The organism is Rhizobium sp. F40D2 (assembly GCF_051810745.2).
GTDB lineage: Bacteria > Pseudomonadota > Alphaproteobacteria > Rhizobiales > Rhizobiaceae > Rhizobium.
Window position 1 is genome coordinate 112,222 of sequence record NZ_JBPWQX020000001.1, and the last position, 56,422, is coordinate 168,643.

Sequence of the window (56,422 nt, forward strand, 5' to 3'; positions counted from 1 at the left end):
GGTCGACGACCGGCAGGTTGCCGAGGGGATAGCGCTTCACGCCCGATTTGTCGGTATTCTCGGTCATCACAAGCGTGCAGAGCATGGCTGGCTGGTGCTCACGCGCCTTGTATTCCAGATGTTTCGCCTTGCCGCGGAAATCGGCTTCCTTGACCTTTGGACGGGCGAGATCGGCTTCGATCAGGTTGTACTGGGTGAGCAGGTCGGCGTTCTGCAGGCGCAGGCTCTTTTCCATGCGGCGCGAGTTTGCATAGGTCTCGACGCCGAAGGCCATCACGCCGGTCGCGCGCAGCGCATCCCAGACGGCCAGGCCGTCTTCATACTTCATGTGCAGTTCCCAGCCCTGCTCGCCGACATAGGAGATGCGGAAAGCGGTGACCGGCTTGCCGGCGATTTCGATCGGCTTGATCGCCGCAAAGGCGAAGTTTTCCTGGTCGAGCCCGGCCGGATCGGCGACAGCCTTCTTCAGCGTGTCGCGTGCGTTCGGACCCCAGATGCCGATCGTCACGAATTTTTCAGAGACGTCGGTGATGGTGACGTCGAGGCCGCGGTCCTGGGCAACGCGCTTCATATAGTGCAGGTCGCGCGGACCGGCATCGGCGCCGTTGACGAGACGGCAGCGGTCGGCCATGCGGAAAACGGTGAAGTCGGCGCGGACCATGCCTTCGTCGTCGAGGAAGTGGGTGTAAACGCCCTTGCCGATGTTGGCATCGCCGCCGATCTTGGCGGCGCACAGCCATTCCATCAACTCGACATGGTCAGGTCCCTCGATATCGACCATGTGGAAGTGGCTGAGATTGACGATGCCGCAATCCTCGCTCATCGCCAGATGCTCGGCATTCGACACGCGCCAGAAATGGCGGCTGTCCCATTCGTTCTCGCGCACCGGGACGCGGTCGGCGTATTTTTCCAGAAGGTGCTCGTTGGCGGCGTAGCCGTGCGCTCGCTCCCAGCCGCCGAGTTCCATGAAGTAACCGCCCAGCTCCTTTTCGCGCTCGTAGAAGGGCGAGCGCTTGGCGTTGCGGCCGGATACATAGGGTTCCCGGGTGTGAACAGCCGGGAAATAGATCTTCTGGGCGGCTTCGTAGCAGCGGCCCTCGATGAACTCTTCCGTCAACTGATGCGGATAGAAGCGGGCATAATCGATGCTGTTGTGATCGATTTCAGTGCGGCCATCGGTCATCCAGTCGGCGATCAGCTTGCCGTAGCCCGGGCCGTCCTTGACCCAGATGGCAACGCAATACCAGAGCCCTCTGACCTTCTGGCTTTCGCCGCAAGATGCACCGCCGCCGGCGGAGACCTGCAGCAGGCCGTTGAAGGAGTGACCCTCGTTATAGCCGAGTTCGCCGAGGATCGGCGTCAGTTCCATGGCGCGCTCGAGCGGCTCGATGATCTGCTCCATCTCGAGGTCACGCTGCGACGGCGAAAGGCGGGCTTCGTGTTTTTCGAGAAGATCGCGCGGATGGCACATGCGCGGATTGTTGGCTTCGTAATAGCCCCACTCGATCTGGCCGCCCTCGGTCGTCGCCGGGTCGCCGGTATCGCGCATATAGGCGGAGTTGCCCTGGTCGCGCAGCAGCGGGAAGCCGATTTCCTTGCCGGTGCCTTCGAACTCATTATAGGGACCGAAGAAGGTGAGCGGGTGATCGACGGGCATGACCGGCAGGTCTTCGCCGACCATCTCGGCGATCAAGCGCCCCCAAAGGCCGGCGCAGACAATGACGTGGTCGGCCATGATCGTGCCGCGATGGGTGACGACGCCCCTGATGCGGCCGCCTTCGACGATCAGCGACTTGGCCGGCGTGTTGCCGAACACCTGCAGCTTGCCGGCCTTTTCGGCGGCATCGACCAGCTTGCCGGCAACGGTCTGCGAGCGCGGAATGACGAGGCCGGCATCCGGATCGTAAAGGCCGCCCATCACCTGATCTTCCTCGATCAGCGGGAACTTCTCCTTGATCTCGGACGGGCTGACATAATGGGCGCGCGTGCCGAAGGCGCGGGCCGAGGAGAGCTTGCGCTTGATCTCTTCCATCCAGGCATCGTCGCCGGTGCGCGCCACTTCGAGGCCGCCGATGCGGGCGTAGTGGCCCATCTTCTCGTAGAAATCGATCGAATATTGCGTCGTCCAGACCGAAAGATAGTCGTGGCTCGTGGTGTAACAGAAGTCCGAGGCATGGGCTGTCGAGCCGATATCGGTCGGGATGCCCGACTTGTCGATGCCGACAATATCGTCCCATCCGCGCTCGACGAGATGATGCGCGATGGAGGCGCCGACGATACCGCCGAGGCCGATGATGACGACCTTTGCCTTTTCCGGAAATGCTGCCACGTGCTGTTCCTTCTACTGATCGGACGAACTAAAATTTGCCAGCCGCCCTCGACTTGCGACGCGGGCATTATGCATCAGGCTGATGATCGTCATTGGTCCTACGCCGCCGAGGACCGGCGTGATTGCGCCAGCGGGGCACGCGAGGCGCTCCCGGGATCACGGCGCTGAAATTGCCTTCAGTCGGTCGATATCCACGAGCGCGATCTCGTCGGAAACAGGCTCGCGATTGTGCAGGCGGAACCATTCCACCGCTTCGCGCACGCGGTCTCCATGCGGGCCCGGATAGGCGCCAAGTCCGAGAACCCATTCGCGCACGGTCTCGCGCTCCATCCGCCCGGCCCGGTATCGATCGCAGACGGTTTTCGCCGAGGCGACGAGATCATTGATGCTTTTCACTTATCTTCCTCAATGGACCGACGGTTCTTCATCGTCGAGAAACGATCGCAGGCCGTCGCGCGCCACCACGGCCAGGAATTCGTCGAAGGCTTCCCGGTCGGTGGCAAAGGGTTCGTCCCAGCGGATCAGATCCTCGGCTTGCGTCACCACTTCCATCGTCCAGTCTTCATCGCTGCCGGATGTGCGGAAGATGTCGACGAGCACGGTGACCCCGTCATCGGTGAATTCTCCGGCCAGTTCCGAGTGTTCGAGCTTCTGCTTCTTCGTCATCATTCAGCCACCCGCACCAGGCGGTGCGTCGTTTTCGAGATATTCTTCATATTGAACCGTTTCGGTCTCGTTGGTGTCGATCGAATTTGCACGTTTGGCAAGACGGACGCCGGCCCCTCCGCCGTTTTCCGGGATAAAAATGACGCCGCCCGCTTCCAGGGCCTGCTTCATATCCTGAAGAGTCCGGTCATAGGGCGAGCGTTTGCCGGCCTCGAAATTGGCGATCGTCGCCTTGGCGACGTTTGCGGCCGAGGAAAGATCGTCCTGCGACCAGGCCAGGAGAGCGCGCGCGGCGCGGCATTGGGCGGAAGATAGAGACATAATGATAACCCTACATCAAAAGTGTGATTCTGCCTCAGGGAGATTCGACTCAAGCGGCGATGAAAGCGCTCGCAAGGCCCTTAAGATCGGCCCCGTCTCGCTTTCCTGCATAAGTTGAGGCCTCCAGACGACACTGGTGGCCGTTGAAATCCGCTGGAATCTTTCGACCTTTAATACTGCCGCTCCTGCGCTGAAAGGGAAGGTTGATTGACGGAATATTATTAAAGTCTAATTTTTAAATTCCTGAAACACGCGCGTGGGAGGAAACAATGCGTGAGCCGGATATGCAGAAACTCGATGCACTCGTCGGCCGGCTGGTCGGCGATGTCGGCGCCGCCGTGTCGGGCGCCTTGGTCGTGCTCGGCGACAAGGTGGGAATTTTCAAGGCGATGGCCGATGGCACGCCGATGAACGTCCAGCAGCTTTCGCAAAAAACCGGGGTGAAGGAGCGTTACCTCCGGGAATGGCTGAGCGCCCAGGCGGCGGCCGATTATATTACCTATGACGAAAAAACCGATCGTTTCAGCCTGTCGCCGGAGCAGGCGATGGTGTTTGCCGAGGAAAACAGCCCGGCCTTTTTCGTCGGCGCCTTCGAGGTGGTGCAATCGATGTGGATGGATGAGCCGAAGGTCGCCGACGCCTTCCGCACCGGCAAGGGACTTGGCTGGCACGAGCACAGCACCTGCCTGTTCCGGGGAACCGAGCGCTTCTTCCGTCCGGGCTATAACAGCCATCTCGTCGCCGAATGGATACCCGCCCTTTCCGGGGTCGAGGAAAAGCTCAAGGCCGGCGCCAGCGTCGCCGATGTCGGCTGCGGCCATGGGGCTTCGACCATCCTGATGGCGCAGGCCTATCCGGCGTCGCGCTTTACCGGTTTCGATTATCACGGCCCGTCGATCGAAAAAGCCAAAGCCGCCGCGGCGGATGCCGGCGTCGCCGACCGGGTGACGTTCGAGCAGAGCCGGGCGGCGGAATTTCCAGGCCGCGGCTATGACATGGTCGCGATGTTCGACTGCCTTCACGACATGGGCGATCCGGTCGGCGCCGGCCAGCACGTCAAGGAAACGCTTGGTCCGAACGGCACCTGGCTGATCGTCGAGCCCTTTGCCCATGACCATCTCAAGGACAATCTCAACCCCGTCGGCCGCGTCTATTACGGCGCCTCGACGATGATCTGCACGCCGGCATCGCTGTCGCAGGAGGTGGGGCTCGGGCTCGGCGCCCAGGCGGGAGAGATGAAGCTTCGCAAGGTGGCGCTCGACGCCGGCTTCACGCATTTCCGCCGCGCCACCGAAACGCCGTTCAACATGGTGTTCGAGGTGAGGGCCTGAGACAGCAGACGGCAGACGGCGGCTATCGCAGTTTTCCGATGCTGGCATACATGCCGGTGGTGCGGAATTCCGTCGGGTTGGTGCCGTAGACCCGGCGGAAGACCTTGGAGAAATAGTTCGGATCCTCGAAACCGCACATGATGGCGACTTCCTTGACCGGCAGGAAGTCCGCCTTGGTCAGCAGCTTGACCGCGCGCTGCAGCCGCTGCTGCAGCACGAATTCGGCCGGCGGCATGCCCTCGCTCTCGGCAAAGCTGCGCGAGAAATGCGCACGGCTAAGGCCGACGATGCTCGCAAGTTCGCTGACCGGCAGCGGCTTTTCCAGATTGGCGTTGATATGATCGATCACCGGCTGCATGACGCTGAGTTCCGCGGCAAAGGCCGGCGAGCCGAAGACGTCGTCATAGAGCGCCATCGCCGCTTCATAGGCAATCGCCGAGGCGGCCCCCGGCGAGGTCGCGCCGGTGACGAGGCGCAGGCTGCAATCGGCGAGATGATCGATGGTCGAGGGCTGCAGTTTCAGCACCGGGCCGGCGGTGGACAGTACCAGCTGGTGGATGCGCAGCGTCTCCTCGCCATTCATCGAAATCCAGAAATATTCCCAGCGGTCGCCCTTTTCTAGCCAGTAGCGGTGATTGTGCGGTACGAGCACCAGCAGCGTGTCGCCGCCCTGAAGCCGATAATTGCGGTTTTGATAGCGCAGCCGGCCGGTGCCGCTGATCGTGTGCTGCAGCACGGTGAAGGGCGTCTGGCCTCGCCTGCGTCCGTCCCAGTCATAGGGCTCGTTCTCGCGCACTTCATAGCCGGAACTCGTCGGCATGGCGTGCAATCGCTGGCGGCCGCGGGGCAGCGAAACCGTCCTCATCGACTGTCCGTTGGCAATCAAATTCTGCAGCACAAAATTACCCCTGAAAGCATAATCCTTCTCTGGTCGGCTTGCCGATTTCGGGCATAATCCCGCTCGACAAACAGGGAAGAGACCACGGCCGAAAGAGCGGCCGGGAGGAAAACAGGCAGTTTTTCGGCTTTTTCAGCCGCATGCGCCAGCATGCGACCTGATCCTCCGTGGCCGTCTTTTCTGTAGCATCCGATTGGGTCGAGGTGAAGATCATGAGTTTCAAAATCGCTATCATCGGTGCGGGCAGCGTTGGTTTCACCAAGAAGCTGTTTACCGACATTTTGTGCGTTCCGGAGTTTCGCGACGTCGAATTCGCGCTGACCGATCTCAGCGAACATAATCTCGAGATGATCAAGGCAATCCTCGACCGGATCGTCGAGGCGAACGGATTGCCGACCAAGGTGACGGCGACGACCGACCGGCGCCAGGCGCTGACCGGCGCGCGCTACATCATCAGCTGTGTGCGGGTCGGCGGCCTCGAAGCCTATGCCGACGATATCAGGATCCCGCTGAAATACGGCATCGACCAATGCGTCGGCGATACGATCTGCGCCGGCGGCATCCTCTATGGCCAGCGCAACATTCCGGTGATCCTCGACTTCTGCAGGGATATCCGGGAGGTCGCCGAGCCCGGCGCGAAATTCCTGAACTATGCCAATCCGATGGCGATGAACACCTGGGCGGCGATTGAATACGGCAAGGTCGATACCGTCGGCCTCTGCCACGGCGTCCAGCACGGCGCCGAACAGATCGCCGAGGTGCTCGGCGCCAAGTCGCTTGGTGAACTCGACTATGTCTGCTCCGGCATCAACCACCAGACCTGGTTCATCGACCTGCGCCTCAACGGCCGCAGGATCGGCAAGGACGAGCTCATCGCCGCCTTCGAGGCGCATCCGGTCTATTCGCAGCAGGAGAAGCTGCGCATCGACGTGCTGAAGCGGTTCGGCGTCTATTCCACCGAGAGCAACGGCCATCTGTCGGAATACCTGCCCTGGTACCGCAAGCGGCCGGAGGAAATCACCCGCTGGATCGACATGTCCGACTGGATCCACGGCGAGACCGGCGGTTATCTCCGCCATTCCACCGAGACCCGCAACTGGTTCGAGACCGAATTCCCGCAATTCCTGGAATCCGCCTCAAAGCCGATTGACCCCGCCAAGCGCTCGAACGAACATGCGAGCCACATCCTCGAAGCGCTGGAGACGAACCGGGTCTATCGCGGCCATTTCAACGTCAAGAATAACGGCGTCATCACCAACCTGCCGTCCGATGCGATCATCGAATCGCCCGGTTTCGTCGACCGCTTCGGCATCAACATGGTCTCCGGCGTCACCCTGCCGGAAGCCTGTGCCGCCACCTGCATCGCCTCGATCAACGTCCAGCGCATGTCGGTGCATGCCGCGATATCCGGCGACATCGACCTGTTGAAGCTTGCCGTGCTGCACGACCCGCTGGTCGGCGCCGTGGCGACGCCGGAGGAGGTCTGGCAGATGGTCGACGAGATGGTCGTTGCCCAGGCGCGCTGGCTGCCGCAATATGCCGATGCCGTGCCGGCCGCCAAGGAGCGGCTGTCGAAATCCAAGGTGCAGACCCGCGACTGGGCGGGTGCCGCACGCCGCAACGTTCGCTCGATCGAAGAGCTGCGCGCGGAAAAGGCGGCGCTGAAACAGGCCGTCTGATTTTCGTGAAGGAGGGGTCGTCATGGGTTTCCGGGAGGGAAATCCATGGACCGCCGGCCCGCTTTCATGTCGTTCGAGGAAAAGGAGCCGCGTGCCCCGCGCTCCGGAACAAGAGGGAGAAACGATGATGAAATTCCGCAAACTTGGCATTCTGGCCGGACTGGCGCTCGGCGTCTCGGTCCTGGCGCTGAATGCATATGCCTCCGAGGCCACCGTTCCGCCGGCGCCGGCGGACTTCCCGGCCGAAGGCAAGATCAAATATGTGGCGCGCGACTCCATCCTGGAGTTCAAGGCGCTGCCCGAATATCACGAGCCCGACTGGGTCACGAAGAATTTCGTCGCCACCGGCAAGCTGCCGCCGGTGAAAGACCGCCTGCCGAAAGAGCCGATGGTCTTCAAGACCGGCAACATGCCCGACGGCATCGGGGTCTACGGCGATACGATGCGCCACGTCATCGGCGGCCGGCCGGAAGGCTGGAACTACGGCGCCGGCCAGACGCAGGGCTGGGGCGGCATCGATATCGGCCTTTCCGAATGCCTGACGCGCACCGCGCCGCTGTTCCAGGTTGAGGCCAAGGACACCGAGCCGTTGCCGAACCTTGCCAAGAGCTGGGATTGGTCCGAGGACGGCCACAAGCTGACCATGCACCTGGTCGAAGGCGCCAAATGGTCTGATGGTGCGCCGTTCAATGCCGACGACATCATGTTCTACTGGGATGACGAGGTCATCGATCCGAACGTCTCGCCGCTCGGCGGCGGCGCTTCGCCGGAGGCTTTCGGTGTCGGCACGACGCTGAAGAAGATCGACGATTACACCGTCGAATGGACCTTCAAGGATGCCTTCCCGAAGCAATATCTCTACACGATGGCCTACCCGAACTTCTGCCCGGGTCCGTCGCATATCCTCAAGCCGCAGCATCCGAAATATTCGAAGAACACCTACGACCAGTTCAAGAACGCCTTCCCGCCGGAGTTCATGAACATGCCGGTGATGGGCGCCTGGGTGCCGGTGGAATATCGCTCCGACGACATCATCGTCATGCGCCGCAACCCCTATTACTGGAAGGTCGACGAGAAGGGCAATCAGCTGCCCTATCTGAACGAGCTGCACTACAAGCTCTCGACCTGGGCCGACCGCGACGTTCAGGCCGTGGCCGGATCCGCCGACATCTCCAACCTCGAGCAGCCGGAAAACTTCGTCGCCTCGCTGAAGCGCGCCGCCGAGAAAACCGCGCCCGCCCGTCTGGCTTTCGGCCCGCGCCTCATCGGCTATAACCTGCGCATGAACTTCTCCGCCAACGGCTGGGGCAACCCGGACGAACGCGGCCAGGCGATCCGCGAGCTGAACCGCAATGAGGACTTCCGCAAGGCCGTCACCATGGCGCTCGACCGCAAGGCGATCGGCGACTCGCTGGTCAAGGGGCCGTTCACCGCGATCTATCCGGGCGGGCTTTCCTCCGGCACCAGCTTCTACGACCGCAACTCCACCGTCTACTATCCCTTCGATCTGAAAGGCGCCAAGGCCGAACTGGCCAAGGCCGGCCTAAAGGATACGGACGGCAACGGCATCGTCAACTTCCCGGCCGGCACGGCCGGCGGCAAGGATGTCGAAATCGTCATGCTGATCAACAATCAGTACACGACCGACAAGAGCCTTGCCGAAGGTGTCGTCGCCCAGATGGAGAAGCTCGGCCTGAAGATCGTCATCAATGCGCTCGACGGCCCGAAGCGTGACGACGCCCATTATGCCGGCCGCTTCGACTGGCTGATCCAGCGCAACACGACGGAACTGTCGTCGGTGGTGCAGAATACCGAGCAGCTTGCGCCGATCGGTCCCCGCACCAGCTGGCACCATCGCGCCGGCAAGGACGATCAGCTCGATCTGATGCCGTTCGAAAAGGAACTGAACGATATTGTCGCCAAGTTCACGACGAGCCCGGACAATGATGCCCGCGTCGCCCTGATGAAACAGTACCAGAAGATCTCGACGGAACACGTCAACACCGTGGGTCTGACGGAATATCCTGGCGCCCTGATCATCAACAAGCGGTTCTCCAACGTGCCGCAGGGCACCCCGATCTTCATGTTCAACTGGGCTGAAGATTCGGTGATCCGCGAACGCCTGTGGGTGGCCGCCGACAAGCAGGGCAAATATGAGCTGTTCCCCGAACAGCTGCCCGGCAAGCCCGGCGACAAGGGTCCGGTCAACAACTAGCTCCCTCCCAGCTGAAGCGAGATTCAGGCCGCGCGTGGCGCGCGGCCTGATATGACCAACAAGCCAGCCGCGCTGACAAGGAGCGACTGGCGGCAAGGAAAAGCGGACCGTCCGATGTTACGATTCCTGCTCGTGCGCATAGCCTCCGCGATCCCCGTTCTCTTCATCCTGAGCGTGGTGACTTTCGCCATCATCCAGGCCCCGCCTGGCGACTATGCCGATTATATAAGATCCCAGCTGATCAATCAGGGCGGCGCTTCCTACGCCCAGGCCGAAGCCCAGGCCCAGGCCTACCGGGTGGAACACGGCCTCGACAAGCCGATGGTCGTCCAGTACGTCAACTGGATCGGCGGCATCGTCACCCGCGGCGATTTCGGCTACAGCATGTTCTACAACAAGCCGGTCGCCGACGTCGTTGCCGAGCGGCTGCCGCGGACCCTGCTTCTGGCGCTCGTCTGCCACATCTTCGCTTCCGTGCTCGGCGTCGGTTTCGGCATCTGGGCGGCGACCCGGCAATATAGCTGGATCGACAGCACGCTTTCGGCGGTTTCCTTCCTCGGCATGACGGTGCCGCGCTTCCTGATGGCGCTGATCATCGTCTATCTGCTGGTCTTCCAGTTCAACGTGACCGAAATCGGCAGCTTCTTCTCGCCGCAATATGGCGGGGCGCCCTGGTCCTGGGCGAAGTTCGTTGATTTGGTCCACCATGTCTGGCCGGTCGTGGCGATCGCCACCTTCGGCGGGCTCGCCTACAATATGCGGGTGATGCGCGGCAATCTGCTCGATACACTGAATGCCCAATATGTCGAGACGGCGAAGGCCAAGGGGCTTTCCGGCGGCGCGGTGGTGATGCGCCACGCGGTGCCGAACGCGCTTCATCCATTGGTGATGTATCAGGGCGTCGTGCTGCCTTACATGCTGACCGGCGAGATCGAAACCGCGATCATCTTCGCGCTGCCGACCGTCGGTCCGGCCATCGTCGGCTCGATGGCGATCGGTGACGTCTATGTCACCGCCACCTTCATGATGGTGCTGTCGGCGACGCTGATCGTCGGCAATATCATCGCCGACATGCTGCTGGCGCTGCTCGACCCGCGTGTCCGCCAATTTGAAGGAGCCTGAGATGCTGGCTTTCGACTCCTCGCCGCCACCGCCGACGACCACCGAAACCTCGGTCAGCAAACCATCGCGCGGGCATGAGAGCTATATCGCCCTCGTCTGGCGCCGGCTGCGGCGCTCCTGGACCGGCATGGCCGGTCTCATCCTCGTCGGCCTGCTGCTCTTCATGGCGATCTTTGCCGATTTCGTCGCGCCGATGGACCCGAAGGCGACCGATGTCGGTTTCGCGCCGCCGCAGATGATGAGCTTCCACGACAAGGACGGCAATTTCGTCTTCCAGCCGCGCGTCTACGGCCTGGCCGATTCCGATGCGCTCGACCCGGTTACCTTCCAGCCGATCGTCGGCGTCGATTACGACAATCCGCGGCTGCTCGGCTTCTTCGTCAAGGGATCGGAATACCGGCTTTTCGGCCTGATCCCGGCTGAGCGTCACTTCTTCGGCTCGACCGACGGCCAGCCGGTGCATTTCCTCGGCACCGACAAGTTCGGCCGCGACGTGCTGTCGCGCGCCATCATCGGCTCGCGCATCTCGCTGATGATCGCGCTGACCGTCGTCTTCATCGTCACCGTCATCGGCACCACGGTCGGCATGGTGTCGGGTTACTTTGGCGGCACCTTCGATGTCTGGCTGCAGCGTTTCGTCGAGCTGGTGCTGGCCTTCCCGCAGCTGCCGCTCTATCTGGCGCTGACTTCGCTGATCCCGGTGACGGCGCCGACCAACGTCTTCCTCGCCTTCGTCATCATCGTCATGTCGGCGCTCGGCTGGGCGCAGATGTCGCGCGAGGTGCGCGGCAAGACCCTGGCGCTTGCCCGTATCGATTATGTCCGGGCGGCAATGGCGGTCGGCGCCACCGACAAGCGCATCATCCTGCAGCATATCTTCCCGAACGTGATGAGCCACGTCATCGTCGCGGTGACGCTCGCCATACCGAGCGTGGTGCTGCTCGAATCCTTCCTCGGTTTCTTAGGGTTCGCGGTCAAGCCGCCGCTGATCTCCTGGGGGCTGATGCTGCAGGATACGGCGACCTATTCGGTGATCGGCTCCTATCCCTGGATTCTCTCCTCCCGTCGGCTTCGTGCTCGTCACCGTCTTCGCCTTCAATGCGCTGGGCGATGGATTGCGCGACGCAGTCGATCCTTATTGAGGTGATTGATATGGCTCTCGCACTGGTCAATTCCTTCGCCCCGCCCGTCCGCCACGATCATGACGGCCGCCAGGACACGCCGATCATCGACGCCCGCAACGTGGCGGTGAATTTCAAGGTCGAGGACGGCATGGTCGAAGCCGTCAAGGACGTCTCCTTCCAGCTTTATCGCGGCGAAACCATCGCCATCGTCGGCGAATCCGGCTCCGGCAAATCGGTGACGGCGCGAACGGTGATGGGGTTGCTGTCAAAGCGCGCCGTGGTTTCCGAAAAATCGACGGTCGCCTATGACGGCAGCAATATCCTCAAATTTTCCGAGCGGGCCCGCCGCAAGCTGCGCGGCGACCGCATCTCGATGATCTTCCAGGAGCCGATGAGCTCGCTGAACCCGATCTATACGATCGGCAGCCAGATCGTCGAGGCGATCCGCGTCCACCGCCGGATCAGCAAGCGGGATGCGCAGAAACGCGCGCTGGAGCTGCTCGAACATGTGCAAATCCCGGATCCGGCGGCGCGGCTCATGCAATATCCGCATCAGCTTTCCGGCGGCCAGCGCCAGCGCGTGATGATCGCCATGGCACTCGCCAACGATCCCGATGTGTTGATCGCCGACGAGCCGACGACGGCGCTCGATGTCACCGTGCAGGCGCAGATCCTCAACCTGATCCGCAACCTGCAGAAGGAAATGGGGATGGCCGTCATCCTCATCACCCACGACCTCACCGTCGTGCGGCAGTTCTCCGATTACGTCTATGTGATGCAGCTTGGCGAAGTGCGCGAGCACAACACCACCGAAGCGCTGTTTGCCAATCCGCAGCACGCCTATACCAAGCATCTGCTTGCCTCCGAGCCGCGCGGCGAGGCCAATCCGCTGCCGGAGGGATCCGATGTCATCCTCGAGGCCAAGGGCGTGCGGGTTGCCTTCATGCTGCGCCATGGCACCTTCTTGAAGCCCGCGATGCGCGAGCTTGTCGCCGTCGACAGCCTTGATCTGACGCTGCGCCGTCACGAGACGCTCGGCCTCGTCGGCGAATCCGGCTCCGGCAAGACCACCTTCGGCCAGGCGATCCTGCGGCTGAACACGCCCGACAGCGGCGAGATCCATTTCGACCATCAGCCGATCCACGGGCTTTCCAGGGCCGAGATGCGGCCCTTGCGGGCCCGCATGCAGGTGGTGTTCCAGGATCCGTTCTCTTCGCTCAACCCGCGCATGACGATCGGCCAGATCATCGAGGAAGGCCTCGTCGTCAACAAGCTGGGCGCCACCCGGGCCGAGCGGCAGGACCGGGTGCGCGAGGCGCTGATCTCAGCCGGCATGCCCGGCAATATTCTGTCGCGTTTCCCGCATGAATTTTCCGGCGGCCAGCGCCAGCGCATCGCCATTGCCCGCGCCATCGCGCTGGAGCCGGAATTCATCCTGCTCGACGAGCCGACATCCGCCCTCGACCTTTCCGTCCAGGCGCAGATCATCGAACTGCTGCGCAAGCTGCAGGACGAGCGAGGTCTGAGCTACCTCTTCATTTCCCACGATCTCAAGGTCGTGCGCGCCCTCTGCCACCGCGTCATCGTCATGCAGCATGGCAAGATCGTCGAAGAAGGCCCTGTCAACGAAGTTCTATCCCATCCCAAGACCGCCTACACCGAACGGCTCGTCAAAGCCGCTTTCGAGGTAGCATGATTGCCGAATGCCGGAGGTTATAATGGCAGCAAATCCCAAGATCACATTCATCGGAGCTGGCTCCACCGTTTTCATGAAGAACATCATCGGCGACGTTCTGCAGCGTCCCGCGCTTTCGGGCGCGACGATCGCGCTGATGGATCTCAACCCGCAGCGGCTTGAGGAAAGCGCTATCGTCGTCAACAAGCTGATCTCGACGCTTGGCGTCAAGGCCAAGGCCGAGACCTATTCCGACCAGCGCAAAGCGCTTGCCGGCGCCGATTTCGTCGTCGTCGCCTTCCAGATCGGCGGCTATGAGCCCTGCACCGTCACCGATTTCGAAGTGCCGAAGAAATACGGCCTGCGCCAGACGATCGCCGATACGCTGGGCGTCGGCGGCATCATGCGCGGGCTGCGCACCGTGCCGCATCTCTGGAAGGTCTGCGAGGATATGCTCGCCGTCTGCCCCGAGGCGATCATGCTGCAATACGTCAACCCGATGGCGATCAACACCTGGGCGATCTCGGAGAAATACCCCACCATCCGCCAGGTCGGCCTCTGCCACTCGGTGCAGGGCACGGCGATGGAGCTGGCCCATGACCTCGACATTCCCTACGAGGAAATCCGCTACCGCGCGGCCGGCATCAACCACATGGCCTTCTATCTCAAATTCGAGCATCGCCAGGCCGACGGCTCCTACCGCAACCTCTATCCCGATCTTGTCCGCGGCTACCGCGAGGGCAGGGCGCCGAAGCCCGGCTGGAACCCGCGCTGCCCCAACAAGGTGCGTTACGAGATGCTGACGCGGCTCGGCTATTTCGTCACCGAAAGCTCGGAGCATTTCGCCGAATACACGCCCTATTTCATCAAGGAGGGCCGCGACGACCTGATCGAGAAATTCGGCATTCCGCTCGATGAATATCCGAAGCGCTGCATCGAGCAGATCGAGCGCTGGAAGGGCCAGGCGGAAGCCTATCGCAGCGCCGACAAGATCGAGGTGACACCCTCGAAGGAATATGCTTCCTCGATCATCAACTCGGTCTGGACCGGCGAACCCTCGGTGATCTACGGCAATGTCCGCAACAATGGCTGCATCACCTCGCTGCCAGAAAATTGCGCCGCCGAAGTGCCCTGCCTGGTCGATGCCTCCGGCATCCAGCCGACCTTCATCGGCGACCTGCCGCCGCAGCTGACCGCCCTGATCCGCACCAATATCAACGTCCAGGAACTGACGGTGCAGGCGCTGATGACCGAAAATCGCGAGCACATCTACCACGCCGCGATGATGGACCCGCACACGGCAGCCGAACTCGACCTCGACCAGATCTGGTCGCTGGTCGACGACCTGCTGGCCACCCACGGCAACTGGCTGCCCGAATGGGCACGCACATCTGGCAAAGTTAAGGCCGCCTGATCCCCTCTCCCGGATCGGCGTCAAAGAGCCCCGCGGTGTGGCAACGACCGCGGGGCTTTTGTTTTGAGATGCAAGTCGGGATCAATTATCGGGAAACGCTAAGGCCCCGTCGAAGGCGAAGGTTGCGGCTTTTCCTGCCGAGAGCAAATGCTCTCTTGTCGCTCCGGTTACGGCCGTCATGTCCAACGGGTCAGAAGGGGCACACACCACATTGTCGTGGAAGGCCAGCGTGTCATTAGGATACTTCTTGGCGAGGTTCTCCGCCGCGCCAGGGACGCGGCAGGGACGGTGAACACAGCGATATCGTTATTTCTTATTGTCGCCGACGAATGACAGCCGAGGGCCGCCGTGCCCACACGCTTACCTTCACCCCGCATGTCGTGACCCTGGCCTTGCGATGTCAACCAGTTCTCGCGGCAGCAGGATCGCGTCCCGGCAGGTGGTGTAGGTGGCGGGAGGTAGCAAAGCCGAACGCCCGCGCGCTTCTCGTTGCGCTGTAGCGGGTGATATCAAGCATGACGGCGTAGTACTCGATGGAGATGTCGTTGGCCGGAGCGACCGGTGCGATTGTCGTGCCATTCACGAGCTCTTTCACCTGGATTAGAACGCCGTTCAGAAACAGCGCATGGCCGGGCGACAGGTAGAGATCGGAATGTGGTGTGCGACCGTCCAACGCGCAGCGGGAGACCCGGATTGGCACGACGTCTGGCAGGACACATGCCCGTAAGCCGACAACGCCAGCTGGCAAGCTTTGAAGCGATTGACAGAATAATTCAATGTTGCGGCGTGAAGACGTCGCCGTCGCTACTGTCTGGCCTCGATGCTTCCAGAGTTCGCCAACCGGGCGCGCCCCGTAGTGTCTGTGGCACGTTCGAATAGAAACGCCGGCGCAAAAACATGCGCTGCGTACGGCGAGAAGAATTACCTTCGACTTGCTCAGCGTGCCGGCTTTCGCGACTGGAGACCCGAGCTGCGCAGTCGAGCTTCGGGCATCTGCAAGGGTCAGGAACCAGTGCTGGTTCAGGCACTCTGCCCGGAAGCGGACGCATGCGATCACCACTCGCGTTGGCAGGCGAGCCGCCTTCAACTGTTTCAACAGTCCTATTCCATCGAGGCCCGGCATCTCTCTATCAATAATCGCGACATCTGGACGATGCCGGCTCATGGCTTCATACGCGACGGCCCGTCGGCACATGTCGACACAACTTCCACGTCGGGCATTTCACGGAGCAGGTCCGCAAGCCCTCGCAACACAAGCGGATGATCGTCCGCGATAAACTACAGTCACTTTTGCTTTGCAGGCGTCATTTGACGGCCAATTCTAGGATGACTTCCAATCCGTCAGCCAACGATGAAAAGCTTCATGGCGGCACCGAGTTCCTTAGGACAGGCCCCGGCGACCCTATCTGCTCCGGATGAGCCTGTGAATCCGCGTTAATCAGGTCATTGCGTGCTTCTTTACAATCATGGTTGGCAGCGCTACCATCGGCTGCGTGACGCCCTCGGGAGGAGCCCATCCGGCGTCATTTGGATAGCGTATCGACATGCATTGCCGGACCGGCAACCGACTGCAGAACAAACTGCAACGGACAGTCGATGATTCCGACACCCATTCGATGCCGATCCGAACATGGCAACAAATGGGAGGATCTGATGTACAAGACATTGGTCGGCGGCCTTCTCGCCGCGGCTGCATTTGCGCTTTCCCACTCCACGGCTCTTGCCCAACCGGAAATTGTCAGCGGGCCTGCGGCCGAGGCTGACTGCTTCGTGCCGTGGACGGCGGATACCAAGTTTTTCAAATTTCCGAAAAAAGACGGGCCTTATCGCATCGCGCTCGCCAATGGGTATATCGCCAACACCTGGCGCATTCAGATGATCCAGACGGCGAAAGCCTATGCCGCTCAGTCGGATGTCGCCGCCAAACTCAAGGAGTTCAAGGTCGTTTCCACCGGTGAGGATGTGCCGGCGCAGATTTCGGCGATCAACAACTTCATCGATTCCGGTTACGACGCCATCGTCGTCAATGCCCAGAATCCGACGGCATTCGGACCGGTCATCAAGCGCGCCAAGCAGGCCGGCGTCGTCCTGGTCGCCTTCGACAATATTCTGGACACGCAAGACGCAATCAACGTCAACGTCGACCAGAAGGGCCTTGGCGTGCTGTGGGCGAACTGGCTAGCAAAGCACCTGCCTGATGGCGGCAAAGTTCTCGAGGTGCGCGGGGTTGCCGGAACGTCAGTCGATACCGACCGCCACAACGGCATACACGAAACCCTGGATGCCACCGGCAAGAAGTGGGATGTCGTCGAAGTGCTCGGCAAGTGGGACGACCCGACGGCACAGAAGGCCACCGCCGACGCGATAGCCGTGCACAAGAAGTTCGACGGCATCACCGCGCAGGGCGGCGATACCGGCGTCGTGCAGGCAATGATCGATGCCAAACATCCATTCGTGCCTTTCGGTGGCGAAACGGAAAACGGCTTCCGCAAGTTCTGCGCCAAATATGCTGGCGAAGGCCTGAAATGCTCCTCGGCCGGCACCGGGCCTGCCCAGGTGGCGGTTGCCATCAAGACGGCGATCGCAGCACTTGAAGGACAGGTCGTGCCGCAGTCCATCAAGCTGCCGCTGGCAATCGTCGAAGACCCGAACTTCAAGGAGGGCCAGGACTTCTATCCGGATCAGTCGGACAATTTCTTCGTCGGCAACGCTTTTCCGACCTGCGGCATCAATTTCACCGCACAGGAGATCATGGGGCAGTCGAAGGAAAACCAATAGGCCGGGGGCGAACCGGATCGCTTGAGCGGCGTGCCGCGGCTCTGCCCGCGGCGCGCGAGAAACACCTGCCCCGAGGACATTCATGACGGCACCAGAAAAACCGGCGGCAACCCCGCTCTTTGAGATGAGCGGTGTATCGAAGCGTTACGGCGGCGTACATGCGTTGGAAAACGCCAAACTCACCGTGGAAGCCGGGAAAATCCACGCTATTCTCGGCGAGAACGGCGCGGGCAAATCCACGCTGATCAAGATCATGGCCGGCGTCGTCGCGCCGGATGAAGGCCGCATGCTGCTCGACGGGCATCCGGTAACCTTCCGCTCCCCGGCCGAGGCTTCCGCCGCCGGCGTCACCTGCGTATTTCAGGAACTCTCGCTGATCCCGGACCTCAGCGTCGCCGACAACATCTCTATCGCCGCTCCGCCGCTCCGTTTCGGCCTGATTGACCGCAAGGCGCAACGCGTCATCGCCGAGGAGATGCTCGCGCGGGCAGGCGCCAGCGACATTCATCCGCGCGAGCTGGTCAAGGACCTGCCGCTCTCGCGCCGACAACTGGTGGAGATCGCCAAGGCGCTCGCCTGGAAACCGCGCATTCTCATTCTTGACGAAGGAACGTCGGCACTGACGGCAGCCGATGTCGCCGAGGTCTTCTCCGTTTTGAGGCGGCTGAGGTCCGAAGGGCTGGCACTCCTTTACATTTCTCATCGCATGCAGGAGATCGCTGAATTGGCGGATCAATGCACGGTCTTGCGCAACGGCCGCAATGTGGCAAGTTTCCCGGCAGCCACGCGCAGCGATGGCGAGATCGTCGAAATGATGATCGGTCGGGAATACAGCCGCGCCTTCCCGCCGAAACCGGAACGGGTTGCGAAGGATGAAGTCCGTCCGGTCCTGGAATGCCGCAAGCTCGGCTGGGCGGATACGCTGCACGACGTTTCGCTTACCGTCGGTCGTGGTGAAGTCGTCGGCCTTGGAGGACTGGATGGACAAGGGCAGCGCGAGCTGCTGCTTGCGCTCTTCGGCGTCCTGCGCGGGACCACAGGTTCCGTCCTTGTCGACGGCAAGGCGGTTACGCTCGCAAGCCCGGCAGCGGCAAAATCCGGACAGATCGGCATGGCGCTCATCCCCGAGGACCGCAAGACGGAAGGCTTGATGCTGCCGATGACGGTCCGGGAAAATCTATCCTTTGCGGTACTGGACCGGGTGTCCAGAGCGGGGGTGATAGATCAGGAAAAGGAAGAACGGTTGATCGAGGAGATGGTGCAGATACTGGCGATCAAGACGGCAGGTCTCGACATTCCGGTCGGAGCGCTCTCCGGCGGCAACCAACAGAAGGTCGTCATCGCCAAGTGGCTGATGCGCAAGCCGCGGATCATTCTGCTCAACGATCCGACACGCGGCATCGATGTCGGCACCAAGCAGGAGATCTATCAGTTGCTGCGGCGCTTGGCCGAAGCGGGAGCAGCCATTCTCTTTTATTCGACGGATTACGACGAGTTGATCGGCTGCTGCGATCGCGTTCTCGTCTTCTACAACGGCAGCATCAGACGCGAATTGAAGGGCGACGGCATCACCGAGCATGCGCTGGTGGCGAGCGCACTGAATGTCGGCAGCGAGAATGCGGGGAGCGCGGCATGAAGGAGTGGCGTTACCGGTTGGGCGAACGGCGCGGCACGCTGATGGCAGCCGGCATATTCCTCGTCATGTTTGCAATTTACGTCTCCAATCATCCCGCCGGACTGACGGCCAATGTCGTCCAGACCGCGGCGAACAAGGGCGTGCTGCTTGCCTTCGTCGCGATGGCTCAGACGTTGGTGGTGATTACCGCCGGCATCGACCTCTCGGTCGGCATGATCTTCATCCTGACCAATGCGCTGGCCTCCTGGCTCGTGCTCGGCTCGCCGCTTGAAACTGCTCTTGGCGTGATGGCCGTCCTCGCAACCGGTCTTGCCTGCGGCACGCTCAACGGCCTGATCGTCATCTATGGACGGTTGCAGCCGATCGTTGCCACGATCGCCACCGGCGCTGTGTTCTTCGGCATCGCCCTCCTGCTGCGACCCTTTCCCGGCGGATCGGTCAACGAGGAACTGGCAGACGTCATGACCGGCAAGGTCTTCGACCTCTTGCCGGCCAGCCTTGTCGCTCTCATCGCCGTCGTTCTCGTCATATGGGTACCGTTCAGCCGCTCCCAGATCGGGCGGGCAGCCTATGCCTCCGGTTCATCGGAGATCGCGGCTTATATGTCCGGCCTGCCCATCCGCCGCGCGAAATTTACCGCATATGCGCTCGCCGGTCTTCTTGCGTCGACTGGCGGGCTCTTCCTCACCTTCTTCACCTTCACCGGCGAGGCAGCCTTTGCGAGCGGCAATGCCTATACATTGTTCTCAATCGCTTCGGTGGTGCTCGGCGGCGTATCCCTGTTCGGCGGCAAAGGCAGCGCGATCGGCGCAATCTTCGGAGCCCTCGCCTTCCGGACCATCGGCGACCTGCTCTTCGTCTTCGATTTTGATCCGCTGTGGCAGCCGCTGTTCCAGGGTGTGGTGCTGCTCGTCGCGGTGAGCCTTGGCGCGTTCGCATTGTTCCGCGTGCGCAATCGCCTGGAATGGTTCGGATGAACAACCTAATGCGAGAACACTCAGTGACCCGGCTTTCCAAGGTCATGCATCGGCTGGACCCGGCCATCGCCACCGCCTTCGCCTGCATTTTCCTGCTGCTCATCATCGGCAGTTTCTATTCAGCGAGTTTCCTGTCGCCGGAATATCTCCTGCAGCAGTTGAAGGTCGCATCCTTTCTTGGCGTCATCGCCACAGGCATGATGATCGTCGTGCTGCTCGGCCAGATCGATCTGTCCGTACCGTGGTCTGTCGCCGTCGGCGGAATGATGGCGTGCGCGGCTGCCGCTTACGGCCCACTCGGCGAGGCTCTGGCGATTCCCTTCGGCATTGCCTGCGGCATGGCGATCGGGCTGGCCAACGGGATCGGCGTCGCCTATTTGCGCATCCCCTCGATGATCATCACGCTGGCGACTAACGCCGTCGCGCAAGGACTGATGGTCGTCTATACTGGCGGATTCTCGCCGCAGGATTCGGCAACATTTGCGATGCGCTATCTGGCAACCGGCTTCCTTCTGCCCGGGCTACCCAATGCCATTCTCATCTGGGCGGTCGTCGGCGCCGTAACGGTCTTCGTCCTTAACCGCACGACATTCGGCCGGTCCGTCTATGGTATCGGCATTCGGGAGAGTGCCGCCTATCTTTCCGGTATCAATACCCGCCGGATCGTCATGATCGCCTTCATTGCCTCAGGGGCGCTGAGCGCCTTCGGCGGTGCCCTGCTTGCTGGCTATGCCTCGAAAGCGGCGCAGTCCATGGGCGATGCTTATCTCCTGCCCTCGATCGCCGCCGTCGTCCTCGGCGGAACCTCCATTCTCGGCGGCAAGGGCTCCTATCTCGGCACCGTTGCCGGGGTGATCCTGATTACGCTGCTGCAATCGATCCTCTCCGTCATGCAGATGCCGGAGGCAGGGCGGCAGATCATCTACGGCGTCGTCATCATCGCTATGCTTTTGCTTTACGGCCGCAGCCCAGCCAACCGGCAATAGCGCGCCTGCGCTACTGCAACGCCCGAAAAACGCAGGACCACCGCACCGCCCGTCAGTCCGGCACCCGGTAACAAAGGTGAAGGATCCATTCGGCAGAAGCGCAAAGCTCACCTCCGACGCGAAGCGCCGCCTGTCCTCGATGATCCTGTGACGCGGATCAAGGTGTCGACCACCGTCAGGATCCGCAGTTTCTTTCCGCTTGCGAGCTGATCGTGGATAAAGTCCAATCTCGCCCAGACGTCGTTCGGTCCGATGCACGCCTGCGTCAGACGTGTGGCGGCCGGCACCGAGGATCGGGCAGTTACGCCATGACATCAACGCCCTCGATCGATTTGTAGAGCCTACGGGACCTCAAGGTGAAAGGCGAGCCAGCGCCTAGATGCGTCAGTCCTCGTACCGCGCGTCCCAACTCTCCGATGCGCCGCGCGCCCCGGCCACGTCATAGGCCTGCACGCTCGCTGTATCGCCGTTGCTGCTTACTCTCAGCTGATCACCATCAAAGCTCGTGAAGCGCATCGCCACCGGCTCTGGGTGCAGCGATAGGTGCTCCTCAATAATCAATACCGCAATCCGTTCGCCAAGGCTGATTATCCGACAAATTGGGCGGCGTGGCTGGACTCGCAGAACGGCGTCGATGCCATAGGCAAATTCGTCAATGCGTTCTCAGCCGCCGAATGGATCAGCCTCAAATGCAAGTCTAGGTCAAGCCGTGAACCAGAACACCTCTGGCGCCTTGCAGCGGTTCAGGGCATCCTATGATGGCTGAAAGTTGTGTTTATGGCAGTTGGAGGAATGCCGATGCGCTGCTTTACCGTGCTTGGACCCTCGCAGACCGGAAAATCGACAGTCGTGGAAAGGCTCGGCTCCCTGGAGGGGACGCCGAGAAAATCCAGCTCCCCTTATGGGTTGAACCTCACAGAGTTCACCTTCGGAAACGAGGCGTGGTGTGCCTTGGATACGCCAGGACCCAACGAAGCGTTGGCGCATGTGCAGCACGCGCTGCTTGCCAGCGACGCCTGCATATTGTGCGTTTCATCGGCACCCGAGGAGGCTGTGCTCGCCGCGCCCTATCTCAGGATCGTCGAAGCCTCGGGGACGCCTTGCATCCTCTTCGTCAACCGGATGGACGAACCGAGGGGGCGGTTGAGGGACGTGATCGCCGCGCTTCAAGACTACGCCAACCACACGCTTTTGCTTCGCCAGATCCCGATCCGCGAGGGGGACAGGATCATTGGCAGTTGCGATCTGATTTCGGAACGGGCGTGGCGCTACCGGGAAGGTCAGCCTTCGGCGCTGATCGCCATCCCTGAAAGCACTGCCGAGCGCGAGCAAGAAGCGCGCAGCGAGCTCCTGGAACACCTGTCCGAATTTGATGACTGGCTTCTCGAGGAACTGATCGAGGACCGCGAGCCATCCAGCGACGCGCTCTATGCCATTTCATCGCGGGTTCTCAGGGAAAATAGAATTATCCCGGTCCTGATCGGTGCTGCAAGTCACGGCAACGGCATGATGAGGCTGATGAAGGCGCTGCGGCACGAGGCCCCGCCGGTAGGGATTCTCAGGCAGCGTCTCGCTGATACGGCAACTGTCGATGAAGGCAAGCTGGCGGCCGTGAGCTTCCATGCCTATTATCGCCAGAATATCGGCAAGACGGTGCTCGTGCGCGCACTTGGCGAGGGCCTGCGGCAAGGCGCATCGCTCGGCGGCTCCAGCCTCGGCGCCGTACAAAATCTCGCAAACGGGCGGTCCAATACGGCGGTTCTGCCTGCGCCGGGAGATGTCTTCGCGACGGTGAAGTCCGACCACCTGCCTGTCCCTTCGCTGTTGACCTCCGGCGCGGTGGTTGCCCCGCCCGAGTGGACGGAACCACCCACGCCGATGCTTGAAAGGATTCTCGTTCCAGGCAGCGAGCGCGATGAAAACAAACTTTCCGAAACGCTGGCGAAACTTTCCGAGACGGATCGCGGTCTGAAAATCCTGCAGGAGGAAGGCACGGGCGCTCAACTCGTCCGCGCCCAAGGGCCGGTGCATCTGCGTGATCTCTGCCGAACACTGTCCGATGTCTTTCACATCTCCGTGACCGACCGAACGCCCAGCCCGATCTACCGCGAGACGATCGCGAAACCATCGGAGGTTCATTACCGCCATCGCAAACAGACCGGCGGTGCCGGGCAATTCGCGGATGTGAAGTTGAGCATTCACCCCAACGAGCGCGGCCAGGGCTTCACCTTTGGCGAAACCGTCAAGGGCGGCGCCGTTCCGCGCAATTACATCCCCGCCGTCGAAGCGGGCGCGCGCGAAGCGATGGAGAAGGGACCGCTAGGCTTCGAAGTCATCGATGTCGGCGTAACGCTGTTGGATGGTCAGCACCATACCGTCGACAGTTCCGAACACGCCTTCCGGACTGCGTCGAAAATGGGGGTGCGCCAGGCGCTTTCCGAAGGATCGACCGTCTTGATGCAGCCGATATTCCGCAGCGAGTTCCACATCCCGTCGGTCTATTCAGGCAGCCTTGTCCAGATCGTTGCCGGTCTCAACGGTCAGGTTCTCGGCTTCGACCGCGATGAAGCCGCCAAGGGATGGGACATCTTCCGGGCGCTCGTTCCGGGCGGCGCACTTGAAGATCTGGCGCGGTCGCTGCGCTCGGCGACGCAGGGCATTGGTTATTTTTCCAAGACCTTCGATCACTTCGAGGAACTATATGGCAAGGAAGCGGACGCCATTGTGAGGGCAAAGGAGAAATCAGGCACCGCACACTGAAACGTTTGCGCCACTTCATGCTCGCGCCCGGGTATGCTGCCGGACGTCCGATCCCAGCCGTTCTCGCTGAACGATTTCGCTCCGATACGCTGCACTGCGTCCTGGCCGATCAGCTCGGATAGTTTTGCGGCTGCCCAGACGAAGTTCTTCCCTGCTTGCCAAAAAACCACAATTGCCTCACTTAGTTCACACATCCACCCTCGGCATGAAGAATTGGATCAACGCTGCATGCGCATAGCTTACGTTTTTCTCGGTGCATTTCTTGCACTCGTACAGTCCGCCTCCGCTGAAGTCGCATCGCCGCCGGTTTTGGCGCCGCTGGAGCGACAGGCGGAAGCTGCTCAGTTGAGCGCGCAATTTCTCTCGCGGTATAGCTACAAGCCCGTTCCGCTCGACGACGCCTTGTCGGCGCGGGTCATGGATGGGTTCATCAAGTCGCTGGATCCGGACCGCATGCTGTTCCTGCAAGCCGATATCGACAAGTTCATGGCCGAGCGCAGCGAGATCGACGATGCGATCGAGCGGAAGGACCTGAAGATCCCGTTTGCGATCTTCAACGCCTATGAACAGCGCGTCGTCGACCGCATGACCTATGCGCGCAGCCTGCTGAAGCAGGATTTCGATTTCAGCGGGCAGGATAATTATTCGGTGCTGCGCGAGAAAGCGCCCTGGCCGCAGTCGCAAGCCGAGAGCGATGAGCTGTGGCGCAAGCGCGTCAAAAGCGACTGGCTGCGGCTGAAGCTCGGCGGCAAGGCCGATGCGGCTATTCGCGAAACGCTCGACAAACGCTATGAAAACACGCTTGAGCGCGCTTACAAGTTCAAGAGCGACGACGTTTTCCAGTCGTTCATGGACGCCTATTCGAACGCCATCGATCCGCACACGGATTATTTCGGCGCGGCGGCTTCGGCTGATTTCGATGTGTCGATGAAGCTTTCGCTGTTCGGCATCGGCGCGGTGCTGCAGGAGCGCGACGACTATACGACGATCCGTGAGCTGGTGCCCGGCGGGCCGGCTGAACTCTCAGGCAAGCTGGCGGTCGGCGACCGCATTACCGGCGTCGGTCAGGGCAAGAATGGGCCGATCAAGGAAGTGGTGGGCACGCGCCTTGATGAAGTCGTGCAGATGATCCGCGGGAAAAAGGGCTCCGTCGTGCGCCTCGACATCCTGCCGGCCGATGCCGGCGCCGATGCCACGCATCGCGTCGTCAGCCTGGTGCGCGACAAGATCAGCCTGGAAAAGCAGGCCGCCAGGAAGACCGTGCAGACCGTGAAAGTGGGTGATGCCGAGCGCAAGATCGGGATCATCACGCTGCCGGTCTTCTATGAGGATTTTGAAGCCAAGGCCAAAGGCGACAAGGATTATAAAAGCGCCAGCCGCGATGTCGCCAAGCTTCTCGGCGAGCTGAAGGATGAAAAGATCGACAGCGTTCTCGTGGACCTGCGCAACAATGGCGGGGGTTCATTGGAAGAGGCGATCGATTTGACCGGCCTCTTCATCGGCAAGGGCCCGGTCGTCCAGCAACGCCGCAGCGACGGCAAGATCGAGGTCAAAAGCTCGGATCTGGCTGAGCCTGTCTGGTCAGGCCCGATGGGCGTGCTGATCAATCGCGGCTCGGCCTCGGCTTCGGAAATTTTTGCCGCCGCCATCCAGGATTACGGTCGCGGCGTGATTCTGGGAGAGGCCAGCTTCGGCAAGGGCACGGTCCAGACGGTCGTCGATCTCGACCAGATGGTTCACAACAGCAAGCCCGAATATGGCGAGCTGAAAGTGACGATCGCCCAGTTCTTCCGGGTCAATGGCGGCACGACGCAGCTGCGCGGCGTCACACCCGACATCAGCCTGCCGGGGCTGTCCGATCCGACAAGCTTCGGCGAGACCAGCTATGACAATGCCCTGCCATGGGCGGAGATCAAGCCGGCGAAATACGCGCCCGAAGGCAATGTCACGGCCTTGCTGCCGGCATTGCAAAGCCGCCATGATGCGCGGGTGAAGGGCGATCCGGATTTCCAGCGCCTGGTGAAGGACATTGCCGACCTGAAGGCGCAGCGCGAGAAAGGCATCGTCTCCCTGAACGAAGCCGAACGCCGCAAGGAAGCGGCGGCGCGCGAGAAGCGGTTCAAGGAGCGGGCGCAGGCAAGCGATGGCGATAATCCCGCCGGGGATGACGGCCTGGAGGCGGGCGAGCGCAGCCTGAGCGCCGATATCGCCCTCGAAAACGCCCGCAAGAACGCCAAAGACGTCCTGCTCGACGAGGCCGCCGCCATTCTTGCAGATGAGGTGGGTTTGCAGGACGGCGTCCTGAATGCAGCCACGAAGCCAGCGGGACAGGCGGACGGGAAATAGGCATGCCGGCTACAACTCCGCGCGTCCCTCAAACGGGACCCGCGGCGTTCTGGCGCATGGGATCGGAGCCGCAATTGAGATTTTCGAACGCGACTGGTAGGAGCGTGCGCCGTCGCCTTCAGGACGAGTTGGCGCGCATCCTGCTACACCTCGCCGACGAGCAGGAGCCTGTGCCTTTGACAGCCGGGGAGCGGGCGGCGATTGCGGAATCGAAAGCCGCCGGTGCGCGCGGCGAATTTGCAAGCGATGAAGAAGTCCGCGCCGTATGGGCCAGCTTCGGCCTATGAGACTTCGCTACATTGCCGGATATCTCGACCTCGGGCGTACTGTAGCGCTCACATCGCCGGGCTGAAATCCGCCGCCAGCACCGCCTCCTTGAGCGCACGCGAATAGGGATGCTGCGGATTATCCAGCACGGGCCGGGCCTGGCCCCGCTCGACGATTTCACCCTTGCGCATGATGATGATGTTGTCGCTGATGTAATAGGCGGTGGCGAGATCATGGGTGATGTAGATGATCGACAGGCCGAGTTCGTTTTTCAACCGGCCGAAGAGGTTGACGATCGCCATGCGCAGGGATGCGTCGACCATCGAGACCGGTTCGTCGGCGACCAGCAGGCGGGGTTGCGGGATCAGCGCGCGGGCAATGGCGACGCGCTGAAGCTGGCCGCCGGAGAGTTCGTGGGGAAAGCGGCCCTTCACTTCTTCCAGCGTCAGGCCGACATGCACGAGGGCGGCATCGGCCATGCGCTCTGCTTCTTTTCGGTCTATGCGTTTTCCCGGGCCCGACAGATTGCGCGCCGTCTCGAACAGATAGCGGTCGACCCGCTTCAGCGGATTGAAGGCTTCGAACGGGTTCTGCAGAACCGGCTGGACCTCCTTCATGAAGGCCTTGCGTTCGGATCGGCTGTGGATGGAGACGGTTTTGCCGGAGAATTCCAGCCGCCCTTCCGTCGGCGCCGTCTGCCCGAGGATCATCGCGGCGATCGTCGATTTGCCCGAGCCGGATTCGCCGACGATCGACAGGATCTCCGGCTCTTCTCCAACTTCGAAGCTCACATCCTTGACCGCGGTGATCAGGCGCCGGCCGAGCATGCCGCCCTGGCGATAGACTTTGGTGACATGCGAGAGGTGAAGCAGAGCGGTCAAACCTGATCTCCCGTAACTGCAAAACAGGCAACGCGGCGCCCCGGCTCGACGGTGACGAGCGGCGGCACCTTCTGCGAGCAGATGTCCATCCGCTTCGGACAGCGCGGGTGAAACCGGCAGCCTTCCGGCGGCATGGCAAGGTTCGGCGGGCGCCCCTCCAGAGAGGGCCGCGTCGTCGCATCGCCGATGCGCGGCAGGCTGCCGACCAGATGCTGCGTATAGGGGTGGAGCGGCTTGCTGAAGAGTTTGGCGGTCGGCGCTTCCTCGACGAGACGCCCGGCATAGACGATGCCGATGCGGTCGGAGACCGTCGCGTGAACGCCCATATCATGGGTGACGAACAGAAAGGACGAACCCATCTCGCGCTGGATTTCGCGGATCATCGACAGAACGTCGCGCTGAACGATGACGTCGAGCGCGGTGGTCGGCTCGTCGGCGATGATGAATTCTGGCGTCAGGATGGTGGCGAGCGCAATGGTCATGCGCTGGCGCATGCCGCCGGAAAGTTCGTGCGGATAGGCGTCGAGCAGATGCGGATCGAGCTTCAGCCGCTGCAGATGGGCAGCGACCTTTTCGAAGAAAACCTGCTTGCTGACGGCCATGTGGCGAAAGGCGAAATCGGTGAAGGAATGGCGGATCCGGCGCACCGGATTGAGCACATTCATCGAGCCCTGCATGATATAGGAGAGATGCCGCCAGCGCAGCGCCATGCGCTCCTCCGGCTTCATCGCGTAGATATCCTGGGTGCCGCCGGCGAAATGGAATTTCACCGTGCCCGACACGACCCGCAGCGGCGGCCGGATGGCGCCGGCGATGGTTTTGATCAGGGTCGTCTTGCCGCTGCTCGATTCACCGGCAACGCCATAGACCTCGCCGCGGCCGATCGTCAGGCTGATATCGTCGACGGCGCGCACTTCGCGGTCGACGCCAAAAAGGAAGGCGCGGTAATAGGCTTTCAGGTTCTCGATTTCGACCAAAGGGTCCATGCTAACTTCCCATCCGGTTCAGCCGGCTGCGCGGATCATTGTATTCGTTCATCGACATCGACAGCAGGAAGAGCGCTAGGAACAGAATGACGATGACGGCGACGGGGGCCGCCACCCACCACCATATTCCGGCGATCAGCGCCGAATGCGCATTGGCCCAGTAGATCATCATGCCCATGGTCGGCGTCTCGATATCGGTGAAGCCGAGCACCGAAAGGGTGATCTCCATGCCGATCGACCAGATCATGTTGTTCATTGTGGTGGCGAAGACGATCGGCAGCACATAGGGCAGGTGCTCCTCGACCAGGATCTTGCGCATGCTCATGCCGGAATAGACGCTCTGGGTGGTGAACGGCCTGGTTTTCAGGCCGATCGCCACCGAGCGGATCAGGCGCGCATCGTAGGACCAGCCGAGCGAAGCCATGATGACGATCAGCACCGTCCAGGTCATGCTGTCCTTCAGCACGAAATAGAACAGGATTAGCAGCGGAAATTGCGGAATGACCATGATGCTGTCGTTGATCGCCATCAGCACCCGGTCGACCGCGCCGCCGGCGTAACCGGCGACGAGGCCGACGACCAGTGAGATGATGCGCGAGAGAAAGGCGACGCCGATGCCGAAATACAAGGTGTTGCGAAGGGCGGTCGTCAGCTGCCAGAAAACGTCCTGGCCGCGCGATGTCGTGCCGAGCCAATAGTCGCCGTCCGGCGGCATGTCGGGCGGCAGAAGATAAATGTCCGTCGGCCCGTAGGGCGAGAAATAGGACACGACGATCAGCCCGACGATGACGGCAAAGAGCAGCAGGCCGCAGAGGAATTCGAGGTTCTGGCGTGCGAGGTCGCGGACGATGGTAAACATGGCCTATTCCACCTTGATGCGCGGGTCGATCAGCGGGCTCAGAATGTCGATGATGAAGACGGCGGCGGCGACGCCGACGATCGACAAGGCGCTGAGGCCGAGCACCAGGCTGTAGTCGCCGGCATGCACCGCCGAAATCAACAGGTTGCCGATGCCGGGATAACCGAAGACGATTTCGGTGATGACGGTGCCGTTGAAGATCGCCCCGAGCGACATGGCAAGCCCGGTGAATTGCGGCACCATGGCGTTGCGGGCGATGTAGGAGCGGAGAATTTTCGGCTTCGGAACGCCGCCGAGCTCGGCGAAGACGACGTAATCATCGGTGATGATGTTGGACACCAGCGCCCGCATGCCGATCAGCCAGCTGCCGGCGCCGACAAGGATCAGCGACAGGGCCGGCAGGATGGAATGCTTAAGGATATCGAGCACCAGGGCGAAGGAGAGATCCAGATTGGCGTTCATCTCGTAGCCGCCATTGATCGGCAGCACCGGCCAGAGATAGCCGAACAGGATGAGCAGCACGAAGGCCAGGATATAATAGGGGATGGGAAGCAGGGCGATGCAGACGAGGCTGACGGCCTTCAGCACCATGTTCTTCCGGTAATAGCCGGCGAGCGCGCCGAGCGCATTGCCGAGCACGAAGGTGATCAGCGTCGAGACCGTCATCAGCCCGATGGTCCAGGGCAGGGACCGCAGAATGATCGTGGAAACGGGCGTCGGAAAGGCCGACAGCGAAGGGCCGAGATCGCCGGTCGCAAGCCGTAGCCAGAAATGCAGATATTGCTGCCAGATCGAGCCCTCCATGCCGTAAAGCTCGCGCAGCGACTGGCGCATCAGTTCGATCGCATTCGGATCGGACTGCCCCATCTGGGTGATGGCGCCTATGCTTTCTTCGACCGGATCGATGGGGGTCAGGTGGGTGACGAAGAAGGTGATGCTGACGCCAAGAAAGACGACGAGCAGAAACTGACCGAACCGCTTCAGCACAAAGATCAGATAGGGCGTCATAAGGCAGTGGTTCCTCTCTGGTTCCCTTTCATCAGTGGAAAGGATCGGCGGGCAGGGCCCGCCGACAAGGAGCCGGCGCGGTGGCTAACGCGCCGGCGTTGGGAGGATTATTTCGGTTGGGCCGGCTTCAGCTTGACCATCATCAGCCTGGAGTTGGCCCAGTTCGGCACCGGGTCGGTATAGGGGTCCTTGATCGTCGGATAACCGGTCCAATAGGTCGTATCCATCGAGGTGAAGACGTTATAGGACATCAGCGGGATCGTCGGCATTTCGCGGGCGACGAGCTTCAGATAATCCTTGCCGAGCTCGATGCCCTTGGGATCGTCGGCGCTGATGCCGCGGATGGTCTCGATGATCTTGTCGAGCTCCGGATTGCTCCAGCGCTGCCAGTTGCGCGGCGGCTGATTTTCACCCTTCTTGGCCACGAACTGCGAGTGCCAGCTATCGAGGAAGAAGGAGAGGTCGGGATCGCCGCCCCAGGTCTCGACGCTCCAGGCAATCGCCACCTGGAAATCGCCGGGCTGCAGTGCAACCTGCCACAGGTTGGTCGTCGGCACCGCTTTGGCATCGATGCCGAAGGCGGCCCATTGCTGCGCAATCAGCGTGCCTGCCCGGGTGAAGACGGAGCGCGTGTCGCCCTCGACGGTCATCCGGATCCTGAACGGCTGACCATCAGGGGTCATCCATTTGCCGCCGCTCTTCTTGAAGCCTGCCTTTTGAAGCAGCTCGGCGGCTGCCTGTGGGTTGGGCTTCCACCAGCCATAGCCGAAGGCCGTGCTGATCGCCTCAGGATCGGTCGGGATCTGGTCCTTGAACTTCGGCTGCTTGCGCAGAAGATCGGCGACCTGCTGCCCGATCGTCGGGTCGTAGGGCTTGATCTTCTGCTTGCCGGTATCGATCTCGAAATCCTTCAGCCAATCCTGCATCGGCGCCTGATAGTCTTTCATGGCGATCGCCGTCGGCGGCACACCGAGTGCCGAGAGCGTGGCGGTGCCGCGATAGCTCGCCATGTCGACAGCCTTGATGTCGATCAGCAGGGCCAGCGCCCAGCGCACGTCGGGATTGTTGAAGGTCGGGTCCTGGGTGTTGAAAATCACAGCCGGCAGCGTCGGATCCGGATGGGCGAAGGGGAAGCCCGGGAACCAGGTCTCGACCGACTTGGATTTCTCCTTGAGGGTGAACATGCCCTCTGGCGTGTTGTCGTGGATGATGTCGAGATTGTGCTCGAGCTGGGCGATGGTGCGTTTATCCGGCGGGCCGGGATCGACGTAAGTCACATATTTCGGGGCCGGCTCGCCGAAGCGGGCAAGCGATGTCTTCTGCCAGTCGTCGCGCTTCTCCCAGGTATACCACTTGCCCTGAGGGTCGTAGGCCTTGAGCTTGTAGGCGCCGAGCGAAACCGGATTGGCAAAATCGTAGCGAAGCGGATCGGCGACCTTCTCGAACACATGCTTGGGCATGATCCATGCGCCGTTCCAGCGAACGGTGAAAAGGGCGTGGAAGCGCGAATTGGGCTTCTTCAGCTTGAACACCACGGTCTGGGGATCGGTCGCCTCGACACTTGCCACCTGCACCGAGAAGGCAGCACTCCAGACCATGCCGGGATGATCCATCTGCGTCTTGACGGTATAGACCACGTCGTCTGCCGTGAACTCGACGCCGTCGCTCCAGAAGAGCCCCTTGCGCAGTTTCACGGTCATTTCGGTGAAGTCGGCATTATATTGCGGCTTGTCGGCGGCCAGCGAATTATCCCAGCTCGCGCCGCCGAGCCCTTGTTCGGGGTCGATATACCAGAGCGTATCCATGGTCAGCTGCTGCAGACCGGTGGAGACACCGGCGCCGGCATTGACCCAGATGTTGAACCAGCCGGGATTTTTGATCGTCCCTTCCGGATTTTCGACGATGAGCGTCTCCTTGCGCGGCAAGGAGGTATAGTCATCGGCTTTGGCCGCCGCCGTCAGGCCGAGTGCGGCCAGCGCGACGCCAAATGCGAGCCTCTTCAACTGTTGCATGAACTCCTCCCTAGAAAGCGACGATACGGCGGCCGCAAAGGCACGCATGGGCACGTCGCGGTTGTCGGTTCGCTGTGGCATCGGACTTGAGCAATCAAATCCGGGGCTCTGGCGAACCATCCCTCCGGCCGCCTGCCTCCTCGCAGTCGAGCCGAATCTCTTCAGCCGGGGCCAACGGCCTTACCCGGCGGCGGCCGTCACACCGACAGCCGAATGACGTTGTAGGACAGCGGCTTCAGCGCCGCCCGCAACCGTCCGTCCTCGATCTTGGCGCTGGCGACATTGACCGGCGCCACCGTGTCCTGCCGCTGAGCCGTGTTGACGGCTTCGAGATCGCCATGGGTCATCTCCACCTGCTCGATCACCCGGGCGGATCCGAACCCTTCCAGCCGCACATCGAGATCGAGTGCCGTCTGCGGATGGCGGTTGACGGCGAAGAAGGTCAGGCTTCTGCCGTCTTCGGAATGGACCGCCGAGACGTCGAGATAGGGAACGTCGTTCTCCTCGTCGCTGTCATAGGTCGGGCCATCGACGACCAGCTGCAGTGCGGAACCGCGGCCATATCGGGAAGCGTAGTAGAAGGGGTAATAGATCGTCTGGCGCCAGGCAGCGCCGCCGTCGTCGGTCATGATCGGGGCGATGACGTTGACGAGCTGGGCGATGCAGGCGATGCGCACCCGGTCGGAGCGGCGGATGAAGGTGTTGAGGATGCCGCCGACCTGCAGCACGTCCTCGAAATTATAGACGTCTTCAAGCAGATGCGGCGCATCCGGCCACTCGTCGCGCGCCAGGATCTCCTTGTCCTGCTGGTTGGAATGATACCAGACGTTCCATTCGTCGAAGGAAATGCCGATCGTCTTCTTGGAGCGCTTTTTCGCCTTGATGTAATCGATCACGCCGCCGATCGTGGTGATGTAGCGATCGAGCTTCGTCGCCCGGGCGAGATAATTGAGCGTATTCTTCTCGCGGTTGGCAAAATACATATGCAGCGAGATATGGTCGGCGCTGTCATAGCACTGCTCGAGGACCTGAGCCTCCCAATCCGGATAGGTCTTCATATCGGAATTGGACGAGCCGCAGACCACGAGTTCCAGCGACTTGTCGAAGCCGCGCATGGCCTTGGCCGTCTCGTCCGCCAGCCGGCCATATTCATAGGCCGACTTGTGGCCGACCTGCCAGGGGCCGTCCATCTCATTGCCGAGGCACCACAATTTGACATCGTGCGGATTGGCCCAGCCGTGCTTGCGGCGCAGATCGGAATAATAGGTGCCGCTGGGATGATTGCAATATTCGAGGAAATTGCGGGCGGCATCGAGGCCGCGCGAGCCGAGATTGACGGCAAGCATCGGCTTGGTATTCGCCTTCTTGCACCAGTCGACGAATTCGTTGACGCCGATCTGATTGGCTTCGCGGGTGCGCCAGGCGAGGTCGAGGCGAACCGGGCGCTCCGAACGCGGGCCGACGCCGTCTTCCCAATTATAGGCCGAGACGAAATTGCCGCCGGGATAACGGCAATAGGGCGTGTCGAGCTCACGCACCAGATCGAGCACGTCGCGGCGGAATCCGTCCTCGTCGGCTGTGGGATGCCCGGGCTCGTAAATCCCCCCGTAGATTGCTCTGCCGAGATGCTCGAGAAATGAACTGTAGAGCCTGGCGTCAATGGTCGCGATGCGGAAATCGCGGTGGGCAACGACATTGGTCTTCAACGGATCCTCCCGTTTATGTATCAGGAATTTTGTTTTCTTGCCTCCAACTTGATATCAGGAATGTCGTTCTGTCAACCGGCTTGCGGATTTTGTCATACTAATTCGATATTCAAAAAATACTGTGTAATTTCAGTATTTTAATGGAATTAGTCCGTCATTAAATTCGAACGATCTTGCGATTTTCAAATCAGCATTTCCGATATTGATTGATCACACATGCAGCCGCATGATGATGTCGCGGCCGTGATTTCCGAAGCCGCGGCCGAAAATATTGACACCGCCAGTATGGCCGGCATTTTCTGCGATGCCGACGCGTAGCCGGATGGAAGAGTGCTGACCGAGCGCCAGATCGCCGAGCGTGACATTCGATGCGGCGACGCCGTCGATGAAGGTGCCGCGCGTCGAGATGCGCCAGGTCTTCATCATCCCATATTGCGAGCCCTCAAGCTTCCACCAGGCCGGCGTAAAGGCGCCGCGCTTGTCGCCGTAATCGCCTGGCGAGGTCCAGGTGCCGATCGCCATTCCATTGACCCAGAGCGTAATGTCGGAGGGCCAGTCCGCATTGGTACCGGGCACCTCCGACGACAGCTCCAGCGAAAATTCGATGGCGCGGATATCCTTGTTCAAGACCTTGGCATTGTTAGGGAATTTATACTCGACATAGCCCCGGCCGAACCAGACGAGCCCGGCCTGCATGCGCTGCGGATCAAGAAAATAGTCGGGCACATCGAGAGGGCCGATGACGCTCTCGCTGGAGCAAAGACCGCACGGCGCATGCACGTCGCAGCTAGTGTAGAGCCCGACCGGCATCTCGACTTCGATGATATTGTTGGCCCGTTGCGCCGCACTTTCCTCGAAGCTGATCAGGATTTCGCTATAGACTGCCGAGCAGATCTTCTGGTTCCCCTTCCGCGCCTTCGCCAGCCTGGATTCGACGAGCCCGGCCTCTTCCAAGATCTGGATGCCGGTCGCGACGGTCGATTGCGGGAGGGAAAGCGCCTGTGCGATATCATTGATATTGGTCGGCCCTTTGGCGCAGAGCAGCTTCAACATCTCGACCCGCGCCGGCGCCGAAAGCGCTCGTATCGCCGCATTATTCTCACCCGCGGCAATCGTCAAAAACGAACGTTCCATCATTCCCCCAAGAATTCCCGGAGAAATGATGTATATCGAGAATTATGATACATCAAGAGGGAGTATTGAAACAAATTCAGGAATGAGAAACCGGGGTTCTGACCGTTACAGCCGATGGCCGTCATCGGCGCAGCAGTGGCCGCAATGCGGCCTGCGTTTGCTTCAGCAACGGCAGATAGCGCTCCTTCATCTCCGCGGCCGGGACGAGGGCGGCCGGCGCGCCGATATTGATCGCCGCAACCGTTTCGCCGCGGTCGTTTTGGACGGGCACGGCGATCGAGCAGAGGCCGATCTCCAGCTCCTGATCGATGATGGCATAACCCTCGGCGCGCACACGATGGAATTCGGCGATCAACTCCTCCGGATCGGTCTTAGTGTTAGGGGTGTTTTGCTTAAGCTCGCTGCGGGCAAGGAGGGCGCGCGCCTCGTTTTCAGTCAGGGCTGCGAGCAGCACGCGGCCCATCGAGGCGCAATAGGCGGGCAGGCGGCTGCCGGGGGTGAGGTTGATCGACATGACCCGGCGCTGCGAGGCCCGTGCGATATAGACGATTTCGGTGCCGTCGAGCACCGAGGCCGAGGCGCTCTGCCCGGCTTTTTCCGACAATTGATCGAGATGTGGCTGGATGAGGACGGGCAGGGGCGTTGCCGAAAGGTAGGCATGCCCGAGCCGCAGGATTTTGGGCGTCAGGGTGAAGAACTTGCCGTCATAGTCGGCATAGCCGAGTTCGGCGAGCGTCAGCAGCGAGCGCCGCACGGCGGCGCGGTCGAGATCCGTCAGCTTCGAAGCCTCGGCGATCGACAGCCGCTGCCGCGTCTCGCCAAAGGCTTCGATGACTTTCAGGCCGCGGGCAAAGCCGCTGACGAAATCCGTTTCGCGCATGGTTCGATCCTCCAATCGGCCCGCTGAACATGTGCGATATATGAACAAAAGTCAAATAACGCACAAACTTCTTGCCGCACGTGCCGTCCCGCCTTATGCCTGATGCTGGAGGACGGGAGGACCAGTTCTCGATCAGCCAAGGAGAAATCCAGCATGGACAAGACAATCGGGAGCACGGCGGAGGCCGTCTCTGAGATCGGCGACGGTGCGACCGTCATGATCGGTGGTTTCGGTGGTTCGGGCGCGCCGATCGAGCTCATTCATGCCTTGATCGACAGCGGGCCGAAGAACCTCACCGTGATCAACAACAATGCCGGCAATGGGCGGATCGGCATCGCGGCGATGATCGACGCCGGCATGGTCAGAAAGATGATCTGCTCGTTTCCGCGCTCGTCGGATCCGCGCGCCTTCACGGACAAATATCTGGCCGGGGAAATCGAGCTTGAGCTGGTGCCGCAGGGAACGCTGGCCGAGCGCATCCGCGCCGGCGGGGCGGGCATTCCGGCTTTCTATACGCCGACGGCCTATGGCACGGAACTCGCCGAGGGCAAGGTCATCGCCGAATTCGACGGCCGCCATTATGTGCAGGAACGCTGGCTGAAGGCCGATTTCGCCATCGTCAAGGCGGAGATCGGCGATAACCATGGCAACCTCACCTACAACAAGGCTGGCCGCAACTTCAATCCGCTGATGTGCATGGCCGCCGCCAAGACGATCGCCCAGGTTTCATCGATCGTGCCGGCCGGCGGCATCGATCCCGAGCATGTGGTGACACCCGGCATCTTCGTCGACCGCGTCGTCACCGTCCCCCGTCCGCAGCAGGAAGAAGAGCTCATTCGAGCCGGAGTGGCCTACGTATGACCGTCGATATTAGAGAAGACATCAAGCTCTCCAACGCGCAGATCGCCTGGCGCGCCGCGCAGGATATTGCTGACGGCGCCTATGTGAACCTTGGCATCGGCTTTCCCGAAATGGTCGCCCGTTATCAGCCTCCTGGCCGCGAAGCGATCTTCCACACCGAAAACGGCATCCTGAATTTCGGCGAGCCGCCGGCCGAAGGCGAAGAGGACTGGGACCTGATCAACGCCGGCAAGAAGGCGGTGACGCTGAAGCCGGGCGCGGCCTTTTTCCACCACGCCGACAGCTTCGCCATGGTGCGCGGCGGCCATCTCGACGTCGCGATCCTCGGCGCCTATCAGGTCGCCCAAAGCGGCGATCTCGCCAACTGGCGGGTGGGCAGCAAGGGCGTGCCGGCCGTCGGCGGCGCCATGGACCTCGTGCACGGCGCCAAGCAGGTCTGCGTCATCACCGAGCACGTCACCAAGACCGGCGACCCGAAGCTGGTGGAGAAATGCACCTTCCCGCTGACCGGTGTGGCCTGCATCACCCGCGTCTATACCAGCCATGCCGTCATCGACATCGTCGATGGCCGCTTCGTCCTGCGCGAAAAGCTGGCCGCGATGTCGCAGGAGCAATTGCAGGCGATGACCGGCGCGCCGCTGCATGTGACGGGGCCGGTTGCCGACCTAGTCGTCCCGAAACTCTGAGGAAAAGCCATGACCGAAGCCTTTATCTGCGACTATATCAGGACGCCGATCGGCCGCTTCGCCGGCGCGCTCTCCCAGGTGCGCGCCGACGATCTCGGCGCCATCCCGCTGAAGGCGCTGATGCAGCGCAACGGCGCCGTCGACTGGGAGGCCGTCGACGACGTGATCTTCGGCTGCGCCAACCAGGCAGGCGAGGACAACCGCAATGTCGCGCGCATGTCGGCGCTGCTCGCCGGCCTGCCGATCGCTGTCCCGGGCACGACGATCAACCGGCTCTGCGGCTCCGGCATGGATGCGGTGATCACGGCGGCGCGCGCCATTCGCGCCGGTGAGGCCGAGCTGATGATCGCAGGCGGCGTCGAAAGCATGTCGCGCGCACCCTTCGTCATGCCGAAGGCCGAGACGGCCTTTTCGCGGGCCGCCGAGATCCACGACACGACGATCGGCTGGCGCTTCGTCAACCCGCTGATGAAGAAGCAATACGGCGTCGATTCCATGCCGGAGACCGGCGAAAACGTTGCCGAGGACTATAAGGTCAGCCGCGAGGACCAGGATGCCTTTGCGGTGCGCAGCCAGGCCAAGGCGGCAGCCGCCCAGGCAAGCGGACGTCTGGCAAAGGAGATCGTCGCCGTCACCATCCCGCAGCGCAAGGGCGATCCGGTCATCGTCGAGAAGGATGAGCATCCGCGCGCAACGACGATCGAGACGCTGGCGAAACTCGCCACACCTTTCAAGAAGGAAGGCGGCACGGTGACCGCAGGCAATGCCTCCGGCGTCAATGATGGCGCGGCGGCGCTGATCGTCGCTTCGGAAGCGGCGGCGCGAAAATATGGCCTGACGCCGATCGCCCGCATCCTCGGCGGCGCGGCCGCCGCCGTTCCGCCACGGGTGATGGGCGTCGGACCGATCCCGGCCTCGCGCAAGCTGATGGCCCGGCTCGGCATGACCCAGGAACAGTTCGACGTCATCGAACTCAACGAGGCCTTTGCCAGCCAGGGACTGGCGGTGCTGCGGGCGCTCGGTATTGCCGATGACGATTCCCGGGTGAACCGCAATGGCGGCGCGATCGCGCTCGGCCATCCGCTTGGCATGTCGGGTGCCCGCATCACCGGCACGGCAGCGCTGGAGCTACTCGAGACCGGCGGAAAATATTCGCTGTCGACCATGTGCATCGGTGTCGGGCAGGGCATTGCGATCGCGCTCGAAAGGGTCTGAGAACGTTGCGCTCCATGCCCGGCTTCTGTAGAAATTGGGCATGCTGATCCGACCCGCAGAGAATGACGATCGAGATGCCATCTGGAGGATCATCGGCCCGACGATCCGCGCCGGTGAGACCTATGCGCTCGACCGCGATCTCTCCGAAGCCGATGCGCTCGCCTACTGGATGGGGCCTGACCGCGAGACCTTCGTCGCCGAAGAGGATGGCGTCATCCTCGGCACCTATTACATCAAGGCCAATCAGGCCGGCGGCGGGCGGCACGTCTGTAATTGCGGCTACATGACCGATCCTGCCGCGGCCGGCCGCGGCGTTGCCCGCCGCATGCATGACCATTCCCTGCAACACGCCCGCGTCCACGGCTTTCGCGCCATGCAGTTCAATTTCGTCGTTAGCAGCAACCGCCGCGCCGTTGAGCTCTGGCAATCCCTTGGCTTCGAAATTGTCGGCCGTCTCCCAGGCGTTTTCCTTCATCCGAGTGAGGGTTATGTCGATGCACTGGTGATGTTTCGCACCCTATAGGATTGCACGGGAAAAAAGATGTGAACACGCTGTCGAAATCGCAGCAGTCCGAACGTCTTTAGATTGCGACGTGCGGCTGAGGAGCCGCGCGTCGCAATCGCTCTGTCGGCATGGAGGTTATGAAGCCATGAGTGTTTCCTATCGTTGGGTCATCGTCGCCGCCGGCGCGCTGATGTCGTGTGTGGCCATCGGCGCGATGTTCTCGCTGGCGATTTTTCAGGAGCCGATCGCCACCGCGACCGGCTGGTCGCATGTCGGGATCGCTAGCGCGATGACGCTGAATTTCATCGTCATGGGCTTCGGCGGCTTCCTCTGGGGCGCGGCCAGCGACCGCTTCGGCCCGCGCATCGTCGTGATGATCGGCTCCGTGCTGCTCGGCCTGGCGCTGGTTCTGGCGAGCCGGGCCGAAACGCTGCTGCAGTTCCAGCTGACCTACGGCATTCTTGTTGGTCTCGCCGCCAGCGCCTTCTTCGCGCCGATGATCGCGGCGACGACGGCCTGGTTCGACGAAAACCGCGGCCTTGCCGTGTCGCTCGTCTCCGCTGGCATGGGCGTTGCGCCGATGACGATCTCGCCTTTCGCACGCTGGCTGATCTCGGCTTATGAATGGCGCCCGGCCATGCTGATCATCGGCATTGCAACTTGGGTGGTGCTCGTGCCGGTGGCCCTTCTGGTCCGGCGCCCGCCGGCCGAAACAGTCGATGCCGGCACCGAGTTTGCCGCAGATGGCGCCCGGCCACAGCTGTCGAAAGTCTTCCGGTCGCCGCAGTTCATCGTGCTCGGCCTGACCTTCTTTGCCTGTTGCGCGGCCCATTCCGGGCCGATCTTCCACATGGTCAACTATGCGACGATCTGCGGCGTCGCGCCGATGGCGGCCGTCAGCATCTACAGCGTCGAGGGCCTTGCGGGCCTCGGCGGCCGGCTGCTCTACGGCACCCTTGCCGACAGGGTCGGGGTGAAGCCTGTGCTTGTCGCCGGCCTGCTGGTGCAGGCGGGTGCACTTGCGACCTATCTCCTGGTCAGCGAATTGGGCCAATTCTATGCGCTCGCCATCGTCTTCGGCAGCGCCTATGGCGGCGTGATGCCGCTTTATGCGGTGCTGGCGCGGGAGTATTTCGGCCAGCGCATCATTGGCACCGTCCTGGGTGCGGCGACGATGCTCTCCAGCCTCGGCATGGCCTTCGGCCCTCTTATCGGCGGCTGGATCTTCGACACCTTCGCCAATTATTCCTGGCTGTTCATTGGCTCGGCGATGGTCGGACTCGGGGCTGCGGCGATCGCGCTGGCATTTCCGCCGCTCGCCCGCCAGAAGCCGCAGCCTGCCATGGGCCTTGCTCCGTGACGAGATCCTGATCGGCTCTCGCTGCAACTTTGGCGGCCGTCGGTGACGACCGCCCCCTCGCAAAGACAAATGAGATCTCCCGCTTTCGTGCATTGCCCTTCGCCGATTTCGGCTGATAGACTTCCCCAATCCGTTTCATCACCTATGTCCTTGGTTTTTCGGGAGGCTGTCTTAGCCATGGTAGAACTTGCGCAATCGCTTGCATCGATCAAACTGCCGGATCTCGCCGGCAAGGCCGTGCTGATCACCGGCGCCTCGACCGGCATAGGGGCGGCGGTCGCCCGCGCCTTTGCCGCGCAAGGCGCCAAGGTCGGCGTGCATTACAATGCCAGCCGCGAAGCGGCGGAGGCCCTTGCCGAGGAGATCAGGGCTGCCGGCGGTACTGTGCATCTGATACAGGGCGACGTGTCGCGGGAAGGCGAGACCGAGCGTGTCGTCGAGGAGACGGCGAAGACTTTCGGCCATCTCGACGGGCTCATCAACAATGCCGGGGGCATGCTGGGACGCAAGCCAACCTCGGAATATACCGATGCGCATTATGCTGCGGTCATGGATCTCAACGCGCGCTCGGTGCTGGCGGCAACCCGCGCCGCCCATCCCTGGCTAAAGAAGCAGGGCGGCTTCATCATCAACACCACCTCGATCGCCGCCCGCAACGGCGGCGGCAATGGGGCGATCCTGTATGCGGCATCGAAGGGCTTCGTCTCGACGATCACCCGCGGTCACGCCAAGGAATTCGTCGCCGACAGGATCCGGGTCAACGCAGTGGCGCCTGGTGTGATCGCCACGCCTTTCCACGAGCGTTATACCAATGACGAGCAGATGGAGCTGCAGCGCAAGTCGATCCCGATGGGTTTCGTCGGCACATCGGAGGATTGCGTCGGCGCCTATCTTTTCCTCGCCTCGCCGACGCTGTCCGGCTACATCACCGGCCAGATCATCGAGGTCAACGGCGGCCAGCTGATGCCGTAGGACCTTCCTCCGGCGCGCAGCATCTGGCCTTTTCCCTTGGACGAGGGAACTTTCGAACCGCCCTGACGTTTCCCGCTTGGTCTTTTCATTGAGCGGGGCATCATGAGCTTTTCATTTTCGGAACTCGACTTCCTCAAGCCGGAACTCGGCGCGGAGTATACGGGTTCCGGCACTCACTTCGCCATTTTCTCGGCGCATGCGGAACAGATAGAGCTCTGCCTGTTTTCACCCGACGGAAAAAACGAGATCGCGCGGATGCCGCTGCCGAAACGCGAGGGCGACATCTGGTCGGGCTATATCGCCGGCGTCGGGCCGGGCACCGTTTACGGCTATCGCGCCCATGGTCCTTACGACCCGGGCGCCGGCCACCGTTTCAATCCGAACAAGCTTCTGCTCGACCCCTATGCCAAACAGGTGACAGGCGACCTGAAATGGGACGATGCCCTGTTCGGCTATCAGATCGGCGAAGACGACCTTTCCTTCGACGAGCGCGACAGCGCGCCCTTCATGGTCAAGGGCGTGGTGCAGGATCCGGATTTCGACTGGGCGGGTGAAGAGGCGATCCGCCGCCCCTGGCCCGACACCATCATCTATGAAGCGCATGTGCGCGGCCTGACGATGACCCATCCGAAAGTGCCCGACCGGCTGCGCGGCACCTTTCTCGGCATGTGCTCCGATCCGATCATCGATCATCTCGTCAAGCTCGGCATCTCGGCGATCGAGCTTTTGCCGATCCAGTATTTCCTCGACGATCGTTATCTCCTGGAACAGAACCTCAGCAATTATTGGGGCTACCAGACGCTCGGCTTCTTCGCGCCGCAATCGCGCTACATGTCCGGCGACAAGATCACCGAGATCAAGACCATGGTGCGGAAGTTCCATGCTGCCGGCATCGAGGTGATCATGGATGTGGTCTACAACCACACCGCCGAGGGCAGCGAGAAAGGGCCGACGCTGTCTTTCCGCGGCCTCGACAATGCCAGCTACTACATCCTTTCCCCCGACGATCCCCGCCACACCTTCGATACGACCGGCACCGGCAATACGCTGAATGTCGCCCATCCGATGGTGATGCGCATGGTGCTCGACAGCCTGCGCTACTGGGTGGGCGTCATGCATATCGACGGCTTCCGCTTCGATCTCGCCAGCACGCTCGGACGGCAGGATCTGGAATTCGACCGCCAGGGCGGCTTCTTCGGCGCCATCCGGCAGGATCCGATCCTCTCCGGCGTCAAGCTGATCGCCGAACCCTGGGATATCGGCGAGGGCGGTTATCAGGTCGGCGGTTTCCCGCATCCCTTCCGCGAATGGAACGACAAGTTCCGCGACGACGTGCGCCGTTTCTGGAAGGGCGATGGCGGCATGGTGTCGGAGCTGGCGGCCCGCGTCACCGGCTCGGCGCCGCAGTTCAACCATTCGGACCGGGGCGCCACCTCCTCGGTCAATCTTCTGTCGGCCCATGACGGTTTCACGCTGATGGATACGGTCTCCTTCGACGGCAAGCACAATGAGGCGAACGGCGAGGACAACCGGGACGGCCATTCGGACAATCATTCCGACAATATGGGCGCCGAGGGCGCAACCGATAATGCCGACATCAATGCCGCCCGGGCGCGGCGCCGGCGCAATATGATCGCGACCTTGATGCTTTCCCAGGGCGTGCCGATGATCCTGGCCGGCGACGAACTCGGCAACAGCCAGGGCGGCAACAACAACGCCTATTGCCAGGACAATGAAATCGGCTGGACGGGCTGGGATGGGCTCGACGATCCCTTCCTCGATTTCTGCCGCCAGGCCGTCGCCTTCCGCAAGGCGCATCCGGTGCTGCGCCAGGAGCGGTTTCTGACCGGAGAGACCAGCGAGGACGGCCGCATCGAGATCGCCTGGTACAAGCCGGACGGCAGCTTCATGGACGACGGCGCCTGGAACGATGATGGATTGCAGGTGCTCGGCGTCTATCTCTCGAGGAGCGTGCATGCTCCCGATACCGAGACGATGGACGATCTTTTCCTCGTTTTCAACGCCGGCGGCGACTGTCAGATCCACCTGCCCGAGGTGAACGGGCTGCAGCATTGGTCACGGATTCTCGACACCGGGACGGAGACCGACGCCTTTGCGGTGCATGAGCAGGACAATCCGGTCATCGTCTATGCCCAGAGCGTCGCGGTCTTTGCGCCGACAGGCCAGACCCAGCCGCCGGAGGGGGCAACCAAGGCCCAGCGCCGCCGCTGGTTCCAGTTCGGGCGCAGGAGCAAGTAGCGGGTCGCAGAGAAGATGAATGCCGAAGCCATCACCGAACTTGGTCTCGTTTATGTCAGCGACGCCGAACCAGGCATCCGCAGGCGAAGGAAGGGCAAGGGCTTCAGCTATGTCATGCCCGACGGCACGACGCTTGCCGATGAATTGCAACGGGCGCGCATCGGCGCGCTCGGTCTACCGCCGGCCTATGAAAATGTCTGGATCTGCCTCTACGAGAATGGTCATTTGCAGGCGACCGGCATAGATGCGCGCGGGCGCAAGCAATACCGCTATCACAAGGACTGGCAATCCTTCCGCAGTGCTGGAAAATTCCATCAGCTGATCGAATTCGGCCGGGCGTTGCCGAGGATTCGCCGTACGGTGCTGCGCCACCTCGACACCGGTACGGAGGATATCGACGGCGTGCTTGCGGCGCTGACGACGCTGCTCGACGAGGCGCATTTGCGCGTCGGCAACCAGGCCTATGTCCGGGAGAACGGCACCTATGGTGCAACGACGCTGCTGAAGCGCCATCTGAAGATTGTCGACGGACAGATCGAGCTCAAATTCCGCGCCAAGGGCGGCAAGCGCGTCCAGCGCAGTCTCAAGCATCCACGACTACAGAAAATCCTGGAAGAGATCGCCGACCTGCCCGGCCGCCAGCTTTTCGTCTGGAAGGATGAAAGCGGGGCGCTGAAGCCGATCGATTCCGGCCGGTTGAACGCCTATCTGGCCGAGATATCGGGAATTCCCATTTCGGCGAAGACCTTCCGCACCTGGGCCGGGTCGCTGGCGGCCTTCGGCGCGGCGCGCGAGACGATTGTCGGCGGCGGCCGGCCGACGGTGAAGCAGATGTCGGAGGCTGCTGCCGAGGCGCTGCACAACACACCGGCGATCTCGCGCTCGAGCTATATCCATCCGGGAATCATTGCGCTTGCCGGCAACGATCATCCGCTGATCGAGAGCGCCGAACCGCTGCGGGGCTTGCGGGCCGAGGAAAACAGGCTACTGGATTTCCTCACACGTGAGACCGAGGTATGAGCCCGAAAAATCCGCCCGCATCGGACGTCGTGCTGACCCATCCCGACCGGCTCTACTGGCCGGACGAGGGCATCACCAAGCAGGCGCTCGCGGATTATTACGCGGCGGTCTGGCCGTTCATGGCGCCTTATCTCGTCAATCGGCCGTTGGCGCTGCTGCGTTTGCCGGATGGGATCAAGGGTCACCAGCGGTTTTTCCAGAAACATGCGTGGAAGGGTATGAACCCTCATATCGAGGAGGTCGCCGATCCTCAGGAAACGGACGGCGAAAAGCTGCTGCGGATTGCCGATTTCAACGGCCTCACGGCGCTGGTGCAATCGGCCGTGCTCGAAATTCATCCCTGGGGCACGACGACCGAGAATTGGGAAAAACCGGATATGATCACCATGGACCTCGATCCCGGCGAGGACGTGGCCTGGAGCGCGGTGATTTCGGCCGCGCTTGACGTCAAGGCGCGGCTGAAAGCCCGCGGCCTTGCCGCCTTCCTCAAGACCTCGGGCGGCAAGGGGCTGCATGTGGTGGCGCCGCTTGCGCCGAAGGCCGGCTGGGCCGCGGTGAAGGATTTCGCCCATTCCCTTGCCGAAAGCATGTCGGCCGACACCCCGGAAAAGTATCTCTCAACCGCGACGAAGGCCAAACGCGGCGGCCATATCTATATCGATTATCTCCGCAATGGCCGCGGCAATACGGCGGTTGCCGCCTATTCGACACGGGCGCGGCCGGGGGCGCCGGTTTCGATGCCGATCGATTGGACCGAATTGAACGAGGTCAGCGGCCCGGCCGCCTTCACGCTCGCCAATGTGCCGCAGCGATTGGAAACCCGTCCGAGCGACCCATGGCGCGATTTCTTCGATGCGGCCGTGCCGCTGGAATGAATGGCTCTCCGCTCATCCTGCGCTGTCGAGTTCGGGATAATGCCGGAAAATCCCGTCCTCGTTGAAGGCGAGGCGGCGAGGGGAAACCAGATAGCGGGCAATGTTCGGGCGCTTCGCCACCCGATCATGGAGCGCGAGCAGGGCGGGATATTCCGCCTTGCGCTTCGCAATGGCTTTCGGAAAGGCGTAGGTGAGGCCCTCGATCACCTGGAAGAGCGACAGGTCGACATAGGTGAGCGCATTTCCCACAATGTGGTCGGGACCTTCAGAGTTCTGCCGCAGCACACGCTCGAAATAACCGAGGAATTTCGGAATGCGATCGCGGATGAAGGCGGCGGAGCGGGCTTTCGCTTCCGGCTTCTGATCCTCGTAGTAGAGCGACATGTCGATCGGGTGATGCGTATCATGCACTTCGGCGACGAAATCGGTGATCGTCAGCTGCAGGCCGTTGGCGACATAGCGAAGCCCTTCATCTTCAGGCGCAAGGCCGAGCTTGGGGCCGAGATAAAACAGGATATTGGCGACATGCGGGATAATGAGGTCGCCGTCCTTCAGGAAGGGCGGGGCGAAGGGTATGTGCGGTTCGCTGTCGCTCTTCATCAGGGCGAACATGGCATCCGTACCGCGACCGGGCTCACGGGTGACGTCGACATAATCGGCGCCGGCCTCCTCAAGCGCCAACCGCACGAATTCGCCGCGGCCTTGAAGGCCGTCCCAATAATAAAGCTCGTATGTCATGGATGCTCATCCCTTCGGTTGTCGACCGAAGTCTTTTCGCAATTCGTCCTTGGCGTTTTCAAGGGTGCCGCGCCGCTTTTTCGTCAGCTGGTCGCCGGCGCGGTTGATGTAGAATGTCAGCATCGACATCGCGGCGCGGAACGGGCTCGACTTGCGGCGATGGCTCTCCTCGGCCGAGTGCTTGACCGAGCGGGCGATCTTTTTCGGATCGTCCGATTTGAACACGCCTTCCTTCAGGTCCATCGCATCGCTGTGTTCGGTGACGTCTTGGGACCATTTCTTCTTCGATTTGGCCATTTCTGAAATCCTTTGCCGGATGCGGCCGGCGGCAGGGCGCCGCCGTCGCACCTTTTGTTAGTGGTGGCTGTGGTGCTCATGACGCTTGCGCGTCGCTGCCGCCTTCTTCGCCGAAGCGGACCGTTCCTCCTTCGATCGTGCGGCGGATGCAGCGCCGCCGGCGCGCCCGCCCTTTTCGGAGGATTCATGGGTATCCTTCTTGCCGCGGCCGGAACCGGATTTGTTGCCGCCGCCGCTTTCCTTGTTGACAGTCGCCCAGGCACGCCGTTCGGCCTCCTTTTCGGACACGCCGCGATCCTCGTAGCTCTCCTCGATGTGCTCGGCCTTGCGCTTCTGCTTGTCGGTATAGTCGGATTTGTCACCTCTTGGCATTGTCGCCTCCTCTGGTGTGCAAAGGGGTCAAACTGGTGTTGCGGCCGAAAGTTCCGGCCTTTGGATCACCGCCCCGGATTTCGGAACAAAAGCCGCTTCCGCTCGGTTTTCGATGGCCCCCCCTTGAATGAGCGCATAATTGAAGGAGCCGAGTGCATGGAAAACCACTTCGTAAAAGCTGATGGAAACGGCACGATCGACGTCAATGGCCAGGTGTCGCCGGTCACCTATACGGTGAGCCATTCCCATCTATCGCGATGGTGCTAACCATCACAGTCGTGACGACCGCGGCAGCCTCGATTCCGCCGACACGATCTCGATCGAACTGATGGCGCGTGACGAGAGCTGCACCAGCGAGGTGGATCTGATGCGCAAATATCCCGAATTGGACGGCGCCGGTACTGGATGAGGTTCGGCGACAGGCCGCGCTCGACGGCGCCGCGCTGCTATTTCCGATGGAGTTTTTGCGATGCGGCGAAGGCGCGGCCGATACGGAAGAAGGGCGGCTGCACCGGCGCGCGTGGATCGCGGAAAACCAGGCCGACGAGATGATCGACAACAAGGATGAAGCCGAGCGCGAGACCGAGATAGAGCAGTGCGGCGATGGCGAGGAGCGACATTTCCAACCCTCTACACGATCGCGATCGAAGCGTGGTCGCCGGCTGCGACCAGCGGGACGGAAAGAATATTAGTACGGTCGTCGTTCATGGCAACTTCCCCGGTTTTGCCATAAACAGCTAGCGTATGCTCTTGTTCCCGGTTGTCGGGCGAAGGCTCAACTTTTTCATGAAGCCTCAAAGCGTGCAGCGTCATCCGGCCTCTGTTCACCCCCGCATGGAAGCCCGTCCTCCGGAAATTCGATAACACACAACTAATTCAAGCTTATGACAAACAGCATCAAAGGGCGCCGCGACGACGCCCTTTTTTAATTCGGTTGCTCGGTATTTCGGTAATCAGAGCGCCGTCTTGCGGCTCGCCGTCCGTTTCGGCGCCGGTGTGACGGCGCCATTGGTCTTGCTGCCGGCGACGCTGCGCTTCGCCTTGGGCTTGACTTCCTTGCCGTCGGAAGAGGCAGCGGAGCCCTCGAGCGCTTCGCGCTCGTGTCGTGCCTGTTCCCAATGGATGGATTCTCGCCCTGTCGGATAGCCCTCTTCTTCCCAGAGGGCGTATGCACGTTTCTTGATCCACTCGTCCCGAGTTTCTGCCATCGCTGATCTCCAGTCACATGATGCCGTCGTTCGAACGCGATACTCCTTGGATGGTTCCAGAGGAACGGAGGCGTTTCAAGTAAAATCGCGCTGCAACCGCAAATATTTTCGCGCTGCAGCATAACAGGGTTGAGAAACACGTTCAGCGCCCGCCAAACTCGGCCGCCTTGTGCAGATCTGACACGAACTCCAGGTGCAGCCGTTGCCGTTCTGCCGCGTCGCGGATGCGCAAGAGGTAGGAGGGGTGGATAGTGACGAGGACAGGCGAACGGTTTGCCGGCTGCAGAATGTGGCCGCGCGCCGGCGTCAGCTTCACCTTCGGCCCGAGCAACGCATAAACCGCACTCGCGCCGAGCGCCACGACGAGCTTTGGTTGCAGGATGTTGAGCTCGGCTCCGAGCCACCAGGCGCAACGCCTAATCTCGCCGGCATTGGGTTTTGCATGCAGCCGCCGTTTGCCCCGTGGCGTGAACTTGAAATGTTTGACGGCGTTCGTGACATAGCAGCGCTGGCGGTCAAGACCGGCCTCCTCAAGGCAGCGATCCAGCAACTGACCAGCGGGACCGACAAAGGGTCGTCCCGTCAGATCTTCCCGGTCACCCGGCTGTTCGCCGACAAGGACGATCTCGGCTTTCCCAGTTCCTTCGCCGAAGACGATCTGCGTGGCATTCCTATAGAGATCACAGCGGGTGCAGCCTTCGGCCTGATGCCGCAGTTCGGCAATGCTTTTTGCCTCCGCGACGTCGAGCGCCAGGGCGGGGCCGACGCTTGCAACGATGTTCATGACGCGATCCTCATCTCTTCGAATCAATCGTCAGGCGCCGGGATTGTTCCCGCGGCGAAACGGGTGGCCGGCCGGCGAAATGATCACGGCGAAAAATTTCGCGTCATGGGAGAGAGCCGGCGCGATTGAACGCAGCCGTTTCGCGGCTATATTGGCCAGCGATGTTCTATCTCCTGTCGACCTACTGGCCGCATATCCTCTTTGTCGTTTCGATCGCCATGGGGGCCGCGGCGGCGATCCATGCAGCCATGACCAAGGAGGAGGTGCGTGCGGCGATCGGCTGGGTCGGGGTCATCATCCTGTCTCCGATCATCGGTGCGGTGCTCTATGCGATTGCCGGCATCAACCGCATCCGCCGCAAATCGCTGAGCATCCGCCGCGACGCGCTGCTGCTGGCGGCGGAAATCGATGAGTTGGAGACGTTCGACGCAGACGCCGAGACGGTGATCAGCCAGTTCGGCCGCCGCTTTGCGGCGCTGCAGACGCTTGGCGACCGGGTGACGCGCAATCCGCTGACATCGGGCAATACGATCGATGTGCTGGAGACCGGCGACGAGGCCTATGCGGCGATGAAATCAAGCATCGACGAGGCGGCGCGCAGCATCCTGCTCGAAACCTATATCTTCGACCGCGACGCGATCGGCCTTCGCATCGCCGATGCGCTGATTGCGGCGGCCAAACGCGGTGTGGCGGTGCGGGTGCTGATCGACGCGGTCGGCGCGCGTTATTCAGTGCCGAGCATTCTCGGCCATCTCCGGGATGGCGGCGTCACCGTCGCCGTCTTCAACGGCAATGTCATCATGGGCTTGCGGCTGCCCTATGCCAATCTGCGCACCCACCGTAAGATTCTGATTGTCGACGGGAAAATTGCGCTGACGGGCGGCATGAACATCCGCGCGGGCTTCAGCGAGGAGGCGACCGGCGAGAGTTTTGCTCACGACACGCATTTCAGCGTCACCGGCCCTGTTGTCGCCGACCTCTTCGACCTTGCTGCCGAGGATTGGCGCTTCTCCACACAGGAACTGTTGGACGGGGAGATCTGGCGCATCGAACCGCCACAGCGCAGCCCCGGCGATCCCATCCTGATGCGCGTCGTCGCCTCCGGGCCGGACCGCAGCGTCGAGACCAACCACAAGATGCTGATGGGTGCCTTTTCCGTGGCGCGCCAATCGATCCGTATCATGTCGCCCTATTTCCTGCCGGACCGCGAATTGATCAGCGCGCTGGTGACAGCGGCCCGGCGCGGCGTCGAAGTCGATATTGTCGTTCCCGCAGTCAACAACCTCGTGCTGGTCGACCGGGCGATGACGGCGCAATTCGACCAGATCCTCAAGGGTTACTGCCGCATCTGGCGCTCGACCGGCAGCTTCAGCCATTCGAAGCTGCTGACGATCGACGGCACATGGGCCTATGTCGGCTCTTCCAATCTCGACCCGCGCTCGCTCAGGCTGAATTTCGAGGTCGATCTCGAAGTGCTGAACGAAGGTTTTGCCGGCGAGATCGACGAGCATATCGAGGAAACCCTGAAATCGGCGACGCCGGTGACGCTCGACGGTTTGCGGGCGCGGCCTTTCCCGGTGCGGCTGCTCGAAAAGGTGCTGTGGCTGGGTTCGCCCTATCTCTGATATTTGCGGTCGGACATGGCAAGTTCCGCTTGCCCTCCTATACTGCCGAGAGAAGCCTTTTTGATCAACGGAACGATCGCGCCTTCCGATGCACGCCAAGAAAGACAATCTTCCTTCCAGCATTCTCGCCTCGATCAGAAGCAGGAAGAAGCGGCTCGACCCGGCTTATACAGAAACACGGCCGCGCAGCGTGGGAACGCTGATCGCCTCCTACAACGTGCACAAATGCGTCGGCACCGACCGCCGCTTCGATCCGGAGCGCACCAGCCGGGTGATCCATGAAATCGGCGCCGACGTCATCGCGCTGCAGGAGGCCGATACGCGCTTCGGCGAGCGCACCGGCATTCTCGATCTCGGCCGGCTGGAGCGCGAGACCGGGCTGATCCCGGTGCCCGTCGCCGGCATGGCCAAGGCGCATGGCTGGCACGGCAATGTCGTGCTCTTCAAGAAGGGGCTGGTGCATGACGTGCACCAGGTCAAGCTGCCGGGCCTCGAGCCGCGCGGCGCGCTGGTGGCCGAGATCGAGCTGGAGCAGGGCGGGGTGTTGCGCATCATCGCCGCGCATTTCGGCCTGCTGCGCCATAACAGAGCCCAGCAGGCCCGCATGCTGGTCGAACTCATCAATGATAGACGGGAGATGCCGTCCATCCTGCTCGGCGACCTCAACGAATGGCGGCTCGGCGACCGCTCCTCGCTCAACACCTTCCAATCCGCCTTCGGAGAGCTGCCGCCCGCCGTCCCCAGCTTCCCCGCCGGTCTGCCGCTTCTCGCCCTCGACCGCATCATCGCCAACCGCAAGGGCATCATCTCAGAGGTGGAAGCGCATGATACGCCGCTGGCGCGTATCGCCTCGGATCATCTGCCGATCAAGGCGCTCGTGAACTTGAAGTAAGCGGGCCGATAGATCAGCTCCAGCAGAAGCGCCCTTCTGCGCCGGGAATTCGTAAACGGAGGCGTGCGGGCCAGCGCCCAATAAACTCGATCTCGAGCGGGCGGAGCAACTTCGTGCCGAAACGGACAATCCTGCCTCGCTCCCTCTCACAGCCACGCCGCACTTCTTGACCTGGATCAACGACATCCGGGAGGACGAGCTTAAAGTCAATTTGTGGTCTTGCGGCATCAACAACTCCGAAGGAGAACCACAATGGCGAACACGATCTTCCAGACCCTTTCCAATGCGTCGATGGCGACGCACGCGCAAGTTCCTGTTCCAATCCCCGGCGCGACGGGGACCGTTTTCGCAGCCGCATCGTTCCTCCGCAGCATATGAATCGAAGTCGTCCTGCGCCATGTCGCGGGTGAATTGTGACCAGCCAAAGGAGAAGGCATATGAAAGTTACGATTATCAACGCTGCCCTGCTGGCCGCGGCTATCACCCTTTGTGGGGTAGGCCAGGCCATCGCTCAGGCCAATGGACCGGATCCGCAAAACCTGTCGTCTTCGGATGATGAGGAAATGAGCGGAGTCCAGAGTGCAATGCCTTGCGGGGATATGATGCCGGGCTGGATGATGGGCCGGGGTAGGATGCAATCTGGCATGATGCGATCTGGCATGATGGGCGGCAGGCCGATGATGGGCATGCGTGGACCGATGATGAAGATCATGTTCGCGTTCGCTGATACTGACGGCGACGGCGCGCTTTCCTTCGAGGAGGTGACGGCGATCCACAAGCGGATCTTCGGCAGCGTGGACGCCAACAAGGATGGAAAAGTCACTACCGAGGAGATACAGGCGTTCTGGCGGCCTTAGTCAATCCGGCCGATCGGGCTCGGAAGTCTGTGAATGGTCGCGGAACCTGAGAGGATATGGAACGATGCCGGCGCATTCTCCGCAGGAGAGGCAAATGCGCCGCGTCGTTCTGACTTTGATCCTCTGCGTTTCGTCCGTATCCTTGTCGGCTGCGTCCGAGCTTTCGGTCTTCTATAAGGCTTCGTTCGGCACTAGCCGCTCGATGAGCCTCAGCCTGGCGGAGGGAGGGCCTGCCCGCAATGCGGCCTTCGATTTCGACGTCGTCATCGCACTATCGGAACTCGATGGTGATGGAGCAGTACTTTATCGGGATCGAGGAAAACACTAGAACAGGATGATTTTAGGCCCGGTTGGCCTAAAATCTGAATCCTGTTCTAAATTAAAGAGGTAGATCATGATGTCGTCCGAAAACCGCTCACACTTTTCGGCATCATGCTCTAGGCAAGCGTGCGCTGCAGCTCCCCCGCTATGGTGCGGATCAATTCCGCCGACTACGCAGTCGATCTGTCGGCGCGGCCAGGTGTCGACTGGAAGCACGATCTCTGGGCAGCGCTCTGCACCGCTTCGGTTTCCTGAGCGGCAGTCCGTCCTGGTTCGATCGATCGCGGCCTCGGCCCTTCGGAGGGCAGACTTCCGTAAACACGTAGGGCGCTCCGCGCCCCGAGGGGGCCGCATCATAGGACGCCCGCGGGTCTTCGCCTGATCGCTTCGATCGTCTTGACGAGGATATTCGAGCCTATGCGCGCGCACTCGACGCGGCGGCGAAGGGCCAATCCCGGGGCGATGACCGAGCGCATGCGGATGCGGCCGGGCGAGCCGATGGGCGGCGGACCACTCGCAAGCCATGTCGCCAACGCGTCGAGCCTGTCGTCGCTTCCCGCCGAACATATTTCCACCTGATGCTGCAGACTTGCACGACCTGCCATGCAAGGTTCAGGATGGAGCAGTGACACGAGAAGTCTCCGTTCGCGCGGCGGCGCTGCATTCACCTTCCAAGACGCGGGTCGAACGTCCGGCTCATCTCCAGCGAAACAGGCCCGTGAGGCGATTAAACCGCGTGGTCCACGTCATCGGGTCGATGATTTCAGGCGTCGACAGCCGAATCAGCCGCTCAAGACGAGGCAAGAGAAACGCGGCCCATTCGTCGAGATCGCTTTTGCTGAAGTAGGGCAGCCAGACGTCGGAGGGACCATCCCACTGTCTTGGATTTGCCTTCGCCAGATCACCCACTTTCACCAGGACAGTTCCGCCGTCGTCGCCGACGACCTCGACTTCCGGATCGGGATCAGGCCGGGGGAGGCGGGCGATAATGTGCTCTTCCAAGGCCTTGCCAATGGCTCGGTCAGCCTCGTTCAGGTGGCGCAGTATCCGCGTGTCGCCAGCGGCGCCCACACCTTCCGAAAGGTTGAGCGTAAATTTGCCGCCGATAAGGCTGTTGGAATATTGCGATACCTGTAGCCAGAAAACCGTTCTGCCGCGGGCAAAGCTGCACCTGCCCGTTTGCGGCTCCCAGCCGAGCTCCTGAAATCGCGAAGCCAGCAGCACGCGCATATGCCGATGAAACTCTTTACTTTTCACATAGTCGCGCATCCGCGGAGCCCCTGCTGTCAGCCGCAACGTCTCGGAACATCTCACGGTAGAATCGAACCCGCAATGTCCGACCTATGCAATGCGGCTCGCCGTTTTGATCGCCTCCTGATGACAAACAGCGCTTGACGCCTCCCCATCTTTGAGAAATGCTAAGATGTCAGACCAATTCCAAGTCTGACTGCCTGAGAAGAAAATGGGGAACCATGAAGGCAAAGCTTAGCGACAGGCCGGTGATCCGGCCGCTTCCCGTCATGGACCGCGCGCGTCAGGTGACCGATGCGCTGGCGGATTATGTCGAGGATGCACGGCTGCAGGCGGGGGACCGACTGCCGGCGGAGCGCGAACTAATGGCAGCCCTTGCCGTCGGGCGTTCGACCATTCGCGAGGCGATCCGTCACTTCCAGGCGCTCGGGGTGATCGAGACGCGCAAGGGCAGCGGCACCTATCTGTTGAAGCCGGTGTCCCGGGCGACGATCCATATGCCGCTGTCCTTCGATGCGGTGCATCTGCGCGATGCGCTGCTGCAGACGCTGGAGGTTCGCCGCGGCATCGAATGCGAGGCGGGCATGGTCGCAGCCAGGCGGCGCACGGCGAAGGATCTCGTTGTCATCGAGGAGAAACTCAACGAGATGGAGCGGGTGCACCTGGAGAAGGGCACCTCGGGGCCGGAGGATCTGGCCTTCCATCTCGCCGTTTACGACGCCACCCACAATCCGCTGTTTCGCCAGCTTCTCGAGCAGATGCGCGAGACCTTCGAGCGCTTCTGGGAGCACCCCTTCGACCGGCAGGATTTCGCCCGCCGGTCCTTTCCCTTTCACCGCACCCTTTTCAACGCGATCGTGGCCGGGGATACCGAGGCGGCGCGCATGGAAACATTGAAGATCCTCGACATCGTCGAGGAAGACATCAAGGAAATGTCCAAATGAGCAGCGGCGAAGACCCGTTCGATCTTGCCTCCATCATCACCGCCCACGACGACGGCAATTTCGCCGATGCCGTCGTGCCGCCGATCTTCCAGACCTCGCTTTTCACCTTTTCCGATTATGACGAGATGATCACCGTCTATCGCGGCGAGAAGGTGCGGCCGACCTACACGCGCGGGCTGAATCCGACGGTGCGTGCCTTCGAAGAGATGCTCGCCAAGCTCGAAGACGCTGAGGATGCATTGGGCTTTGCAAGCGGCATGGCGGCGATCTCGTCATCCGTGCTGAGCTTCGTCGAGCCGGGCGACCGCATCGTCGCCGTCAAACACGTCTATCCCGATGCCTTCCGCCTGTTCGGCACCATCCTGAAGCGGATGAAGATCGAGGTGACCTATGTCGACGGGCGGGACGAGGAAGCGGTCGCCAAAGCGCTGCCCGGCGCCAAGCTCCTGTATCTGGAAAGCCCAACGAGCTGGGTGATGGAGGCGCATGATGTCGGCGCGCTCGCAGCGCTTGCCGAGCGCCACGGCGTCGTCTCGATGATCGACAACAGCTGGGCAAGCCCGTTCTTCCAGCGGCCGCTGACGCTCGGCGTCGATCTCGTCATCCATTCGGCCTCGAAATATCTCGGCGGCCACAGCGATGTGGTGGCGGGCATCGTCGCCGGCTCGAAGGAAATGATCGGGCGCATCAAGGCCGAGGCCTATCCCTATCTCGGCGGCAAGCTTTCGCCCTTCGACGCCTGGCTCTTGATCCGCGGTCTGCGCACGCTGCCGCTGCGCATGCGGGCGCATGAGGCGTCGGCGCTCGAGATTGCCCGGCGCCTGCAGAAGCTCGAGGTGGTGGAGACGGTCTGCCACCCCGGCCTCGCCAACCGCCTGCCTGCCGGCCTCAACGGCACCTCCGGCCTGTTTTCCTTCATCTTCCGCGACGGCGTCGATATCCGCGCCTTCGCCGACCACCTCAAGCTCTTCAAATTGGGTGTAAGCTGGGGTGGTCATGAAAGCCTGATCGTACCGGGCGAGGTGGTGCTGCAGCAAAAGGCACAGCCGAATTCCGCGCAAACCTTTGGCATCCACGCGCGATCCGTACGTCTCCATGTCGGCCTCGAAGGAACCGAGGCGCTGTGGAGAGACATCGAGGAGGCGCTCGCCGCCGCCTCGCAATCCTGAAACCCAAGAACCTAAAAGGGGGAACTGAGCATGAAAAAACTAATAATCTCGACGCTCTTTGCTTCGATGATGGCGGGTACGGCCTTTGCCGATACGACGCTCAAGCTTGTCGAAGTCATCACCAGCCCGGAGCGCACCGAAACGCTGAAATCGATCGTCGGCAAATTCGAGGCGGCCAATCCCGGCACCAAGGTCGACATCATCTCGCTGCCCTGGAACGA

At 61.6% G+C, this 56,422-nt stretch carries 52 protein-coding genes and 4 pseudogenes (2 of these 56 running past the window's edge); 33 read left to right on the forward strand and 23 right to left on the reverse strand.

Going from position 1 to position 56,422, the window contains the following annotated elements; all coding sequences use genetic code 11:
* The 5 genes in view from ACS4RS_RS22850 to ACS4RS_RS22870 are tightly spaced (at most 33 nt apart) and all read right to left on the reverse strand, a layout consistent with a single transcriptional unit that may run on beyond the window.
* On the reverse strand, nt 1-2,329 hold the 5' portion of the coding sequence (locus ACS4RS_RS22850) for a GcvT family protein (RefSeq protein WP_439013557.1). The gene continues 233 nt to the left of window position 1, outside the view; 2,329 of the gene's 2,562 nt are visible here — the first part of the coding sequence; its start codon is at nt 2,327-2,329; the stop codon falls past the left edge of the window.
* A 12-nt stretch (nt 2,330-2,341) separates the two neighbouring features.
* Nucleotides 2,342-2,452 carry a hypothetical protein gene (locus ACS4RS_RS22855; RefSeq protein ID WP_449314040.1) on the reverse strand — a complete coding sequence of 37 codons (111 nt, stop codon included), beginning with the start codon at nt 2,450-2,452 and terminating at the stop codon, nt 2,342-2,344.
* Between the two features lie 33 nt (nt 2,453-2,485).
* Nucleotides 2,486-2,725: a hypothetical protein gene (locus ACS4RS_RS22860; RefSeq protein WP_439013558.1), complete on the reverse strand. Its 240-nt coding sequence runs from the start codon at nt 2,723-2,725 to the stop codon at nt 2,486-2,488.
* A 9-nt stretch (nt 2,726-2,734) separates the two neighbouring features.
* Nucleotides 2,735-2,995 (reverse strand): hypothetical protein, encoded by a 261-nt coding sequence (locus ACS4RS_RS22865; RefSeq protein WP_439013689.1) that lies wholly within the window; start codon nt 2,993-2,995, stop codon nt 2,735-2,737.
* Nucleotides 2,996-2,998: 3 nt separating this feature from the next.
* Nucleotides 2,999-3,316, reverse strand: a complete 318-nt coding sequence (locus tag ACS4RS_RS22870) for a helix-turn-helix domain-containing protein (protein WP_439013559.1) — start codon at nt 3,314-3,316, stop codon at nt 2,999-3,001.
* Nucleotides 3,317-3,585: 269 nt separating this feature from the next.
* On the opposite strand from ACS4RS_RS22870, the gene ACS4RS_RS22875 reads away from it, so the two are divergent.
* Nucleotides 3,586-4,647, forward strand: coding sequence for a methyltransferase domain-containing protein (locus ACS4RS_RS22875; protein WP_439013560.1), 1,062 nt, complete (start codon nt 3,586-3,588; stop codon nt 4,645-4,647).
* A gap of 22 nt (nt 4,648-4,669) precedes the next feature.
* Here the strand turns inward: ACS4RS_RS22875 and ACS4RS_RS22880 are convergent, their stop codons facing one another.
* A complete protein-coding gene (locus tag ACS4RS_RS22880) occupies nt 4,670-5,512 on the reverse strand; it encodes an AraC family ligand binding domain-containing protein (protein WP_439013690.1) in 843 nt (280 codons plus the stop codon).
* 245 nt (nt 5,513-5,757) lie between these two features.
* Here ACS4RS_RS22880 and ACS4RS_RS22885 point away from each other — a divergent pair, with 245 nt between their 5' ends.
* From ACS4RS_RS22885 to ACS4RS_RS22910, 6 genes and pseudogenes are all read left to right on the forward strand, one after another.
* A complete protein-coding gene (locus ACS4RS_RS22885; RefSeq protein WP_439013561.1) occupies nt 5,758-7,224 on the forward strand; it encodes an alpha-glucosidase/alpha-galactosidase in 1,467 nt (488 codons plus the stop codon).
* A gap of 124 nt (nt 7,225-7,348) precedes the next feature.
* Complete coding sequence (locus ACS4RS_RS22890; RefSeq protein WP_439013562.1) at nt 7,349-9,439, forward strand: ABC transporter substrate-binding protein; 2,091 nt, start codon at nt 7,349-7,351, stop codon at nt 9,437-9,439.
* 114 nt (nt 9,440-9,553) lie between these two features.
* On the forward strand, nt 9,554-10,561 hold the full coding sequence (locus ACS4RS_RS22895) for an ABC transporter permease subunit (RefSeq protein ID WP_439013563.1): 1,008 nt from the start codon (nt 9,554-9,556) through the stop codon (nt 10,559-10,561).
* Nucleotide 10,562: 1 nt separating this feature from the next.
* Nucleotides 10,563-11,703: pseudogene (locus ACS4RS_RS22900) on the forward strand (ABC transporter permease).
* A 10-nt stretch (nt 11,704-11,713) separates the two neighbouring features.
* On the forward strand, nt 11,714-13,381 hold the full coding sequence (locus tag ACS4RS_RS22905) for a dipeptide ABC transporter ATP-binding protein (RefSeq protein ID WP_439013565.1): 1,668 nt from the start codon (nt 11,714-11,716) through the stop codon (nt 13,379-13,381).
* 22 nt (nt 13,382-13,403) lie between these two features.
* Nucleotides 13,404-14,774, forward strand: a complete 1,371-nt coding sequence (locus ACS4RS_RS22910; RefSeq protein ID WP_439013566.1) for an alpha-glucosidase/alpha-galactosidase — start codon at nt 13,404-13,406, stop codon at nt 14,772-14,774.
* 400 nt (nt 14,775-15,174) lie between these two features.
* Here ACS4RS_RS22910 and ACS4RS_RS22915 read toward each other — a convergent pair whose 3' ends face one another.
* A complete protein-coding gene (locus tag ACS4RS_RS22915) occupies nt 15,175-15,870 on the reverse strand; it encodes a Hint domain-containing protein (protein WP_449314029.1) in 696 nt (231 codons plus the stop codon).
* A 557-nt stretch (nt 15,871-16,427) separates the two neighbouring features.
* On the opposite strand from ACS4RS_RS22915, the gene ACS4RS_RS22920 reads away from it, so the two are divergent.
* From ACS4RS_RS22920 to ACS4RS_RS22950, 7 genes are all read left to right on the forward strand, one after another.
* Complete coding sequence (locus ACS4RS_RS22920; protein ID WP_439013568.1) at nt 16,428-17,552, forward strand: sugar ABC transporter substrate-binding protein; 1,125 nt, start codon at nt 16,428-16,430, stop codon at nt 17,550-17,552.
* 82 nt (nt 17,553-17,634) lie between these two features.
* Entirely contained in the window at nt 17,635-19,188 is a 1,554-nt protein-coding gene (locus ACS4RS_RS22925; RefSeq protein WP_439013569.1) for an ATP-binding cassette domain-containing protein, read from the forward strand.
* Nucleotides 19,185-20,165 carry an ABC transporter permease subunit gene (locus ACS4RS_RS22930; RefSeq protein WP_439013570.1) on the forward strand — a complete coding sequence of 327 codons (981 nt, stop codon included), beginning with the start codon at nt 19,185-19,187 and terminating at the stop codon, nt 20,163-20,165. Before ACS4RS_RS22925 ends, ACS4RS_RS22930 begins: the two co-directional genes overlap by 4 nt.
* Nucleotides 20,162-21,151, forward strand: a complete 990-nt coding sequence (locus ACS4RS_RS22935; protein WP_439013571.1) for an ABC transporter permease subunit — start codon at nt 20,162-20,164, stop codon at nt 21,149-21,151. The genes ACS4RS_RS22930 and ACS4RS_RS22935 overlap by 4 nt, the downstream gene beginning before the upstream one ends.
* A gap of 543 nt (nt 21,152-21,694) precedes the next feature.
* Entirely contained in the window at nt 21,695-21,910 is a 216-nt protein-coding gene (locus tag ACS4RS_RS22940) for a hypothetical protein (protein ID WP_449314030.1), read from the forward strand.
* Between the two features lie 39 nt (nt 21,911-21,949).
* Nucleotides 21,950-23,911 (forward strand): elongation factor G, encoded by a 1,962-nt coding sequence (locus ACS4RS_RS22945; RefSeq protein WP_439013572.1) that lies wholly within the window; start codon nt 21,950-21,952, stop codon nt 23,909-23,911.
* 228 nt (nt 23,912-24,139) lie between these two features.
* Entirely contained in the window at nt 24,140-26,257 is a 2,118-nt protein-coding gene (locus ACS4RS_RS22950; protein ID WP_439013573.1) for a carboxy terminal-processing peptidase, read from the forward strand.
* Nucleotides 26,258-26,592: 335 nt separating this feature from the next.
* Here the strand turns inward: ACS4RS_RS22950 and ACS4RS_RS22955 are convergent, their stop codons facing one another.
* The 8 genes from ACS4RS_RS22955 to ACS4RS_RS22990 form a co-directional block, all read right to left on the reverse strand.
* Nucleotides 26,593-27,405, reverse strand: coding sequence for an ATP-binding cassette domain-containing protein (locus ACS4RS_RS22955; protein ID WP_439013574.1), 813 nt, complete (start codon nt 27,403-27,405; stop codon nt 26,593-26,595).
* The gene (locus ACS4RS_RS22960; RefSeq protein WP_439013575.1) at nt 27,402-28,391 is read right to left on the reverse strand and encodes an oligopeptide/dipeptide ABC transporter ATP-binding protein; all 990 of its coding nucleotides are present in this window, start codon (nt 28,389-28,391) and stop codon (nt 27,402-27,404) included. The genes ACS4RS_RS22955 and ACS4RS_RS22960 overlap by 4 nt, the downstream gene beginning before the upstream one ends.
* Nucleotide 28,392: 1 nt before the next feature.
* A complete protein-coding gene (locus ACS4RS_RS22965; RefSeq protein WP_439013576.1) occupies nt 28,393-29,250 on the reverse strand; it encodes an ABC transporter permease subunit in 858 nt (285 codons plus the stop codon).
* A 3-nt stretch (nt 29,251-29,253) separates the two neighbouring features.
* Nucleotides 29,254-30,258, reverse strand: coding sequence for an ABC transporter permease (locus ACS4RS_RS22970; protein ID WP_449314031.1), 1,005 nt, complete (start codon nt 30,256-30,258; stop codon nt 29,254-29,256).
* 107 nt (nt 30,259-30,365) lie between these two features.
* Nucleotides 30,366-32,270 (reverse strand): ABC transporter substrate-binding protein, encoded by a 1,905-nt coding sequence (locus ACS4RS_RS22975; RefSeq protein ID WP_439013577.1) that lies wholly within the window; start codon nt 32,268-32,270, stop codon nt 30,366-30,368.
* 197 nt (nt 32,271-32,467) lie between these two features.
* On the reverse strand, nt 32,468-33,976 hold the full coding sequence (gene arfA / locus ACS4RS_RS22980) for an arabinosylfuranosidase ArfA (protein WP_439013578.1): 1,509 nt from the start codon (nt 33,974-33,976) through the stop codon (nt 32,468-32,470).
* Nucleotides 33,977-34,186: 210 nt separating this feature from the next.
* The gene (locus tag ACS4RS_RS22985; RefSeq protein WP_449314032.1) at nt 34,187-35,113 is read right to left on the reverse strand and encodes an ArsR/SmtB family transcription factor; all 927 of its coding nucleotides are present in this window, start codon (nt 35,111-35,113) and stop codon (nt 34,187-34,189) included.
* A 118-nt stretch (nt 35,114-35,231) separates the two neighbouring features.
* On the reverse strand, nt 35,232-35,990 hold the full coding sequence (locus ACS4RS_RS22990; protein ID WP_439013580.1) for an IclR family transcriptional regulator domain-containing protein: 759 nt from the start codon (nt 35,988-35,990) through the stop codon (nt 35,232-35,234).
* A gap of 153 nt (nt 35,991-36,143) precedes the next feature.
* Here ACS4RS_RS22990 and ACS4RS_RS22995 point away from each other — a divergent pair, with 153 nt between their 5' ends.
* The 9 genes from ACS4RS_RS22995 to ligD all read left to right on the forward strand — a co-directional run bounded on the left by ACS4RS_RS22995 (nt 36,144) and on the right by ligD (nt 45,743).
* Nucleotides 36,144-36,851: a 3-oxoacid CoA-transferase subunit A gene (locus tag ACS4RS_RS22995; RefSeq protein WP_439013581.1), complete on the forward strand. Its 708-nt coding sequence runs from the start codon at nt 36,144-36,146 to the stop codon at nt 36,849-36,851.
* Nucleotides 36,848-37,537, forward strand: coding sequence for a CoA transferase subunit B (locus ACS4RS_RS23000; RefSeq protein ID WP_439013582.1), 690 nt, complete (start codon nt 36,848-36,850; stop codon nt 37,535-37,537). Before ACS4RS_RS22995 ends, ACS4RS_RS23000 begins: the two co-directional genes overlap by 4 nt.
* A 9-nt stretch (nt 37,538-37,546) precedes the next feature.
* Nucleotides 37,547-38,752, forward strand: coding sequence for a 3-oxoadipyl-CoA thiolase (pcaF, locus tag ACS4RS_RS23005; protein ID WP_439013583.1), 1,206 nt, complete (start codon nt 37,547-37,549; stop codon nt 38,750-38,752).
* A 40-nt stretch (nt 38,753-38,792) separates the two neighbouring features.
* Nucleotides 38,793-39,275, forward strand: coding sequence for a GNAT family N-acetyltransferase (locus tag ACS4RS_RS23010; RefSeq protein ID WP_439013584.1), 483 nt, complete (start codon nt 38,793-38,795; stop codon nt 39,273-39,275).
* Nucleotides 39,276-39,402: 127 nt separating this feature from the next.
* Nucleotides 39,403-40,617 (forward strand): MFS transporter, encoded by a 1,215-nt coding sequence (locus ACS4RS_RS23015; RefSeq protein ID WP_439013585.1) that lies wholly within the window; start codon nt 39,403-39,405, stop codon nt 40,615-40,617.
* Between the two features lie 177 nt (nt 40,618-40,794).
* The gene (locus ACS4RS_RS23020) at nt 40,795-41,589 is read left to right on the forward strand and encodes an SDR family NAD(P)-dependent oxidoreductase (protein WP_449314033.1); all 795 of its coding nucleotides are present in this window, start codon (nt 40,795-40,797) and stop codon (nt 41,587-41,589) included.
* 102 nt (nt 41,590-41,691) lie between these two features.
* On the forward strand, nt 41,692-43,848 hold the full coding sequence (gene glgX / locus ACS4RS_RS23025) for a glycogen debranching protein GlgX (RefSeq protein WP_439013586.1): 2,157 nt from the start codon (nt 41,692-41,694) through the stop codon (nt 43,846-43,848).
* A 15-nt stretch (nt 43,849-43,863) separates the two neighbouring features.
* The gene (locus tag ACS4RS_RS23030) at nt 43,864-44,868 is read left to right on the forward strand and encodes a DNA topoisomerase IB (RefSeq protein ID WP_439013587.1); all 1,005 of its coding nucleotides are present in this window, start codon (nt 43,864-43,866) and stop codon (nt 44,866-44,868) included.
* Nucleotides 44,865-45,743 carry a non-homologous end-joining DNA ligase gene (ligD, locus tag ACS4RS_RS23035; RefSeq protein ID WP_439013588.1) on the forward strand — a complete coding sequence of 293 codons (879 nt, stop codon included), beginning with the start codon at nt 44,865-44,867 and terminating at the stop codon, nt 45,741-45,743. The genes ACS4RS_RS23030 and ligD overlap by 4 nt, the downstream gene beginning before the upstream one ends.
* A gap of 12 nt (nt 45,744-45,755) precedes the next feature.
* Here the strand turns inward: ligD and ACS4RS_RS23040 are convergent, their stop codons facing one another.
* The 3 genes from ACS4RS_RS23040 to ACS4RS_RS23050 are packed head-to-tail and all read right to left on the reverse strand — an operon-like array spanning nt 45,756 to nt 47,150.
* A complete protein-coding gene (locus ACS4RS_RS23040) occupies nt 45,756-46,481 on the reverse strand; it encodes a glutathione S-transferase family protein (RefSeq protein ID WP_439013589.1) in 726 nt (241 codons plus the stop codon).
* A gap of 6 nt (nt 46,482-46,487) precedes the next feature.
* A complete protein-coding gene (locus ACS4RS_RS23045) occupies nt 46,488-46,778 on the reverse strand; it encodes a DUF3175 domain-containing protein (protein ID WP_439013590.1) in 291 nt (96 codons plus the stop codon).
* Between the two features lie 57 nt (nt 46,779-46,835).
* Nucleotides 46,836-47,150 carry a plasmid stabilization protein gene (locus ACS4RS_RS23050; RefSeq protein ID WP_439013591.1) on the reverse strand — a complete coding sequence of 105 codons (315 nt, stop codon included), beginning with the start codon at nt 47,148-47,150 and terminating at the stop codon, nt 46,836-46,838.
* Between the two features lie 156 nt (nt 47,151-47,306).
* On the opposite strand from ACS4RS_RS23050, the pseudogene ACS4RS_RS23055 reads away from it, so the two are divergent.
* Nucleotides 47,307-47,559, forward strand: a pseudogene (locus tag ACS4RS_RS23055) (hypothetical protein).
* A gap of 37 nt (nt 47,560-47,596) precedes the next feature.
* Here ACS4RS_RS23055 and ACS4RS_RS23060 read toward each other — a convergent pair.
* The 4 genes from ACS4RS_RS23060 to ACS4RS_RS23075 form a co-directional block, all read right to left on the reverse strand.
* Nucleotides 47,597-47,770, reverse strand: a complete 174-nt coding sequence (locus ACS4RS_RS23060) for a hypothetical protein (RefSeq protein WP_439013592.1) — start codon at nt 47,768-47,770, stop codon at nt 47,597-47,599.
* A gap of 10 nt (nt 47,771-47,780) precedes the next feature.
* Entirely contained in the window at nt 47,781-47,963 is a 183-nt protein-coding gene (locus tag ACS4RS_RS23065) for a hypothetical protein (RefSeq protein ID WP_439013593.1), read from the reverse strand.
* Nucleotides 47,964-48,103: 140 nt separating this feature from the next.
* Nucleotides 48,104-48,358 (reverse strand): DUF2934 domain-containing protein, encoded by a 255-nt coding sequence (locus ACS4RS_RS23070; RefSeq protein ID WP_439013594.1) that lies wholly within the window; start codon nt 48,356-48,358, stop codon nt 48,104-48,106.
* 142 nt (nt 48,359-48,500) lie between these two features.
* Complete coding sequence (locus ACS4RS_RS23075; protein ID WP_439013595.1) at nt 48,501-49,142, reverse strand: UdgX family uracil-DNA binding protein; 642 nt, start codon at nt 49,140-49,142, stop codon at nt 48,501-48,503.
* Nucleotides 49,143-49,303: 161 nt separating this feature from the next.
* Between ACS4RS_RS23075 and ACS4RS_RS23080 the strand changes: the two genes are divergently transcribed.
* From ACS4RS_RS23080 to ACS4RS_RS23105, 6 genes and pseudogenes are all read left to right on the forward strand, one after another.
* Nucleotides 49,304-50,767, forward strand: a complete 1,464-nt coding sequence (locus ACS4RS_RS23080) for a phospholipase D-like domain-containing protein (protein WP_439013692.1) — start codon at nt 49,304-49,306, stop codon at nt 50,765-50,767.
* A gap of 88 nt (nt 50,768-50,855) precedes the next feature.
* Nucleotides 50,856-51,659 carry an endonuclease/exonuclease/phosphatase family protein gene (locus tag ACS4RS_RS23085; RefSeq protein ID WP_439013596.1) on the forward strand — a complete coding sequence of 268 codons (804 nt, stop codon included), beginning with the start codon at nt 50,856-50,858 and terminating at the stop codon, nt 51,657-51,659.
* Between the two features lie 252 nt (nt 51,660-51,911).
* A complete protein-coding gene (locus ACS4RS_RS23090; RefSeq protein WP_439013597.1) occupies nt 51,912-52,037 on the forward strand; it encodes a hypothetical protein in 126 nt (41 codons plus the stop codon).
* Between the two features lie 59 nt (nt 52,038-52,096).
* Nucleotides 52,097-52,516, forward strand: a complete 420-nt coding sequence (locus ACS4RS_RS23095) for an EF-hand domain-containing protein (RefSeq protein ID WP_439013598.1) — start codon at nt 52,097-52,099, stop codon at nt 52,514-52,516.
* A gap of 94 nt (nt 52,517-52,610) precedes the next feature.
* A pseudogene (locus tag ACS4RS_RS23100) lies at nt 52,611-52,841 on the forward strand (hypothetical protein); the annotation flags it as partial.
* A 376-nt stretch (nt 52,842-53,217) separates the two neighbouring features.
* Nucleotides 53,218-53,466, forward strand: a pseudogene (locus tag ACS4RS_RS23105) (cytochrome C); the annotation flags it as partial.
* Nucleotides 53,467-53,533: 67 nt separating this feature from the next.
* Here the strand turns inward: ACS4RS_RS23105 and ACS4RS_RS23110 are convergent.
* The gene (locus tag ACS4RS_RS23110; RefSeq protein WP_439013599.1) at nt 53,534-54,106 is read right to left on the reverse strand and encodes a hypothetical protein; all 573 of its coding nucleotides are present in this window, start codon (nt 54,104-54,106) and stop codon (nt 53,534-53,536) included.
* Nucleotides 54,107-54,309: 203 nt separating this feature from the next.
* On the opposite strand from ACS4RS_RS23110, the gene ACS4RS_RS23115 reads away from it, so the two are divergent.
* The 3 genes in view from ACS4RS_RS23115 to ACS4RS_RS23125 are tightly spaced (at most 30 nt apart) and all read left to right on the forward strand, a layout consistent with a single transcriptional unit that may run on beyond the window.
* Nucleotides 54,310-55,032, forward strand: a complete 723-nt coding sequence (locus ACS4RS_RS23115; protein ID WP_439013600.1) for an FCD domain-containing protein — start codon at nt 54,310-54,312, stop codon at nt 55,030-55,032.
* Complete coding sequence (locus tag ACS4RS_RS23120) at nt 55,029-56,201, forward strand: PLP-dependent transferase (protein ID WP_439013601.1); 1,173 nt, start codon at nt 55,029-55,031, stop codon at nt 56,199-56,201. The genes ACS4RS_RS23115 and ACS4RS_RS23120 overlap by 4 nt, the downstream gene beginning before the upstream one ends.
* A gap of 30 nt (nt 56,202-56,231) precedes the next feature.
* Nucleotides 56,232-56,422, forward strand: partial view of an ABC transporter substrate-binding protein gene (locus ACS4RS_RS23125; RefSeq protein ID WP_131711859.1) — the start only. It continues 1,069 nt past the right edge of the window; 191 of the gene's 1,260 nt are visible here — the first part of the coding sequence; its start codon is at nt 56,232-56,234; its stop codon lies off the right edge, out of view.

What these genes read in the sequence shown, in the direction of transcription:
- ACS4RS_RS23015 (WP_439013585.1), top strand. Translation starts at nt 39,403, where the DNA reads ATGAGTGTTTCCTATCGTTGGGTCATCGTCGCCGCCGGCGCGCTGATG.
- ACS4RS_RS22970 (WP_449314031.1), bottom strand. Translation starts at nt 30,258, where the DNA reads ATGACGCCCTATCTGATCTTTGTGCTGAAGCGGTTCGGTCAGTTTCTG.
- ACS4RS_RS22890 (WP_439013562.1), top strand. Translation starts at nt 7,349, where the DNA reads ATGATGAAATTCCGCAAACTTGGCATTCTGGCCGGACTGGCGCTCGGC.
- ACS4RS_RS22905 (WP_439013565.1), top strand. Translation starts at nt 11,714, where the DNA reads ATGGCTCTCGCACTGGTCAATTCCTTCGCCCCGCCCGTCCGCCACGAT.
- ACS4RS_RS22950 (WP_439013573.1), top strand. Translation starts at nt 24,140, where the DNA reads ATGCGCATAGCTTACGTTTTTCTCGGTGCATTTCTTGCACTCGTACAG.
- ACS4RS_RS22910 (WP_439013566.1), top strand. Translation starts at nt 13,404, where the DNA reads ATGGCAGCAAATCCCAAGATCACATTCATCGGAGCTGGCTCCACCGTT.
- ACS4RS_RS22935 (WP_439013571.1), top strand. Translation starts at nt 20,162, where the DNA reads ATGAACAACCTAATGCGAGAACACTCAGTGACCCGGCTTTCCAAGGTC.
- ACS4RS_RS22975 (WP_439013577.1), bottom strand. Translation starts at nt 32,270, where the DNA reads ATGCAACAGTTGAAGAGGCTCGCATTTGGCGTCGCGCTGGCCGCACTC.
- ACS4RS_RS22930 (WP_439013570.1), top strand. Translation starts at nt 19,185, where the DNA reads ATGAAGGAGTGGCGTTACCGGTTGGGCGAACGGCGCGGCACGCTGATG.
- ACS4RS_RS23040 (WP_439013589.1), bottom strand. Translation starts at nt 46,481, where the DNA reads ATGACATACGAGCTTTATTATTGGGACGGCCTTCAAGGCCGCGGCGAA.
- ACS4RS_RS23050 (WP_439013591.1), bottom strand. Translation starts at nt 47,150, where the DNA reads ATGCCAAGAGGTGACAAATCCGACTATACCGACAAGCAGAAGCGCAAG.
- ACS4RS_RS22925 (WP_439013569.1), top strand. Translation starts at nt 17,635, where the DNA reads ATGACGGCACCAGAAAAACCGGCGGCAACCCCGCTCTTTGAGATGAGC.
- ACS4RS_RS22865 (WP_439013689.1), bottom strand. Translation starts at nt 2,995, where the DNA reads ATGACGAAGAAGCAGAAGCTCGAACACTCGGAACTGGCCGGAGAATTC.
- ACS4RS_RS22995 (WP_439013581.1), top strand. Translation starts at nt 36,144, where the DNA reads ATGGACAAGACAATCGGGAGCACGGCGGAGGCCGTCTCTGAGATCGGC.
- ACS4RS_RS22870 (WP_439013559.1), bottom strand. Translation starts at nt 3,316, where the DNA reads ATGTCTCTATCTTCCGCCCAATGCCGCGCCGCGCGCGCTCTCCTGGCC.
- ACS4RS_RS22985 (WP_449314032.1), bottom strand. Translation starts at nt 35,113, where the DNA reads ATGATGGAACGTTCGTTTTTGACGATTGCCGCGGGTGAGAATAATGCG.
- ACS4RS_RS22920 (WP_439013568.1), top strand. Translation starts at nt 16,428, where the DNA reads ATGTACAAGACATTGGTCGGCGGCCTTCTCGCCGCGGCTGCATTTGCG.
- ACS4RS_RS23095 (WP_439013598.1), top strand. Translation starts at nt 52,097, where the DNA reads ATGAAAGTTACGATTATCAACGCTGCCCTGCTGGCCGCGGCTATCACC.
- ACS4RS_RS23115 (WP_439013600.1), top strand. Translation starts at nt 54,310, where the DNA reads ATGAAGGCAAAGCTTAGCGACAGGCCGGTGATCCGGCCGCTTCCCGTC.
- pcaF (WP_439013583.1), top strand. Translation starts at nt 37,547, where the DNA reads ATGACCGAAGCCTTTATCTGCGACTATATCAGGACGCCGATCGGCCGC.
- ACS4RS_RS23020 (WP_449314033.1), top strand. Translation starts at nt 40,795, where the DNA reads ATGGTAGAACTTGCGCAATCGCTTGCATCGATCAAACTGCCGGATCTC.
- ACS4RS_RS22990 (WP_439013580.1), bottom strand. Translation starts at nt 35,990, where the DNA reads ATGCGCGAAACGGATTTCGTCAGCGGCTTTGCCCGCGGCCTGAAAGTC.
- ACS4RS_RS23060 (WP_439013592.1), bottom strand. Translation starts at nt 47,770, where the DNA reads ATGTCGCTCCTCGCCATCGCCGCACTGCTCTATCTCGGTCTCGCGCTC.
- ACS4RS_RS23085 (WP_439013596.1), top strand. Translation starts at nt 50,856, where the DNA reads ATGCACGCCAAGAAAGACAATCTTCCTTCCAGCATTCTCGCCTCGATC.
- glgX (WP_439013586.1), top strand. Translation starts at nt 41,692, where the DNA reads ATGAGCTTTTCATTTTCGGAACTCGACTTCCTCAAGCCGGAACTCGGC.
- ACS4RS_RS22960 (WP_439013575.1), bottom strand. Translation starts at nt 28,391, where the DNA reads ATGGACCCTTTGGTCGAAATCGAGAACCTGAAAGCCTATTACCGCGCC.
- ACS4RS_RS23090 (WP_439013597.1), top strand. Translation starts at nt 51,912, where the DNA reads ATGGCGAACACGATCTTCCAGACCCTTTCCAATGCGTCGATGGCGACG.
- ACS4RS_RS22965 (WP_439013576.1), bottom strand. Translation starts at nt 29,250, where the DNA reads ATGTTTACCATCGTCCGCGACCTCGCACGCCAGAACCTCGAATTCCTC.
- ACS4RS_RS23030 (WP_439013587.1), top strand. Translation starts at nt 43,864, where the DNA reads ATGAATGCCGAAGCCATCACCGAACTTGGTCTCGTTTATGTCAGCGAC.
- ACS4RS_RS23065 (WP_439013593.1), bottom strand. Translation starts at nt 47,963, where the DNA reads ATGACGCTGCACGCTTTGAGGCTTCATGAAAAAGTTGAGCCTTCGCCC.
- ACS4RS_RS23110 (WP_439013599.1), bottom strand. Translation starts at nt 54,106, where the DNA reads ATGCGCGACTATGTGAAAAGTAAAGAGTTTCATCGGCATATGCGCGTG.
- ACS4RS_RS23075 (WP_439013595.1), bottom strand. Translation starts at nt 49,142, where the DNA reads ATGAACATCGTTGCAAGCGTCGGCCCCGCCCTGGCGCTCGACGTCGCG.
- ACS4RS_RS22875 (WP_439013560.1), top strand. Translation starts at nt 3,586, where the DNA reads ATGCGTGAGCCGGATATGCAGAAACTCGATGCACTCGTCGGCCGGCTG.
- ACS4RS_RS22885 (WP_439013561.1), top strand. Translation starts at nt 5,758, where the DNA reads ATGAGTTTCAAAATCGCTATCATCGGTGCGGGCAGCGTTGGTTTCACC.
- ACS4RS_RS22895 (WP_439013563.1), top strand. Translation starts at nt 9,554, where the DNA reads ATGTTACGATTCCTGCTCGTGCGCATAGCCTCCGCGATCCCCGTTCTC.
- ACS4RS_RS23045 (WP_439013590.1), bottom strand. Translation starts at nt 46,778, where the DNA reads ATGGCCAAATCGAAGAAGAAATGGTCCCAAGACGTCACCGAACACAGC.
- ACS4RS_RS23010 (WP_439013584.1), top strand. Translation starts at nt 38,793, where the DNA reads ATGCTGATCCGACCCGCAGAGAATGACGATCGAGATGCCATCTGGAGG.
- ACS4RS_RS23000 (WP_439013582.1), top strand. Translation starts at nt 36,848, where the DNA reads ATGACCGTCGATATTAGAGAAGACATCAAGCTCTCCAACGCGCAGATC.
- ACS4RS_RS23080 (WP_439013692.1), top strand. Translation starts at nt 49,304, where the DNA reads ATGTTCTATCTCCTGTCGACCTACTGGCCGCATATCCTCTTTGTCGTT.
- ACS4RS_RS22945 (WP_439013572.1), top strand. Translation starts at nt 21,950, where the DNA reads ATGCGCTGCTTTACCGTGCTTGGACCCTCGCAGACCGGAAAATCGACA.
- ACS4RS_RS23070 (WP_439013594.1), bottom strand. Translation starts at nt 48,358, where the DNA reads ATGGCAGAAACTCGGGACGAGTGGATCAAGAAACGTGCATACGCCCTC.
- ACS4RS_RS23120 (WP_439013601.1), top strand. Translation starts at nt 55,029, where the DNA reads ATGAGCAGCGGCGAAGACCCGTTCGATCTTGCCTCCATCATCACCGCC.
- ACS4RS_RS22880 (WP_439013690.1), bottom strand. Translation starts at nt 5,512, where the DNA reads ATGAGGACGGTTTCGCTGCCCCGCGGCCGCCAGCGATTGCACGCCATG.
- ligD (WP_439013588.1), top strand. Translation starts at nt 44,865, where the DNA reads ATGAGCCCGAAAAATCCGCCCGCATCGGACGTCGTGCTGACCCATCCC.